Here is a 57,671-nt window from a genome sequence, read left to right as displayed (position 1 = left end):
ACAGAAGGCGAACTGGTTGTTTTCAATACCTTTCCATGGAAAAACAAAAAAGTAATGAAGTGTGAAGTGTCTACTCCTTTTGCGGGTATATCGCTTGAAACGGATGGACGCGCGGTTCCTTTTGAATTAGTGAAGACGAGAAAAGAGTTTTGCGGCTCGATTCGGCGAGAGAAACAGGATGAAGATCCTGCGAGCTTTTATTATGTGCATGAATTGCTGCTGGAAACTGAGATTCCTGCCTTAAGCTTTCGCACTTATCAAGTAGTGGAAGATCTTGCTGGAATGAAAGAAGCCGCACCAAAAGCAGCAATTGATTCAATCGAAAACGACTATTATCGGCTGATTTTTGAGGCGGGCGAATTGTCCTTAGTGGACCGAAAATCCGGAAAAACCTTTAAGAACTTTTTAGCCTTCGAAGATAGCGGCGATGAAGGCGATACCTATGACTATTCGCCTCCTTACGCGGATCAGCTTTATCGTTTGGATTTAAAAGAAGCCAGCTGTGAAGCGAGCCAAAGCCCATTACTGTCGAAATTAACTTTTGTCGGAGAATGGCAGGTCGCTAAAGATTTACAGGAACGGAAAGAACAAAAAAGAACGCAGACAATTCCTTACCAGTTGACGATTGAGTTAATGAAGGATAGCCGACAGCTTCAATGCCATTTGGTACTTGAAAATCAGGCAGACGACCACCGAATGAGAGTGTTGATCAATACGCCGCATACGAATAATTTTTCCTATACTGATACGCCTTTTGGCACGATCAAGCGAGCTGTGGAGGATCGTCATATCAATGACTGGAAAGAATTAGGCTGGCGGGAAGAACCCACAGCGATTTTTCCTATGCTGACATATGTGAATAGTCATGCTGAGAACTCTAGCTGGACTGTTTTCAGTAAAGGTATAAAGGAATATCAGTTTGTCGGAGATAATTTTCAGACGATGGCGTTGACATTGTTCCGTTCCGTTGGCTATCTAGGTCGGCCCGATCTGATTAGACGTCCGGGTGTAGCTTCAGGAAATGAGTTCAAATATATTCCTACACCAGATAGTCAATTGCATACAAAAATGACTTTTAAATTCGCGCTTCAGTTAGACAACGCTTATCAACCAGCACAGCTTGCGAAGGATTACTTGGACTATGCAATCAGCAGTCCGTTTTATCAGATTCAGGAGCTGAATCGTTTTACGACGACGCTTAAATATTTTGTTTCGAATCCGCTGAAAACTAAAGTGACCGCACCAACAGGAATCGAATTTAACAGCAGTACCCTTGTTTTTAGTTCCTTAGTAAAAACGGCGAATGGGCTTGGCTTTGACGTTCGTGTCTACAATCCTGATTTCAGCCGAGAAGTTGAAGGCGGAACACTGCAAGGGTCACACGAAATGAACTATACGTTTGTCGATCTGAAAGGGAACGCTATTTCTTCAATGGAAAAAAATGCTATTATTCCTCTAGGAACCTTTAAACCGGGAGAAATAAAGACGATCCAGATCGTCGATTGAGGAGAAATCATATGCAAGAAGACCTTTTTATTCTAATTGAGTCCTGTCGTTTGAACTTTACATCAGTTGAGCAGGTGATAGCAGATTATCTATTGAGTAAACAAGTACCAATGACGATCGATAAATTATCCGAACATTTAGCTGTTTCGAAATCATCGATTACCAGATTTTGCAAAAAGATCGGGTTGAATAATTACAAGGAACTGATTTTTCTCTATAAGCTTTCTTTAGATAATGAGGAATCAACCTTATCCGTGTCCTCAAAAATAACCGCGGCGTACCATTCGCTGGCTACAAGAAGCGACAGCAACTATTCGCAAGAGGTAGTGGATGCCTTTTGCGAGCTGCTGCACCAGCATAAAATCATTCATTTTTTAGGAAAAGGCTTCAATTCCTATGCCGGCGCGGATTTCCAGTTCAAGTTTTCGCGAGTCGGCAAATATGTTCGCGTGATTACAGATGAAAACTCCATTCTTATGTCGGCCCATTTTGCCAATGAAGACGAGTTGATCGTCATTTCTAGTTTACGCGGAGATGATGAAGAATTGCTGGCGGCGATGAGAACCGCAAAGGAACGAAACGTTTCAGTTTTGTTGATTACGTCGAATCGTTATTCACAGCTGATCCCTCATGCGGATGTGGTCTTGATTGCCGCGAGCTTTACCAGAGAAGAAGCGCTGGGAAATATTTCTCCGCAAATTCCAATCCTGATCCAGTTGGATATGGTGTATGAGCGGTATATTCATCTATATTCGGATGCCTTGTCCCAGTGGTTGGAATCTGAACAAATATTGCACAAATGAAAAGGAGTCACTATGAAGGATTTCCCTAAAAATTTTCTGTGGGGAGCGGCGATGTCTGCACCTCAAACGGAAGGCCAAAGTTTAGCTTTTGGAAAGTCAGCAACAACATGGGATCAGTGGTTCCATGAAGCCCCCGAGAAGTTCAATCAAAACCAAGGACCCGCGATCACGTCTGGCGTGTACGATCACTATTTAGCTGATTGTCAACGGATGAAAGAGATTGGCTTGAATTCACTTAGAACCTCTATTTCTTGGGCGCGCTTGCTGCCGGATGGAAAGACGATCAATCCAGCAGCGGTTGAGTTTTATCGCGATTATTTCTCTGCTATGAGTGGCCATGGAGTGGAGCCGATTATTAATCTCTTTCATTTTGATATGCCCATGTGGCTGATGGATCAGGGTGGCTGGGAAAGCCGATACTCTATCGAAGCATTTGGCTCCTACGCTAAAACGTGCTTTGAATTATTTGGCGATTTAGTCAAAAAATGGACGACCTTCAACGAGCCGATGGTGCATGTCGAATGCGGTTATCTCTATCAGTATCATTATCCTGCGGTCATTGATTTTCAACGCGCGGTTCAGGTGGGTTATCATACCTTGCTTGCTCATAAAGCGGCGGTAAAAGCCTTTAGAGCAGTATCGGAAACAGGAGAAATCGGGATTATTTTAAATATTTCGCCTACGTATCCTAAAAGTGAGGCCAAAGCCGATTTATTGGCGGCGTATCGGTCAGATTTATTGAATACTCGAAGCTTTTTAGACCCTGCGGTTTTAGGTTCGATTCCCGAAGACCTGAAAACACTTTTAGCGGAAAATAATTTGCTGCCAAAAGTAAATGCTGGCGACAAAGAGCTGATCGCCGAAAATTTAGTGGATTTTATTGGACTAAATTACTATCAGCCTAGACGGGTTCAGGCACCGCAAACAGCGCATCGCCCAGCACAAATGCCTGCTGATTTCTATGTGTCCTATGATTGGCCGGATAAGAAAATTAATCCTTACCGTGGATGGGAAATCTTTCCCGAAGCTCTTTATGATGTCGCGCTTATGATGAAGGACGACTATCACAATATTCCTTGGTTTGTGAGTGAAAATGGCATGGGCGTTGCTGATGAAGAACGCTTTATGAATCCTTCAGGAGAAATAGAAGACGATTATCGAATTGATTTTATGAAAGAACATCTAAGCTATTTGCATCAAGGTATTCTTGAAGGAAGCAATTGCTTTGGCTATCATGCCTGGACATTTATCGATTGCTGGTCTTGGCTGAATGGATACCGCAATCGCTATGGCTTCTACAGATTGGACTTGGAAACATTGGGGCGATCAGTGAAAAAGAGCGGCAAATGGTTTAAAACAGTCAGTCAAAATAATGGATTTTAGGTGATGATAGATGAGTTTAGCAGTATTTGATATTGGAGGAACTTCAGTAAAACATGGCATTTGGGAAAAGCAAGCACTGAGTGAGGTTTCCGCTTTCCCAACGCCTGATACATTTGAGAAATTACTCGAAAAGTTTAGGCAGGTGATCGATGCCTACGATCGGTCTATCGAAGGTATCGCAATCAGCTCACCGGGGGCGGTAGACCAAGCTAAAAGACAAATTTTGGGTGTCAGCGCGGTCGAGTACATTCATCAACGCCCGATTTTCGATGAGCTTGAACACTACTTCGGACTGCCAGTAACGATTGAGAATGATGCCAATTGTGCAGGTATCGCAGAAGTAGGGATGGGCGTTGGGAAAGATGCACAAAATATTGCTTTTGTTGTCCTAGGAACAGGGGTAGGCGGAGCCCTCTTCGTTCAGCGAGAATTGTATAGAGGGAGTCATCTTTTTGGTGGTGAAGTTGGTCTGCTGAAGAGTCAGAACACTAAAACCTTTAGCTTGAACGGCACCATAGTCAAAGCCGCAAACTTCTATTCGGAGCAAACCGGAACGCAGGTTGAAGGAAAAGAACTGTTCGCTTTAAAAGAAAATGGTGATCCGATAGCTTCAAAATTGCTGGACGAGATGTATCAAGTCATGGCCAATAATCTCTATAATATCCAAGTGATGTTTGATCCAGATTTAATCGTCTTGGGTGGCGGGATATCTAGGCGACACGATTTGGCTGCGGAGCTTTCTACGCGGCTATTTGATTCCCTTAAAAAGGAAGGCGTAGAAGCGATAATGCCCGCAATCAAATGCTGCAAATTTCAAAACGATGCTAACTTAATCGGCGCAGCAGTACATTTTAAAAAAATAAATATGGTTGATGAATAAATTGAAAGATGTGGTTCCGATAAATAAGCAATATGGTGAGTATAAAAAAGACCGAAGAGATTGTAATCTCTTCGGTCTTTTCGGTGTTAAATAAAAGCTAGATTGTCAAATTAATTGCAACATTTCTTCTTTAAATAATTCCCAACAATTTTTCCAGTTTAGCGTTTTTTTAGGACGCGTATTTATCTTACGTAACGCTTCTTGCTTCTCTTCTTCAGTTACTTTTGAAAAATCAGTTCCCTTAGAACCTATTTATAATCTTGGTGTTAGTATCAAATCTTAGACAGCTTTTCGTAGAGACAAGAATAAATTAAACTTATCTACGAGAGGATGAATTTTTATGACCCGATATGAAGAAAATTTTAAACAAATGATTGTTGAACTGAATCAAACTGGACGTTCTGTTCGAGGGTTAGCGAAAGAATATGGCTTATCTGAAGCAACGATTTACAAATGGAAGAATTTATATTTACCTGATCAGTCCACAGGACTGACTGGAAAAGAAGTAGCTGAACTGAGAAAAGAAAATGCTCGTTTAAATGAGGAACTTGAAATCTTAAAAAAAGCCGCAGCCATATTCTCTCGAAAGACCTAAAGTCACTTGTTCGATTCATTGAAAAATGGTGTAAGGAGTACACTGTTTCTTTGTTGTGTCGGTTATTAGAAATTCCTAGAAGCGTCTACTATTTTTATAAAAATAAATCGTTAACAGCTACAGAAGTCAGAAATAACCAATTGAAAAAGAAGATTTCAACGATCTTTTTTGATCATAAACAGAGATATGGTGCAACAAAAATCCATCAAGTGTTGCTAAAAGAAGGAATTTCAGTATCTCTTAATCATGTACAAAAACTGATGAAACAATTAAATCTAAGGTCAATTGTGGTTAAGAAATACAGACCTCAACGGCCTGTTCAGCCGGTTGTTTTAAAAGAGAACATCTTAAATCAGGACTTTTCTACTAAAACTATCTGTGAAAAATGGGTAGCTGATATCACCTACATTCCAACTAAGAAAAATGGTTGGTGTTACTTATCTTCGATTATGGATTTACACACGAAAAAGATTATTAGCTATACATTTTCTAAACGAATGACTGTCGATTGTGTGTTACAAACATTCAATCAAGCAAAGCAACGGTACTACATTCCAGAAGGAATGATTCTACACACTGATTTAGGTAGTCAATATACCGCAATCGAAGTGGAAAATTGGCTTGAAAACGATAAAATAAGGCATTCCTATAGTCGCAAAGGAACACCATATGATAATGCAGGAATTGAGTCCTTCCATGCATCATTGAAAAAAGAAGAAGTATACACAACGACTTACTCAGACTTTGAAGAAGCGAATCGATCTTTATTTAGCTACATTGAAGGATTTTATAATCGTAATCGAATCCATAGTTCGATTCATTACTTAACTCCACAGGAGTTTGAAGATTTAGAAACAGAGAAAATGTCTTAGCAGTCTCTACTAAAATATGTCCAAGATATTGACTCAAATCCAATGTTCAATTCACTAGTATAATAGGCACGATTTACTATTTAGCTTGGTATATTTTTACAATATATTGTGCTGTTATGAGCTATCGTATATATAAAAAAATGTTGGTAAGGTTTTAGCAGAATTAGAGGTATTGGAGTATATTAAAAAACAACAGTTATCGAAGTGAAGATTATTCCTTAATTAATAGAGAGGAATTTTAATAACTTTAAAAAACGTGTTCATACGAGCATTCTAAGGTCAGGTTCATATAATTAGACGTATCGTTGGTCGAACGAAGCGTCATATCAAATACGAATAGACATATTTTTAGGGAGGAACGAAGTAAATGAAAGAACAACAATTAGGCTATACTTTTTGGGGACGTCCATTATACGGATTAGAACGAAGAACGGCTGTATCGATCGATTGTTCTTGCGGTGAGCTGATTCAGCAAAATATTCAAACGAAACAATATCATTGTAAAAATTGTGGGAATTGTTACCAATTCATTGACCAAGACTTCCAATTGCTAAACGAAAAAAATAAGTAGGTTTATTATAGTCAGACAAATAGTCTGACTTTTTTGCTATTTTAGAATGTTCCCCTTTACAAATACGAACGTATGTTTGTATAATCGAATTGAAATGGGGGAGAAAAACATGCTTGATTACTCAAATGAGCCAGTCAATGATTACTTTTTGATCGATATAAAAAGTTTTTATGGTGCGAAACGTTCTTAACTGAAAAGGTTAGGCACACAAGTTCTTCTTGTGGAGAACTGATGATTTGAGGAGTGAAATGATGGCGTAACGTCCTGAAGCGCTCCCTCTGATACTCCGATTGGCAATTTTCTTGGTTAGAATAAGAATTGTCAAGAGCTCGGTAAAGTCGGCTGAGAGTTACCGCAGTTGCATTGCTGCAATCGAAAGCTGTCCAGCGGTGGATAGTGTAACCTATAGGCCGGGAGTCCAAAAATTACTCATGGTGAGAATGTGCAATTGCACTGACAAACTCGCGAATGTACGAATCTATAGGCTTGGGGTGCAGAAATGTATCTTGCCCGCACAAAATCTATATTGTGACACAGGGTGCGACTTGCGGTTTAGTAAGAATCGTAGATATGAATAACCGTGCAGTGTTATAGGCACTGGAAAGTCGCAGGTTCAGAGTGAGCACCTAAAAGTAAATGTATGGATAAAATCATTGGAACGTTGAAAGCTAGTGACGTGGAGGACTAACCTCCTTTGAAGCGGTTGAGACGAAGAATAATAAGCTCATTCACACTAGTGAGAGTAGTGGCAAAGTACCTATGAAGCAGTGATAACAAGCTGTGGAGGGATAGCCACGAGTCAATTAGTTTTACTAACAGTTATGATGCAATCCATAGAATCGAGTATGACAAAATAAACACCGACATCCGAAGGGAGGCGGTGCTATGGAAAACGTATCAGCATCACATTCAATCCGCCATATGGAATACTATGGCATGATTGACAGCTTTGACAATCTATACAAAGAAAGTAGCGATAATCACGTTTTCAATAACCTTATGGAAATTGTAACTTCATCGAATAATATCTTATTAGCGTATAGAAATGTTAAAGGAAACTTTGGGAGCGTATCTCCAGGCGTTGATAACAAGAATATTGATGATTTAAAAGAAATACCTAATGCAGATTTTATCAAAATCGTGCAAACCAAATTTTCAGAATACAAACCACAACCAGTTAAAAGAGTAGAAATCCCAAAACCAAACGGGAAAACTCGTCCACTTGGTATCCCAACTATCTGGGACAGAATCGTACAACAATGTCTATTACAAGTCTTAGAACCTATTATGGAAGCAAAATTCAATGATAAGAATTATGGTTTCCGACCTAATCGATCGGCGCACCATGCGTTCGCTCAAGCAGTACGATTAGCACAAGTGTCTAAACTTACTTTTGTAGTAGATATAGATATTGAGGGATTCTTTGACAACGTAAACCATTCAAAGCTTATCAAACAGCTCTGGACATTAGGAGTTCAAGATAAGTGGCTTTTAGGTGTTGTTAGGGCAATGCTTAAAGCACCTATCATCCATAAGGATGGCCGAATTGAGCACCCTAAGAAAGGAACTCCGCAGGGCGTAATACTTTCCCCACTCCTCGCAAACGTTGTGCTAAATGAACTAGACTGGTGGATATCATCACAGTGGGAAACCCACCCTACAAGGCATAATTATGATTGGTATCATGCCGAGAAAGGTTACTGGAACAAAGGAAATAAATATCGAGCGTTGCGTGGTTCGAAACTAAAAGAGATATATATCGTAAGATATGCCGACGACTTTAAAATCTTTTGCAGAAAACGTAGCGATGCAGACAATATATTTATAGCCGCCAAATCGTGGCTAAAGGAACGTCTGAAACTCGATATTAGCATAGAAAAATCAAAAGTGGTTAATCTGAAAAAACAGAAATCCGAGTTTCTCGGTTTTACTATGAAATTGGTTCGCAAAAGAAAAATCTTTGTCATAGAAACGCACATGTGCCATAAAGCTATGAAAAAAGTATCTGATAATCTAGCAAAACAAATAAAGGTAATTCAACACACCCCCACCAAAGAAGAGTTACAAAAGCAGCTAGTTAAATACAACTCGATGGTGATAGGGATTCATCAATATTACAAAAAGGCTACCCACGTCAGTGTGGACTGTCCGAAAATTAATCAGCGTATAATGATTATCATTAAAAATCGATTGGACGTTAAGAAAAACTATGCACGTTCAAAGCAGTTAAGATGGATTAATGGCTATCCTATGATTCCTTTAGGATTCGTCAAACACAGCCATACATCATTACCCAAAATGGGAATCTGCAAGTACACGCCCGAAGGACGTGTGCTAATACACAAGTATCTTACCTTTCCAATTGATATTATCAACCAACTTATGAATATGAATAACCCTGACGAAAGTATTGAATTTAGGGATAATCGTGTCTCTAAGTACTCTTCGCAACGAGGCAGATGCCGAGTAACAAAAGAGTTCTTGGAGCTAGCAGATATTTACTGTCACCGTATCATACCTAAAAATCTTGGTGGAAAAGATAACTTCCAAAATTTAGTTATCATTCATCGGAACATTCATCAACTTATTCATGAGAACGATAAAGCGAGAGCCACACTCCTTGTAATGGAAATGAGGATTACAGGCACTCAACTTGAGATAATCAACCAGTTCCGAAAAAAAGCTAAAAATTGTGAATTGTCGCTGAATCTATAACTGTATGATACCTGTTAGTAGGCATTGATGGAACGCCGTATGCGGTGAAAGTCGCACGTACGGTGTGGAGCGGGGGAAAATCTGGAGATTGTATCAAAGGATTACCTATCGCTATCAAGTGTCGAATGTATAGAAAGAAATTTAGATCCATTAACAACAGAACTTGTTGTTATGAGTCGAGCTGATAATACTGGTTCAGGATTGATATTAGCTTCTTCTCCTGAAGCAAAAAAGCGGTATGGTATTACAAATGTGAGTAGACCACGTGACTTACCACAACCATTTCCTAAAACACTACACGTTGTTCCACCACGTATGAACCTATATATCAAGCTAAATATGCAGGTAAATAATATTTTCAGAAGGTATGTAGCAGACGAAGATCTATTGATCTATTCAATCGATGAATCAATCTTAAAAGTGACCAGATCACTGAATCTTTTTACGACCGAAAGAACACGAAGTCAACGGAGAAAAAAACTTGCTCAAATGATCCAGGAGAAGATTAAAGAAGAGCTAGGATTGATTGCCACTGTAGGCGTCGGTGATAATCCCCTTTTGGCTAAACTAGCCTTAGACAATGAAGCAAAGCATAATGAAGGATTTATTGCGGAATGGACGTACGAAAACGTTCCTGAAAAAGTATGGAATATTCCTGAAATGACAGACTTTTGGGGCATTGGCTCGCGAATGAAAAAAAGGCTCAACCAAATGGGGATCATGAGTATTAAAGACTTAGCTAACTGGAATCCATACACTATTAAGAGCCGTTTAGGCGTGATTGGCTTACAGCTATACTTTCATGCAAATGGTATTGATCGAACTGATATAGCAATTCCACCAGAACCAACGAAAGAGAAATCTTATGGCAATTCACAAGTGTTACCACGAGATTATACAAGAAGAAATGAAATCGAGCTGGTGGTAAAAGAAATGGCGGAACAAGTAGCAATACGCATTAGGGAGCGTAATTGCAAAACAGGATGTGTCCATTTAAACATTGGTACGTCGATCTTAGAAACGAGACCAGGATTTTCACACCAGATGAAAATCCCTATCACAGATAATACAAAGGAATTGCAGAATTATTGTCTTTTCTTGTTTGATAAGTATTATGAAGGACAAGAAGTAAGGCACGTTGGAATAACCTATAGCAAGCTAGTTTATACTGATTCGCTTCAGCTGGACTTGTTTAGTGATCCACAAAAACAGATTGATGACGAAAAACTAGACAAAATAATAGATAAAATTAGGCAGAAGTATGGTTTTACGTCAATTGTACATGCTTCTTCGATGTTAGAAGGCGCTCGTAGTATTACTAGAAGCACGTTGGTTGGTGGCCATGCAGGCGGCGCAGGGGGGCTTAAAAATGATTGACTATAACGATCGAGGACGATTGAAATGGGCAGGATTCTATTTATCCGATCACACGGAAGAGATCGATGCGGACAATGAACAGCGAGCCAATCAAAACTTAGCAAAAGAACAAATGACGACTGAAGAGATTTCGGAAGTATTGAACGCTGCAGTCATAAAAAATATATTAGTATGTATTCAAAAAGAAGAACGAAATGCTGAAGGATACTATCCAGACGATATCATTGGCAAAATATTAGGTAGTGATGAGCTGGGGATCTACGTTGGCAAAGACAAAATTCACTACGACGAAATACGTCATATCGAATTTTACCAGGATAATAAATGGAGTCGATTAGAATGAACATTATCCAGCAATATGAGCTAAAGTATATAACCTTTGATCAGCTATCAGAAGAGATTTGGGGTTATGGCCAACGTTTGATAAATGAGGTTGGTGTTGAGCGCTTCTCTTTCTATGTAGAAGCTGCAGCAGGTTATCATAATTTTAGGTTTTATATTTTCCCGTTATTTATATAAGGTATTTTACGGATTCTATAGAGTTATCTCTATGAATCCTTTTTTGTTTTTACAAATAGGAGTAGATACTAGAATAATGCGTGTGTTAAACTATTATTGCAAACGCAATAATAAAAGAAAGTAGGCTTACGCACCATGTCTATCAATACATTTGTTTACTCGCACCCGATCAATGTTTACATTATCAAGAATTTAGGAATCACTGTAGAACAATTTTGTGAGTTATATGCCTACCCACAAGGAACGGTTGCAAGCTGGATTACTCGACAACGTAGAATCAAATCACTACCTGCTTCATTTATATATGATCTGAGTCTTGCTTCTAGTATGAATATGACCGATGTATACGAAAAGTTATTAATACTAGAAAATGAATATGATCAATTCACTTCAAATCAGCAGCGAAAAGTAAAGAAACAGATAGACTAGAATAGCTATTTTCGAAAAGCAACATTTAAGGTATAAGTTATATCTTAAACAATAAAAGTATAAGTTATACCCTAAATATATATGGTATAACTTATACTTTTATTCTTAAAAACCGCTATATCCAAACATTTTTAGATATTATTATTTAAGTTATACTTTTAATGTTGACCATTCCCGATATATAAGTTATACTTTAATTATCAATTAAAGATTGGGAGGATTTACATGGATACTTTTCAAGGGACTACATTTACAGTTGGCAATTTTAAAGGAGGAGTAGGTAAAACTAAGATAGTCAGCATGCTTGCTTATGACAATGCAATGATAAGAAATAGAAAAACGCTTATTATTGATTTAGACCCTCAAGCAAACTTAACACAAGTCATAGCAAGAACTTTCGGTATAACCGATATCAAAACCACTATAACAAATGGTGTCGCAAATGGAGAATTAGCAAGTAGTATTATTAAGGTAAATGAAAATCTTGACCTTCTGGCATGTGACACTAGTTTTCGATCATTCTCCGCTTTTGCTAATAAACATGAAAATGAATTAGACCAAGTTACTGTCTTGAAAAAATTACTTCTTCCAATAAAGAACAATTATCAAGAAATATTTATTGATGTACCACCAACCATTAGCGAATTTTCCGATAATGCTATGGCAGCTTCAGACTATTCGATAATTTCATTTCAAACAGCTGAAGAATCCTTAGAGGGAGTCAACAAATATGTAAATTATCAAAAATTCATGGTCGATAGATACGATCTTGATTTGCAAATTATAGATATTGTACCTTGTATGGTAGAACCAAATGATGATTTTGATGAAGAAATCCTAGAAGAAGCAATTGAAAAATACGGAACCGTGGTATCCAAAAATCTCATTCATTATCAAAAAAGATTGAGAAGGTATTCTAAAATTGGTATACATTTAAGAAAATACAAAAATGGAAATTTTGATCAATGGGATTATAAAGCACACCAAGTATTTATAAATATTTTGGCAGAACTAGATGCTAGACAAGAGTTTTTAAATAAATAATAAGGAGTTGCATAAGTAATGCCTAAAGATTTTGATATTCCTAAAATGATGGAGAATGGCGAATTTGAGCCATTATTACCCAATAACAAACGCCAAGATGTGAAAATAAGCGGTGAATATAACTTTAGCAATAGTGCATTGAGTAACACAAGAAATATTACATTGAAAAAAAGAGGCCGACCAGTTTCAATTCCTGATAAAAGAAACAAGGTATCAGTTCCTAAAAAGATTTCTCCGGCATTAAATAGCAAACTCTCAATTTTACAAGACTATATGACGGAGTTACAAAGTGAAAAAGGGAGAATTTCTTTCGAAAAAATTGTTAATACATTAGCAGACTCATATATCCAGCATAGACTAGGAGTAGCAAAAGAAGAACACATAAGAGAAGAAATACAAGAAGAGTTTGAAAAATTGCCAAAATAATTTTTTTGCATGCGGTATTCAATTAAAGTATAAGTTATACTAGATAAATGAATATTAAAGTATAAGTTATACATTAAATATTTAATGTATAACTTAATAAACAACGTGTAAATTTGCGATTAAATCAACATTATAAAATTATTATTTAAAGTATAAGTTATACATTATTTGCATTTAAAGTATAACTTATACTTATTTTTTTAATATATAACTTATACCTTAAATACTGAAAGTGTTTTATTCACCCTTAATACATGGTATAGTTCACTTGTTGAAAATCGTGAATATATACAAGTTTCTAAGAAGAAGGAGAAATTTAATGTCTACAGAAAATCAATCTCAAAAAATGATTATTAAAAATTGGGGATATAAAGCAACGAATGTTTATATTGAAAAATATTATAAATTTCCTAGTTTTTTAATTCAGAATTCTAAATACTCTAAAATGAAAGACAGCTCAAAAATAGCCTATATGCTTTTTAAAAATGAATTTCGTAGAGCCTTACATGAAAAATGGATCGACGATGATGGTCTATTATATTTGGAATTTACACAAGCAGACCTAATGGACAAATTAAATTGCTACCAAGGCAAAGTAAAAACCATTTTAAACGAGTTAGAAACATATAATTTGATTTCAGTCGTAAAAGGAGAATTTAACCCAAAAACGAAAAAAAATGAAAAAAATAAATACTATTTACTTCAACCTGAAATAAGTGCCGATGATCTTTTTATTCAAAATTCTTTCGATGACGATTTAAGCGAAACTATTGATAAATCAACCTCTTCTCGAAATGCGGAAATCGCACGTCGAGAGGAAACTACTAAAACCTTTGATAATACTGGAAATGCGGAAATCGCACGTCGAGAAAAAACAGCTGAAACCCTTGATAACACTGGAAATGCGGAAATCGCACAAGATTATTATATTAATAAATCTTTAGACACTAAAAGACACTTAAAAGACACTGAAACAGACCAATTACAAAATCAAGTTTTGCTAGATAACTTCGTTGAAATCATGAAAGAAGACAGCATAAACACATTTGTACCAGAAAAGGTATTAAGCTTGATAAAAACATTTTCTAACACTTACGAAGAAGCCCAACAAACCGTCACCACAATACACAACGCAAAACATAAAGCCGAGGAACTTGAGAAGACGGTAGTTGTGTATGAAGAACTTGAGTCTTACGGAATTGATGCGGATAAAGGATTATATATGACGTTGCTGAAAGCTTATCAAAAACAAAAGACTGAGAAAGTAAATAATTTGCAGAATTTGATTTTTGTGTATGTAAAAAACTGGTTTATTGAAAAAGCTATTGCGGCAAAGCTTGCAAACGAACAAAGAGAAACAGTTAACAAATTACCAACAGTTAGTACGGAAAATTGGTTAGAGTAGTTGATAAAAAGCAATTACTATAAAAATGATCAATTTTAAATTAGAACTTTTTTATAATTTTAATTTTATTACAAATGTTACAAATGAATAGTTATTATTCCGAATTTTTTAGATTAAAAGTTTATGGAAACAATCACGATCGTAGGTTTTAAATTCATAATCGTTAGATATTTTAGTTATTTTTCATTCAAAAAAACAGGGAACTAGTGTTTGCATATATGCTTTTTTGAGTTATAATAATTCATGAAGAGAGGTAATTCACTTATTTTCCCAAGCTGAAAAGCCTGATATTACTTCTTTTCAGGCAGTGCTGCTAATATTCAATTACACTTTTTTGTATATTTTTAGTTGTTTTAAATTTAATTGTCTGCTATGCTTGTGATGAATTGATTTTCGTTCTGCACTTTTGGACGATAAATTTGGACAATTGAAAATACAAAAAAAAAGAAAGGCCCTGTGAGACTCGGAAGGCTGGTAACCTTCGTCGACGTCCACAGGTGGCATTAAGTCTATACCCCTTAATGCGTTAACCTTTCAGTGTTACGGTACTACCCGCAACGGACCTAGTATAACAGATATTCAAAAGTGATACCACTTTTTTTGGCTTTATTAAAGTTAAAAATACGTGATATTACGATGAATTATGTCAAGGCATAATGTTATAAAAATGTCCGTGTGGCTCTTTGCCGTATGACGAACGCTGAAATTAGAGGGAACGCATGTTTGGATGCGTTCCCTCTTTTTTGTTTGTCATGAACGAAAATCAATTCTCTATTTTTGAAAAATAACAAGAAAAACTTGGTTAAAAATATTTAAAGAAAGTGGGAGGATTATTTTATGTCATATACAGGAATTTTGAGTCTCGAAGATATTTGTCACTACGGTAAACGGTGTACCGCTACAGAAAAGATCATGAAGAAACTATCAACTGGTCAAAGTAAGACCGTTGTGCAGTGTAAGAAATATATAATCCAGAAAGACAAAGTCTCAGAAGAAATGATTTATTACATTGGGAAACGCAAGCAAATAATTTTAAAAGATCCTATCCCTTTGAAAGAGCTATATCCAACAATCAAACATGTTTATGACCAAAACGGTGTACTGATTGGTCGAAGAAAAAATGGAGTCTTGCGTTGTACCGCAAAAGGGATGGGGCGTTTAATCAGCTGAATTGATCATTCTCATAACTTGTATTTTATCGTTTTTCGCTTGCTTGAAAATATTGTCGAGACTTCTAAAAGAACTTAGAATCACTAGAAAAATAAGGAGTAGACTTGATCTATCAACAATTTCCTTCGGGGAATGACGGGGTAGTTTTTTACGATTGGTAACGTAAAAAATTGGTCAATCGAGTAAATGCCCTTGTTTGGATAGTGGTGAAATGAATTTGTGTAAATAATATGCACAGAGTAAACAAGAGGGAATTTAGAAGTTAGACAAGTTAGAATAGCGCCTAGATTAATCATGAGCAGCTACTAAGGGATCTAGGCTTTGACGCAAACTCATGGAATAAGGAGTAGGTCTTCTCGTAATGGGGAGGACGCACAAGAAATTGTGTCGTGTGCTGCAGTACATGTAGATACTTGCGAGGACGTTGGTCATTGGATCAATCGAGCATTTACCGATTTCTACTAGGGTTTCTCGTTTCGGACGCCATAAACGAGTCGATATTTTTTATGTATTTTTAAGTAAACGAAAAACGATAAAATATGAACGAGTTCTGAATAAAGTAAAAAAATTGATATAAAACATAGAGAAAATGAAATTTACGTAATGGAGGAATGACAAATGAAAAATTATGATCCGAATATACGATGGGGCACACATACTATCAAGGTTTCTTTCCAACGTTGGGATTACAAAGGATTTGTGACGTTTAGAAGAGGCGGAAATTGTAAAGGATTAGATGTTTTAGCATTAGACGAGGATGATTTATACGATCAAAAATTGACTGATAATCCCATTGGATTCGGCTTGCTACCTGAAGATGATGAAGGCAATGAATGGTTTAAAATGACGCTTACGAATGATAATGGAGACGAATTATCTGTTGAAGATACTTGGACATATTTGAGTGATTATATTGTCAGCGTTGAAATCATTGAATTTGTAGCGGATAAAGAAGAATAAAAACTGGAGGAATAAATTATGAAATTTTTCGAAGTAAAATCACCATACTATTATGCGTTAATCGCAGCAAAGAATGAAGAAGAATGTGCAGAATTGTATGAACAAGTAGTAGCAGATATCGAGGATCACGAAGAATTTATTAGATGTTTGCATGAGTTAAATAGAAATGAAGCAATGCAAGAGAATGCGAAAACAATTAGTGAAGAAACGTTACAACCAATCGGTATGGAGGAAGCTACAAAAGACATTTTTACAATTATTGATGAACAAAAATCTTGTGTATTAAGCATTGATTCTACATTGGTTTAATAGATCCAAGATTCGATAATTTTTTTCAAAGTAAAAAGAAATTGGGTAATGATTGTCAGGCCAATTACTTAGGAAAATAACCAATGAACATTTATCTTTTTACAAATTAGATTTTACAGATAAAGGCTTAGAAGGAATCACGACGATTAATAAAAAGGTAGTATTACCTTAGGCATTGAGTAAGGAATTTATTTAGGAGGAAAATTAGATGGCGCGACCAGTTTTAGAGGCGATGGATATGGATACTTTGACAAAAGGAAGGTATGTACAGCTGTTAGCTCGTGGTTATTCACCTAAAGATGTATTCAAATCCCTATCTAAAGGAACAGATATGGAAAAAGAAAGATTACGAAAAGAATTCGATTATTGGAGAACCCATAATGGAATCAAGGATTTGAAACCAGCACGGCCAGTAATTAAACGAAAGAAAAAGATAACCCAAGACTGAAGTGTAGAGCGTATGTGATCATAGGCTTTTTTATTTTTGCAAAAAACAAGGAAGGTAGGAAAACTCATGAATTATGAAGAAATCGAAAACAGAAAAAAAGTGTCGAAAGAAATGGAAGAAAAGTTGCTAAAAACGATGAAACAAAAACACCTTAAAAGATTATCTGTCATGGAATATATCAATGATATGCAGATAACAGGAAAAGAGAAAGCTTGTTTGTTAGGTTCAATGAAAAACTTTGAACAATTGAGACGAACTTATGTGAAAACAAGTTCTAATTGTCAACTATTGTTAGAAGTCTCATGACATTCATTAATAGAATTCATTTTTAAAACTTTTTCTATGGAAATGAGAAAAAGATTTTTTGTTTTGTCTGAAAGGGGGTAGATGGATGAGAAAATGGTTATTTGTTTTTTTAGGAGTTGCTTTAATCGTCTTTTGCAGTGTGTTTGGCTATGTTAGCTACCAAAAACATGAAGGAGAGGTATTTAAGCAAAATATCGAAAAAAAGATGCCCGTAGATCAAATCAATGCACACGCAAAGAGTTATAAGGAGGATGCAACGAACGTCAATAATGATATGTCTTTGGGGCAAATGTTGTCCATACAAAAAGAAGCAATCGAAATGGGCGTCAATAAACAAGTATTTGCACAAATTCAGATTCCTGCACTTGGTTTAGCATTGCCAATTTTTAAAGGGGCAAATCAATACACTTTGAGTCTTGGAGCGGCTACTTATTTTTATGAAGATGCTGAAATGGGCAAAGGAAACTATGTCCTAGCAGGTCATAACATGGAAATGCCAGGTGTTTTATTTTCAGATATTCAAAAGTTGGCATTAGGGAAGGTGATGGACTTAGTTAGTAACGATGGCGTCTATCGTTACAAGGTAACGCGTAAATTTATCGTACCTGAGTACTTTAAATTAATTGATGGCGTTCCTGAAGAGAACTCTTTCTTGTCTTTACCGAAGAAAGGAGAGAAACCCTTATTAACGTTGTTTACTTGTGTTTATACGTCACAAGGAAAAGAAAGATACGTGGTACAGGGAGAGCTACAATAACAAGGTTTTAATCAACGCGAGTCGTTGAAATATGAAATGAGGAGAGTAAAAAATGGCAATAAATCGGTATGTAAAAAAAGCTGGAATGCTTGTTGGAATGTTAGGAATCATTGCAGGCTGCTTTCAGGGATATCGAGCATATGCAGAAGATGTCACGCAAAAAACGCCACCAGAGAAGGTCAATATTACGGTTCATAAATTAATGTACGATCAAGGAACGCAATTGAATGTTGATATTGACGGGATCAAAAACGATGGTTATACGCATGATCAATATCCTACAGGTGTAACGAAATACAACAAGGCAGATTATGGTGATGTTGAGTTTACGTTAGGAAATATTACGGATCAAGTATTACCGAGGGAAGATTCTGATCTAACCAACGCGAAAGTGGACGAAATCGTTAAAGATGTAGAAGACAAGGGATCTAACAGTGAGTACGTTAAGAATGCAACCAACAAAATTACTTCAGCTGTAGATGAAAATGGTGAGATCACTTTTGCGGATCAACCAGCCTATGTCAATTCCAAAGGAAATGTATATGTGGTGTATGAAAGTAAATCCGCTGCAGGATTAGTCACACAAAAAGCAAAACCAATGGTTGTGATTGCGCCAATGATTGATAATACAGGTTCAGGTTTTTTAAAAGACATTCATTTGTATCCAAAGAATATTGTTTCTAAGTTGAGTTTTGAATTAACGAAATTTGGTGACGATGGCACAGCTCAAAGCAAACAAACACCTTTAAAAGGGGCAAAATTTGAGTTATACAAGGGCGAACCTGGAAAAGGAACAAAATTAGGAGATCTTGTATCGGACGATCAAGGAAAGCTGACTGCGACTGATTTGACGTTAGGAAAATACTATTTTGTGGAAGTTCCTTCGGAAGTTGTAGTGGGATCAGATAAAGAACCAACAGCAGATCAATATTTATTAGGTGCAGACGCTCGTAACGATGCGCACAATAAATTAACCTTCGAAATTACAAATGATGGCGTGACAAGTGATTTAAAAGCTTCATACGTAAACTATAAAGCACCAGTGATCGATAAAACAGTAACAAATGGAACAGGACAAGAACATTCTTTCCAAATTGGTGATGCAGTAAATTATCAAGGAACGATTCATATTCCAACAGACATTGCAGGTGGCGCAGACGGTATCACAGTAAACGGTGTGAAAAGCGAAACTTCTCCTTACAGTGTATTTAAATGGGGAGATACAGCAGGTAAAGGACTTTCTTATGTCGCTGCTAAAGCAAATATCAAAGTAACAAATAAAGATGGATCAGTGGTATTAAAAGAAAATACAGATTATAAGATCCAAAATTCAGAAAATGGCTTTGTAATCGATTTTATCGTGAACAATGGCCAAGTAAGTGATATAGTTGCGAATTTACATGGTCAAGATCTTCAAATGACTTATAACATGTTTGTGAATGATAGTGCTGCAATCGCAAATCCATTAACAAATATCGTGGATTTCGTTTATAACAACAATCCATTCAATCAGGAAGAACACCATGAAAAAACAAAAGCCGATGCTGTGACTTATGGCGCAAAATTCTTAAAAGCTGATGGCGGACTATTTGGAACAGGAATCAAAGCAACACCGCTTGAAGGCGCAGAATTTACTGTTAAAAACGCAGAAGGAAAATATTATGGTGGATTAGTTGATACGGATAAAGACGGTGTCAAAGAAGCAGTATGGGTAGACAATGTAGCAAATGCAGCGATCCTAAAATCAGATAAAGAAGGTCACTTTGAAATCACTGGTTTAACTGAAGGTGAATATTCACTGGAAGAAACAAAAGCACCAACTGGCTACCAAAAATTAACAGAAGATATTGCATTTAAAGTAAACAAAAACTCATTTAAAGAGGAAAATCGAATCACTGTTAAAAATAATCAAAAAGCAGCTATTCCATTAACAGGTAGTAATGGTTTCCAAACGTATGTATTGATCTCTTGCTTATTGCTAGGAGCAGGGGCACTTTCTGCAGTTGTTTACTTTAAGAAGAAAGCCTAGAAGGATCAGCTAATGATTATTCGTAAGCCCCCAAAAAGAAGAGTCATGCACAAACTGATGATATTTTTTTGGTTGCTGTCGGCAGTAGCAGTCTATTTAATTCCAGTTGTGGAAACAAATGTAGCTAAATTTCAACAAAAGCAAAGAATTTTAGCCATTGAAAATCTTGAAAAAACAGATTCTTCTTTGGATGTTGCGAAAATAGAGTTAGGCGATCCTGTTGGTGTTCTTACAATTCCAAATATTTCTTTAAAACTACCAATTTATGACGGAACTTCCGACAAAATTTTAGAGGATGGTGTAGGGATTACGGAAGGAACTGGCGATATTACAGGAGGAAACGGTAAAAATCCTTTAATCGCGGGGCACAGTGGACTTTATAAAGATAATCTTTTCGATGATTTGCCTTCAGTAAAAAAAGGGCAAAAATTCTTTATTAAGGTAAATGAAGAACAACATGCCTATCAAATTTATCGAATTGAAGAAGTTAAAGCAGAAGAATTACAAAAAAATTATTTAGATTATCTCATGCCTGAAAAAGACCATGATAGGATCACGTTAATGACATGCACACCAAAAGGTGTCAACTCACACCGCTTTTTAGTGTATGGTGAACGAGTTTCATTCAGTAAAGAAGATTTAAAACTACAGAAAAAAGCAAAAAATAGGAAATCAATTTCATTGGATTGGCGATTAGCATTGCTATTCGCTTTTTTTGCGTTCCTATTATTTTTATTTATAAAAAAAATAAGGAGGAGATCGGAATGAATAAGAGAAAATGGCTGTTTGTTTGTGTAGCAGCTCTCTTTGCAATTGCAGCTTACTCACAGATATCTTTTGCTGATAGCAGTACTACTCCAACTACCAGTCAGACAACAGATAGTTCAACAACTGCAACAAGTGACACGGACAGTTCGAAGAACACTGCAGAAGAAACGGCAGATTCAAGTACGAGTTCTACTGAATCAGCGGAATCAACGTCAGAAAGTTCTTCAGAGACTTCCGAAAAACTGCAAGAAGTAGAAGATACGCAAGTAATCAAGCAAAACATTCATATTCAAAAAATTATTTCTTCGAATCGAATCAACAATCAAGGAAGGCAAGTAACTCAACAAGAAGGTGTCAATGGCGCAAAGTTTATTGTCTACGATATCACGAATATCTTAGAAGAAATGACACAAGATGATAATGAGAAAAATCAATCGGTAGAAATAATTGAGTCAAAATTGAAAGATCGAGCAAAAAAACTTTCATACGACCAGTTGAAAAAAGTAACTGAAGGAGAAACCAAAACAATTGATGATCAGGAAGGCGTGATTGATTTTTCAATTGAAGTACCTGCAAACAAAAAACAAGCATACTATATCGTCAATGAATCAAGCCCTGAAAACATTTCAAATAGAGAAGATATTGTTTTATTGACACCTGTTTCAGATGAAAAGGGTGAATTTTTGACGGATGTTTGGTTATATCCTAAATCAAAGAAATCAGAGCCTAAAGAAGAAATTAAAAAAGTTGTATCAACTGGTGTAAAGAAAAACTTTTTTGATAATTGTTGGGATTTTTTCACTCATTTATTTTTTAACGATTAGGATGAAATGATGAAAATAATAAAAATGTTAGCTTTTAATCTATCTTTTTTAGCCGCAACAATATTGTGTTGCGGTTTAGTTTTTTCTCAATTATCAATTTACCCAAGATATCAACGATTGTTCGTTCATTTTCTAAATATCCAGCATGCTTCCATGCCACTAGAAGTGATTAACAAGCTCTTAATCAATCCAATTTTTATGGCTAGTTTGGTTCTTCTTACAGGATTGGTAACGTGGGTATTAGGAAAAAAAGAATGAAAAGCTTGTTTAATAAAACAATAGATGGAGGGCATTATGGAATTTAAAATTCGTTACACTATGAGAAGAGTAATTACTTTAGTGTTGTTTTTGTTCCTTTTTCTTTTTACAAGAGGAACTGCAGTTCAGGCTTTAGAAAAAGTTGATCCGTATGCAATCAAAGAAAATAATAATTTAGTGTTGTATCATGACAGTGATTCATTAAAAAGTATCACAGTAACAGGAATTAATGGATATAAAATTTGTGACGAATACAAACAAAAGAAAGAGAAGACAGTTTGTTGGTCGAAAGTAAGTGATTTAAAAAGTACGTCAAAGATTGTAGCGCATTATAGAAAGGTAGGTACTTATCTCGGGAAAGAAGTTGATTGTGATGTGACTTTTTCTCAATTTAATGTTCAAGCTGGAATAAATGAACCAGGTTATTTTAAAACTATTAGTGGAACTAAATACTATAATTATTTGCAGATAGATCAGAACATTTATCGTGGTTATTTCATGCAGTCAATCCGAGCCATGAATGTTCAATTTGACTTTAATTATTCAGGAGCAAATACCAAAGTGAACTTTGGTATGCCACAAAATGAAGTAAACTCTATTGTAAAAAATAAGGGAATTAATTTAGCTAATACTTATTTGTCTATGTATAGCTTAAATGGACAATATCAGCAACGAGTTTCCTGGTTTGATGATAATAATCAATCGGTTGGGGAACGCAATATTGATATGCGCGAGTTTGTCGGTTATGAAAAAATGGGGCAATTACTGTATTATGTGACGAATGATACAGCGTGTGGCGAATATAATGCGCCTGTTCAATCAGCGAATAAGTTGTGTTCCAAAGTAATTGGAGGAAGATCTGAAAAAAACTATAGTTCCAATGATCACTTTGCAGATGTAGTTGGTTCAGATACGTATCATCGAAGTGGAGTTTGTTTTTCTATTCAAGGTACGTCTCCTACGTTTATGGTTGGATCAAATGTTAATAGTATGATGTTTAGCTTTGATACTGCATTGCTATGGACACCACAACCATCGAAGCCTACAAAAGAAGTGTTTAACAAAGCTAATACTGAAGAGGCAGCACACAATATTGACAAAAAAGTGATTCCACAAGGATCAGATGTTTACTATCATATTCACCAAAAGTTTGATGCATTAACAGTCAACACAATGAACAAATACAAATCATTTAAAATCACTGATACCTTTGACAGCAAAAATTTTGATATGGTATCGGATGGGAAAAACTATGATGGCGCATTGTGGTATGTTGAAGCGAATGGTACTTGGAAAAAAGCTGATACAGGAGGAAAATTAACTGTATCAGGTAATACAGTCACTTATACTGCTTCTGACAGCTTTTTAGCTAACGCTGCAAATTATGGTAGGGATTATATTTTGCAGCTCCATATGAAAGCAAAAAATGATGCAAAAGGAATTGCACCAAATGTGGCTACTGTAACGTTTAACAATGATCCGAACAAAGGAACACAAAAAACAAATACAGTAGAAAACTATTTCTCTCTTAAACCAAATAAAAAAGTGGAACAAGATGGGAAAGATGTTGATGGTCGAAATGATGGTAAAAAAGGAACGCCTACAGCTCCTTTAAATGCAGGATCTGAAGTACAATATCTAGTCACACAAAAATGGCATACAAAAGGTGTAGACATTGCGTCAGATCATTACAAGCAATTTAGTATTCAAGATCCAGTGGAAGCTCGTTTGACGTATAAAGAAGGTTCTGCGCGAGTGATAGATATGAGTACAGGAAAAGATATTACTTCAGAAGGTACACTAACCTATGATAGCAATTCAAGAACGCTGAAGTGGGAAGCTTCCGCTGATTTCTTAAGTAAAAATCTTTTAGATGGACGAGAAATTCAACTGATATTTACAGCTAAAACTCCTTTGAATGAAGAATTGGATATCGACAACCAAGCAAAAGTTTCAGTAGAAAGTATTGAGAAAGCAACTAATGTAGTAACGATTGGGGTAAAACCTAACTTACCTCAGATCATTGTGCCAAAAACTGGATCGAATCATTTAGTGCTAACTGTTATTGGAAGTATATTATTTCTTACTTTAGCATCATTGGGCTATGTAGTTTTAAAACTCAAATAAATATAAAAACAAGGCTGAGAATCAGCCTTGTTTTCTTTTATTTGAAGATTGGATTCGCACTAATAAATACATTATCTACGCCAATTCTACCAGCAGAGTCAACTACAAAATTATGACCTAATCCGAGAATACTTTGGTTATTATAAAGTAAATTTGCATTATGGGCAGGGCTATTTTTCCATCCTACCATGGCATCGATAGCACCATCGTCTGATAAAAGGTCATCAATATACAGCCCAGTTTGACTTATGTTTTCTCCCTTAGCACCGTAGCAGCCTAAGCTTTCCAATAAATCTTGGAAAGTACCACCACCAGGGCGATAGTGACTGAAGCTGACTTGTAATTCTTTAGCTCGAATATCTGCAGCCTGTTGAACAATATCATTGAATTGCATTGGGGCAACACCATTTTGTTGTCGATAATCATTTAACCAAGCAAGTTCTTTTTGACGCATAAAGTTACGTAATTCGTCTAATGAAATCTTTTTATATTTGAATGTGATTGTTTTATTTTGATCGACGTTATTAATGGATCGTTGGCCGTTTTTATCCACGGTAACGGTAGGATCGTCATTTCTGCACAAGAAATAATTTTGATCAGTCATATTTTTCCAAGGAGTAGAGAAGCTATCCCCTTCGTATACTGTTTTTGATTCACTAGAGAGAACAGCGTTGGTATCAGCATTTACATGATTAACAGTCACATTAAATTTACGAGTGTAGTTGAAAATATAATTTTGACTTTCAGTCACATTGTTTAAGGTTACTGAATTTGTTGGTTCTACCCGATCGTCTAAAACATATCCTTGAATAGAAGGAGCAGTTAAAGTGACACTGTCACCGTGAGTGACATTGACTATCTGTTCTTTCAAAATATTAACTCGTCCTTCATTTTTGTAGTTGTTATTGCACAACAAATTGATTTGATGCACTTGATTATAATTGAATGTGATCGTTGTATTACCTGTGATTGTTTTGCTTTGAGTATCATTACCAATCACTTTGTAGCTAAAATTATCTTTAGCACCTTCGCTATATTTAAATGCTTTTGCCTTAGCAGTGTAAGTAGAACCAGAAGTCACTTTTGCTTGATCTGTAGCAATCACTTGACCTGTTTGATTGTCAATATGGTTAATGGTAACCATATATTCTTTTGGCGTTTCAGGTTTGTGTTGCAACCCTTTAAATGCAGCATCTAGACTATTTTTAGCATTATTTACTTGGGCTTGAGAAGCCTTAGAATCGTCTAGTACTTTTTTAGCATTGGATAAAGCAGTCTGAAAATTATTCCAAGATTCTTCTGTAAAATCTCCTTTAGCAGTTGATTTTACTCGGTTGTATAAAGCTTGTAATTTAGCTTTATTCACAGTAGGTGCTGTTTTTTTCTTTAATCCTTTGTAAGCAGAATCTAATTTATTTTTGGCACTATCCACTTGTTTTTGAGTCGCTTTTGAGTCATTTAACACTTTCTTAGCATTGTTTAAAGCGGTTTGGAATGCGTTCCAGGTATTGTCGGTATAGTCACCTTTTTTCGTTCCCTTAACGCTCGTATAAAGAGCTTCTAGAGCCGATTTATTCACTTTGGGTTTAGAGGTGTCAGCGCCATACCAACCGATACCTTCGTATTTCCAGCCATAGTTTTTGGTTAACCATTGTACTTCTTTCCAACTTGCAGTGTAGTGATGTGAGCCAGATTTTACACCAGGAAGGAAAAGGCGGTAGATCGGTTTATTATTTTTTTCGGCAGAACGCCAGGCAGGCCCTTCATAAGTCCAGCCGTAATTTTTAGTCAACCATTTCACTTCATCCCAACTAGCTGTGTAATGGTGATCACGAAGACCTTTATTGTATAAACGATAGACAAGATGACCACCGCTAGTCGGTGCTTCCCAAGCGGGGCCTTCATAATTCCCCCACTTAATCTTCACTAGGTGATCACGTTCTTTTGTGCTAGAGGTGTAGAAATGTTCATGATTATTTGGATTATAAAGGCGATACATGACGTTCGTTGAAGCAGCGTCAACAGATACAGCGAAACCAAGTGTGGCAGCAAATGTTCCAATAGCTAAAACAGTTTTTGGGTTTAATAATTTCATATTTTCAACTCCTAAAAATTAGTTAAAATCGATTACATGATTATTATATATCGGCAAACCGATATAGTCAATAAAAAATAAGAAAAGCCTGACATAATTTTGGCTTTTCTTATTTTATTTGTTAGTTGAAGTATTAATATCATCGATTTCTTCAGCCAATTTATTTAATTTCATAGCATTTATGAATCTCATGTTGTCTATACTAGAGCGTTTGTTGGCAAGGTCACTGACTGTAGTTAAGGGTACGCCAGATTCTATGGATATAGAACGAACTGATTTACCACTATCAAACAGCAACCATTCGATTTTCTTTTTATCAGCGTACATTGCAATGCTCCCTCTTGATTTTTTCTTTATTATAGCTCTTTTTTGTAATAAATCACAATATCAAGAGAGAAAGTTTTTATAGAAAGGTGGGAAATTATGAGTATCCGTTCCCCGTGTATCAAAATGAGGTTTGTTGCTACTTTCGTTATTTGATATACTAAAATAAAACAACGAAAGAAGGAATAAAATGAAGAAAAAGCAACTATGGTTTGTCTCTATGTTTGCAATATTTTTTATTATTTTAAGTGGATGTTCAAGTAATAAGAAATCGGAAGCTAAAGAAGATAATAGTTTATTGCAACCAGGAACTGTTTGGAAAGAAGAAGTAGGTGGTCTTATTCATAATTTAAAAATTATAGATGATACTACCTGGGAATATTCTGAAAGTGTATGGCATCCAGATCCTGTACAAATAACAGTTAAGAGGCAAAAGGATTATGAAGGTTTAGAAAGATACAAAATAGTAGATTCTGCAGGTATTAGGGAATTTATAAACAAACCTGATTCTTTATTTATTGTTGTTCCCTATGAGAAGGATGGCGTAAAAAAAATAATTTTTCTTGGATCTAGCAAGGATGAGAAGCGAACGAAAGAGAAATTAATTCATGATGGATCAGAGTTAAATAAATACAAATTACAAAAGACTAGCGAGTGATTGCTGGTCTTTTTATTTTTCCTGAAGGAGGAATCACAGTGGCAAAAGCTAAAACGCCATTTGAAAAAGCTGCGTCTAAAATCTTAGAACGTCGTGGTGTTTCTGAAACACAGTGGAAACAAGAAGTCCTTGAAAAAGCACAATTTGACCTATTACGGGGAAAAGATAAGGACTTAGAAGGATATATCTATCAACGCGAACGTGAAAAACTTGTTTTCGATGAAATTATTAAACATTAAAAGGAGCGAACAATCTTATGTTACTGTCAATTACAATGTATTTTTTAACTCAACCGAAAGTAGTAGCTGCGGTTGATATTTTTAGAGCATTACAAACTGCCGCAACTAGTTTGAAAAATAATCTAATGATTTTTGCTGGTGTTGCGGCCGTTGCTTCCATTGTTATTGGGGGGCTTTTCTTCTTATTTGGACGAAGAGGTGCTGAAAACGGGAAGATGCACGTGGGATATGTATTGATGGGGGTAGGAATTATTTTAGCTGCTGCCTCTATTGTGGTTTCGTTATTTGGAATGTTTGGACAAACCCCACAGGGACTATAAAAACAAAATGAAGGAGTAAAAAGTAGCTATGTACTTTTTACTCCTTTTTTTATGAAAGGAGAATACTCATGTACTTTACGATTGCAGGCAATACCAAAACAGATAAAGAGTTAATAAAAAAAGCAACGAAGGAGGTAGGAAAGCGTACTTCTTTTTTACCGAAAACAATTAAATATTCTGTCATTGAAACGGAAGAACAGCTACATGTGTTAGGGAAAGTACTGGAACACGAAAGTCGATCTTCTGTTAAGTTGACTCTCACGTTACATGACACAGAAGGAAAAATAGAGAAAGCTGGTACAGAATACGTTTTTGGCCCACTGGATTATCAAATTTCAGAAGGTTTCTATCCTACCTTGATGGATTTAATCCGCCTTGATGTGTTTAAAGAAACGGATGAAACCATGAGTGTGGAAGAGTCTTATCGAAACGAAAAACTGCTACAAGTTTTAGAAGAAGAGTTAGAGAGCGACCAAAGAAAAGTTAGTCAAGTGAGTGAAGTCGAAGTAAATGATGAAGTACCATGGGAACGACCAATCTTTCCAAAGAAGGAGTCAAAAGAAAAAGAGACAGTCTATGTTGACGAACAAGCTGATATTCCGACTCAGAAATCGATATTTGAGGAAGAGAACGATGTAATGGGTCAATTGGAGGTAGATCCCTTTGAAGAAACAATGGAGGATGAAGAGACGGCCGAAGTAGAAGTTGATCCAGTTGAAGCTAATGAAGAGCCAACATGGACTGAAGGGGATTCTCAGGAATATATTGAACCACTTATCAGTGAAGAAGTAGAGAAAAACGAAACAGAGATACAAAAGGCAACAGTATTTGATTATATTTTGGATCAATATCCGCCAGAGCATGAATGGATGAAAGAAAAAAATAAATTATTTTTAAATGAGCTTTATTCGAAATATCAATTACCCCAAACCTATCAAGCATTTTTAGAGAGTAAAGAAGAATTAATTTCACAGGGTAAAGGCACACTTTTAGAACAGTTAGAGTCTGTTCAATCAACAAATTGGCATGAGCTTGCACAAGAAGATTTATTAGCTACTTTTGAAGAACGCCAACAGGAAACAGATCAAGAAATAAATGAGTATGCGACGGAACAGTCGTCGAATTGGGAGAGAACAAAAGAGGAACTAAATAAAGAAGAACAGCAAGTGATTGAAGAAGAAGTACAAAAAATCAAAGAGCGTTACGAAAAGAAACGCGACAATGCTTATTCCTTGTGTGTAGAAAAGATCAACAATTTTACTAAGACGAATCAAGAAGCGCTATCAAAAGAAAAAGAAAACTTGTTAAAAGAACGTATAAGAGAACGAAAAGAAGAATTTTATCGAGGTTTGCGTACAGATAAGCTAAGGATTAGTAAAGAATTAAATGAGCAACTGAATAAGCTCTATCAAACAACAACTGAAGTTCTTATGGAAAAACATGAGCAGATCCAGCAAGAATTACAAACACAAATTCCAAAATGGAAAAAAGAGTATGAAATTTACCAACAAGAATTGAAAGAACAAGAAGAAAAACAACGGCAAAAAGAAAAAGAGCGTGAACAATTAGAACTAAAAAAACGGGAACAGGATCTTGCGGAACAACAAATGGCGATAGAAAAACAACGGTTAGAGCAAGAAAAGGAAAAAGAAGCAGCTGCTCGTAAGGAACGTCAAGAACAAATGGATACATTGCGACAAGCACAGTTAAATTATCTAGCACAACCTCAACCAGTAGCTCCTGTTCAAACGCCAATGAACAACCAGACAAATCTAACTCCTTCCCCACAGCGTTCCTTTAACGGATGGATGGTGGGATGTATTGCAAGTTTAAGCTTGCTTCTAGGTGGAGGGACAGTATTTGCTTTTAATCATATCAATCAATCTTCACAGGCTGATTCTGTAGCCACAACGGCGTCAATCAAGGAAGAAGCCCAGGAACAAGCAAGAAAAGAGTATGAACAACAATTAGAAGAATTGTTGAATCGTACCAATCAGTCAACAACAGAGTCAAGTATGGAAAACAGTAAAGAGAGTGATTCTAGTAAGACCAAAGAAGGATCAAGCGATTCAACTGTACAATCAAACTCTTCCGAAAGTTCAGAATCAAATGAGGTGAAATAATGCGTGTTAGAGAAACAACGAAACGAAAAGACAAACGATTCAATTTAGAAAAGAATAGGTATCTTTCTCATTTCTATCGCTATACTCCTTCAGGAGAAGAGCTACCAGAAAAACATGACAAACGTATTTCTCAAAAAATTTTTTATAGTGGATTAGCTTATCTTCCTTTAAACTATGTTGTTACAAGAATACCAGAAGCATTTCATCGATTTGAGATTATTCCAGGAAGTTTACAAGGAGTGAATATTTTTCAGTTACAAGAAATGCCGCAGTTATTCCATTTTGATTCAACTGGTTTTTGGAATCCTTTGACCCCAACAACAAGTTTAGGCACACGTTTAGTTGTTTCTACGATTTGTGTTGTTCCAGCTATACTTATGGGATTGAAAATGGACATGTGGTTTCGTCCGCTAGCAGATGGGCAAAAAGGAGATAACCGATTAAAAACGTTAAAGGAAATCCAACAAATTTATCCGCAAATACCAGAATCAAAGGGAGGTTTTCCTGGTTATGGCGGAATACCAATTACTCATTATAAAAAATACTGGTATATTCAGACAGATACAGTAAATACTTGTATTGTTGGTACTTCTCGATCAGGGAAAGGACAGATTGAAGTATTAGCAACCATTGACAATTTGTCGCGTGCAGAAAGACAAAGTTCAATGGTTGTTAACGATCCAAAAACAGAATTATATGTTGCTAGTAAAGATGAACTAGAAGCTAGAGGGTACGATGTGTATGCCTTTAATATCACCGATCCACTGCAATCAATGAGTGATAATCCATTGGCCCTCATCGTGAAATACTGGAAACGAGGAGACATAGATACCGCAACACAGTTAACTAACACTTTCACGAATACGATTTATTATGATGCGAATGCTTCAGATAACAAGTATTTTAACGAAAACGCCCAAAAGGCTGTCAATGCGCTTATTTTTGCGTTGCTGGAACAAGCAGATCAGACAGGAGATTATTCCAAATTAACTCCCAATAATCTCGTTGAGCTTCTTTCTGAGATAGGCGGTTTTAATTATTATCCAGATCCAGACAATGAATTCAAGCAGGTCAATGCCTTAGATGAATTTATGAATCAGTTACCACCTGGAAACATAGCAAAAAAACAATATGGGGCAACGAAAATTGGATCTGATAAAGCGAAGGGAAATATTTTATCAACGGCAATCACGGGATTGAATCCATTTACTCTAACGAAAATTGCAAAGATGACTTCTCAATCAACTATTGATTATAAATCGGTTGGGTTTCCAAAATACTTAGATTTGAAATTACATGAAAGTCTTTTAAATCAACGAGTCGTAGTAGAATTTTATCATAAGGGAAAGAAATTTCATGAAGAACGTGTCAAAGTAGGCTATAAAGGATTTTGTGAAATCAATTTTGATTGTCATTTAGAGCAGGGAGATCATGTTTGCTTAAAATACAATCATCAAGGAAAACAATATGTGGCTTGGTATGAGTTTTCTCAAAAAGTATTGAAAGATGAAGAGGGAAATATCGTTTATCGAAAAAAACGAGGAGAAACTCATTTGCCAGAATGGGAAAAAGAAGCCGTTCTAACATTAGATGAGGATAAAAGTAACTTATTAGTAGAGTCTATTCGGATGCACTATACCGATAAACCAATGGCTATTTTTATGCTCACACCTGATTATGATCCATCGAACCATATCATTGTTAGCATTTTTCTTAGTCAGCTATATAAAGAATTATCTACACAATGTGTTAAGACTAAAGGTGATAAATGCCACCGCAGGATTCACTTTATTTTAGATGAATTTGGGAATATGCCACCAATGGATAATATGGAAGGCATCATGACGGTCACAGCTGGGCGAAACATGTTGTGGGATCTGTTTATTCAATCCATGATGGGACTATTAGAATAGGAGAAACAAACCATCGGTGAGTACAAGATTGCGATATAACGAATACTATAACATGCAAAGTACGTTTGATTGGTTGTATCAAAGAAGTTTAAGCAATGCAATGAAAGGTATTAACTTATACGACATTATTTTGTCGGAAAACAATATCTTACTTGCATATAGGGTAATCAAAACTAATACTGGTTCAAAGACAGCTGGTTGTGACGAACTTACGATTGATAATTACAAATATCAAAATAAAATCCAGTTTATCAATGATATCCGTGAGGATTTACGGAAATACCATCCAGATAAGGTAAAAAGAGTCATGATTCCTAAACCAAATGGAGATAAACGGCCATTAGGAATACCGACTATGCGAGATCGATTAATTCAACAAATGATCCTTCAAGTAATAGAACCTATCTGTGAAGCGAAGTTTTATAAACATTCCTATGGATTTCGTCCAAATCGAGCCACATATCATGCAATAGCTCGTAGTAATTTTCTAATTAACCAAGGTTATCAACACGTCGTAGATATGGATATTAAAGGATTTTTCGATAATGTTAATCATTCAAAGTTGTTGAGTCAGCTATACACCATTGGTGTAATGGATAGAAGAGTTCTTGCTGTAATTAGTAAAATATTAAAATCACCTCTATCAAATGGAACCATTCCTACAAAGGGTACTCCACAAGGAGGGATTTTATCTCCCTTATTGTCTAACGTAGTATTGAATGATTTGGATTGGTGGATAAGTAGCCAATGGGAAGCAATTAAAACACGTAAAAGATTTAGAAATTTACCCTCTAAATTAGGAACTTTACGAACAACGACAAATCTAAAACGTATGTATATAGTCAGATATGCGGACGATTTTAAAATATTTACTCGTGATTTCAAACAAGCTAAAAAAGTATATCATGCAGTAAAAGGATATTTAGAAAATCATTTAAAGCTAAGCATATCACCTGAAAAATCAAAAATTACTAATTTGAGAAAACGAAGTTCGGAATTTCTAGGTTTTGAAATAAAAGCTGTTCCGAAAAGAAATAGATATGTGGCAAATACACATGTATCAAAGAAGAATATAAAGCGAATAAGAAATCAGCTAAAAATCTATATTAAAAAGATTCAATATAATCCAATAAGACGAAGTATTTATGATTACAACACTTACGTGTTGGGCGTTCAGAATTATTATAGATATGCAACACATGTCAATGTTGATTTCTCAAAAGTAGCCTATTCACTCTTATATACGATCAAAAATCGATTAAGTCAGGTAGGTAAATTTGGAGTTCCAAGAGATCCTCCAAAAACTTATCAAAAATTGTATCGTGGAAAATGTAGAACTATAAAAATTGGAAAAGAATATTTATATCCTATAGCAGATATTAAATGGCAGATGGTTTCACAGTTTAATCAAGAAATCTGTAACTATACAGAAAACGGACGGTCAATAACCTTTAACGGACTGAAACAAAAGATTTCTGTAGAATTGAGCAAACTATTAACTATATCTAAGCAAGGTCATAATTTAGAATTTACAGATAATCGTATTTCTAAATATTCTATGCAAAATGGGAAATGTGCGGTTACAGGGGAGTTTTTGAAGGCAGACATGATTCACTGTCACCACATAATTCCAAAATACTTGGGTGGAACGGATGAATTTTCAAATCTAGTAATTATACACCCATGGGTGCATCAATTGATACATTCAAATGATTCAAAGACAATCGATAAGTATTTGTGCTTACTCAAATTAAATAAAAAGCAAATTGAAAAAGTAAACAAATATCGTGAGAAATGTAATTTAACATTCATTTAGTTGGAAATAAAACAAGTTGGAACGCCATATGAGGCGAAAGTCTCACGTACGGTGTGGAGCAGGGGAAAAGTTGGAGAATTCCTGCTGGAATTTCAAAGACTTACCTATTGCTATTGGTAGCCACACAATCAAATTTTAATGCATGTGTAGGAAATAAAAGCCCTGGCGCAAGCTTATTGATCTTAGGACGAGGTGGTTATGCCGCTGCAGGAATTACTGAAGATAGTCCGTATTATACAGGTTGTATGTCAATTATCACTTCTAATAAATTAACCGAATATGATGAATTCGCGATGAAACATTGGGGTGAAGGTGGTAATGATAATGGCACAATTACTGGTGAATGGACGAATCCATTCCCTGGCAGCAGTTTAGATAAAAGTTCCTTCAGCGGTGGTCAATTATTTGGAACAAATCCAGGCGGTGAATTCCGTCCGAATGGCTTCCATGACGGATTAGATTTTGGTTCAGTTGATCATCCAGGAAGTGAAATTCACGCGGTGCATGGAGGAAAAGTCGTGTACGTTGGCAATCCTGGTATTTCAGGTTTAGGTGCATGTGTGATCGTGATTAATTACGACGGTTTGAATATGGTATATCAAGAATTTGCGAATAGTACAGGAAATTCTCGTGTGAAGGTTGGCGATCAAGTGAAAGTTGGTCAAGTAATCGGGATACGAGATACAGCACACTTGCATTTAGGTTTCACTCGAATGGATTGGCGTCAAGCACAAGGACACGCATTCACAGATGATGGTACATGGATCGATCCATTACCATTTTTGAATAGCAGCAAAAAATAGATCAGGAGAAAAAATATGGAAAATAAAACGTTAAAAATCGTCTTAACAGCTGCAATTAGCATTAGTTTAATCGGCAATATCGCGTTGTTTTGGCAGCTGAAAGAGGAACAAGCGACAAATACCTATAAAATTGAAGAAGTGGCTAAAAACGCGTCTGAGAAGCTCAAAAAAAATTCCTCTGAGGCACAGGCGAAGATCGACAAGTTAAATCAAACCATCAATGAGAAAAACCAAGAAATCGATCAGCTGAAGCAACAAGATGGCACAAAAGCAAAAGAGGAAGTAACTGAAGCACAAAGTAAGACGGCAGAAGAGTTTGGTAAATTGGCCATTGATAAATCATTAAGTAGAAATGAATTAACGGAAAAACTAAAAGATGTAGCAACCCAAGAAGTGATCGACAAATTAAGTCCTGCAGACGATGATCACCAACATGATGATTACGGAAGTTACTCCTTTACATTAGGTGACGTGCAAACTTACGCTCAAACAAGCAGTGTAAAAGAGGAACAAAATTTTGTCGTATTTGTTGATTATACAATCGGCAATCCTCAATTCAAAGATGTCAAACCGCAAAAAATAAAAGGTGGATTAACTGTCACTGAAAAACAAGTAGATGGTCAATGGAAAGTCACAGACTTTAGTTATTTCACTCGTTAGGAGGAAGAAAATGAGTAAGAAAAAAGGAGCAAGACAACGTTTTAAAAAACGAAAAAGTTATCTTAGATGGCTGGGAATCTTTATGATTCTCGGCTTTTTGATTCTTGCTAGTCCGATTTACACACATAAAAAGGTAGACATACCAGATGAAGTAAGCACGAACGCATTTTTAAACACGAAAGAACTGACGATGGTTTCAAAAGAAAAAGGAGCGAACCAGCAATTAGTTTTTGAATTTGCGATCGACGATGAAGATCAGAGCTTATTAAAAGAACTAGCTAATCTTAATTATCGTGTAGAAGTAAAGACAGCTAAAGGGGATTATCAAGCAATAAAAGCCAAAGTGATCAAGGTGTTTGATGATTATTTTGTAGTGAAGCTATCACATGTACCAGAAGAATATATCGCCATGCGTTTAACCATTATTCCTGAAAAAATTGATTCAAAGGTGGATATGCAAGAACCGCAAGATCTGATTTTTTATATTCACGAAGATAAGGTCAAAGATCACGTGAAAGACGAAGATTATGAACAACATGCAATCAATTACAAAGTGAAAGGATACAAAAAAGAACAAAAAGCAGCACAAAAACAAATTGAATCCTTCCAAGCAACCATTGATTTGAATGAAGAATTAGTGAAGAAGCTAAAAGATCAGTTGCCTTATCAAGTCGCAGAAGATCAGGAAAATACTGAAAATAAGATTAATAGTTACCAGCAAGAAATTGAAACATCGAAAACGCAAATGAAAGATCAAGAAGAGAGCATCCAAAAACTTCAAGAAAAAATTGATCGTATGACAAAAGAAAATATTTAGAAGAATAGGTGGAGTAAAAGAAATGAAGCGAGCGAACTTGGTCGGCAAAGATACTTTCGCTGAGCAGAAAGTATTGATTAAAGCCTATCTCAAAGTTGTAAAAGCTAAAGAAATATGTCAAGAAGTGAATTTATCTAACACAACAATATCTGAGTTGAAGAATGGTAGAAAGAGTTTAGATACCTTAAAATTCAGATCATTTGAAGCTCTATATATAGCTGCTAAAAAATATTTTACAGCTGATAATAAATAAAAAAATAGGAGGATTTCCATGAATATAAAAGAAACAATTAACTACTTACAAGAATTTGAAGTTAAAATGACTGCACCAGGATTACGAGCTGCCATTAGACGGGGAGAAATCGGAGGAGCATCAAAAAAATCTGAAAAAGGTGAAATAGATATTTCAACTTCAAGCGTACTAGAATATGCATTGAATAAAACACACAATCGATTTGCTATATACAGAGCAGGATACGAAGTAGCAAAAAGGCACTATGAAAATAGCGTCATCCAACATGATTTAAGCAGCAAAAAACTAAACACCTTTTTGTTCGAAGGATCGATTGAAAACCAATATCACTATCTGATAAATAATCCGGTCGAAGGATTTATTCATCTGCTTGTTAAGATCGATTGGGCACATTCTGTTATTCACTTAAAAAATGATTTATCAGAGGGGGGAATGTCCGCAGAATATCGAGTAAACGTATTTATAATTAAAGACATTCTTTCGAAGTTTATGGATAAGTGTTCAAAAGAAGAAATAGAAAATACCAAATTATTTATCTATACAGTTCCTATTAACGAGTATTCAACTAAAAAAGATTTTGTTACTTACAGCTACGATAAAGTAAAAGGTAAGTTCGATTACGGCTTATTAGACGAGAAAGAAATAGTAGAACTTAAAGACGAAACCTTTGCCAATGTAGGAGTAATTTCTAAATAAATATATCTTTTATATCTTTATTAAAAACTAAATTAACTGAAAGGAATATCCTATGAAAAAAGCGTATCAAAGATTTTTATGGATCAGCTATATTGCCCTATTTATCGTTGGGTTTCTCGTCAGTGTGTCCGTGATTGCGGGAACAATTTTCCTTTGGGTTACCACCGAGGATCTGACATCTAAGGGATTTATAAGTCTATTATCGTCATTTAAAGGATTTATGAGTTTATTGTCGTGTGCCATGATTCTTTGTCTATGTATACAGATTTACGAAATCATGCCTTCTCGATGGTCAAAAAAGAAGAAAGAGATCAAGGAAGAAATTGAAATAAAATCGACCGACTGGATCAAACACACTTGGCTTCCTTTGAAAAGAAATAGCAAGCGAAAAGAATTTTGGATTCTACAATTATGGCCATTAGGTAAACTTTGTATCTATTTGGCTCGTCTTATACTTGATTTAATCATTTACTCGATTGGAGTATTTGGAACGGCTTATTACTTATTAAATGATCCTAATAGGATTGCAGCATCAGACATTTTTACAGTGCTAATGACGTTGATTTTTGTCATGCTATTGACTATTTTTACTCAAATAGTCATGCAATTTACCAGGCAAAAACTAACAGCAGGAAAACTTTTCAAAAGTCTATTCGATTTAATTATTGTAAATGCAATTCTAGCAACTTTAATAAAACAACTCGAACAATTTGGAAGAACAACAAAAGGAGTGAAGGAATTTTTAATGACGTTTGTTCACTTTGTAAATGGACACATGTATTTGTTTGAAGTGGGTATTATTCTCTTTTTGGTAGGGTATGTATCCACGAAACTTATTAAACGTTCAATTGAAAAAGAAATTGAGATTGACTTGATTCCGACACTTCTTGGTTATGAGTACTATGTTGATTTTGGAAGATATGACGAATTGATCAATACAGATATTGTTCACACGAGTATCCATGAAGCTACCGTTAAGGGAATCAGAACTACGTTAAAAGATGACCAGGAGACGAAAGCAATCGACCGAAGAAAAGAGGTCTACAATTTTTATGAAGTCGAAGCAAATCTAAGATATGGCATTGGAAAATTGTCGTTAAATGGAAGAAATATTCCACAAAACAAACCATACATTGGCTGGAAAAGTGATGCTTTAGAAGTAACTAAAAAGCTTCCTATGGAAGAAGATGAGATTCAATGAGTCTAGTCAATTTGAATCATTTGTTTGAAGATATCAGTAATCATTTTCAACACTATTCAATTGAAGATAATGATGAATTGATGGGATTATTCCAAATAGAAAGAGAATACGACTATTTGACATTTATTTGTCGTGAAGGAAGAATCATTGATCCCAAAGAATCAAAAATCATTTCCCATTTAAGACGATTCAAAAATTATATTAGTAAAAATAAAGAAACTATTTCAGAAATAAAATTTGATGGAACAACAAACTTAGAATATTTAGTAAGAGTCACCTATCAAAGAAACCGCCGACTGATTGAAGATGATCAGGGAGTTTTAATATGCGCTGGTGAAGAATACGATAGTCTCAAATTTACTCAGTTAAAATTTGAAAGTATTGGTCGTTCTATTTATTTTGAGTCACGACCATTTTATATCCGTTATAATGACTTTCAACATTTGTTTTTACAAGATGAACCAAATGGATTAACCATTCTAGAACGAAGAGGGAAGAAACAAATTACATTATCCTACGAGAGACCCCTCACATTCATGGATGGTTCATGTGAATCTATTTTTCAAAAAATCAATCCGTTTATTAAAGAAATGATGAAAGAAAAAGATTCCTTACCTTTCACTTGGGCCGAGATTATAGAAGCAAAAAATAAATATGAATTATTGTGTAAGAAGTATCCGTCAAAAAAATTTACTAAGAAGGTAAATAAATATCCTCTACGTCATACTTATGCGCTGATTAAGTTAAAACCAAGAGTAACCAGAAAACAGTTTAGAAGAATAGAAGCTGCAATCGAACAGGAAGACATTGATGTTTTTCCTTCAGAAAGATTTGATTTTATAAGGAAGAACAGCCGTGAATTCGTAAAATCTTTATTAATTAGTTATGTTCAAAACTGTATTTTACCAAGTTTTGCAACGATTATTCTATCTGATTTAATGGACATGAGTTTTTATTTAAATCAGAAACTAGAATTTAATTTTAAAACAGAACGAGGATTATTAAGACAGCATAATCAAATTGTTGAAGAATATAATTTGAAACAAGCTAAAAGATTAAAGACATTCAAATTGAAACAACATGGTAAATACAGGTTGCTTGTCAAACATTTACAAAATCATCCTCACTTTACTTTGATTAAAACAAATAAGGAACTCTTTATGGAAGGATCAACTATGCACCATTGTGTATATAGTTACTTAGAAAAAATACAAAGAGGTGGTTCAACTATTTGGAAATATGAACGACAGAAGCATCGTTATACAGTTGAAATAGAGAAAAGAAAGTATGGCAATTATGAAGTGGTACAGTGCTATGGAAAATACGATTCATTGCCAGATAAACAAGAACTTGATGAGATCAAAAAGGTTGTTAGAGCTATTCCGTACAAATGATCTCACCTCAAGTTCTTCTTAATTTTTAAAGAGCATAAGGAAACGTGATATCACTTTCTTACGAAAGGTGCTAGGTAGGCTGTGCCTACCACGTTTCTAAGGAAAAAATCTGATATCAAAAATTGAGTTTCATGGATAGTCTGTGGATAGCAAATACCTATATTATGGATAGCTTGTGGATACTATCCATAGACTATCCATAATGTAAAAAGGAGAATCATATGGATATCATTATCAGAGATATTAATACCAAGTACATTAATGAAATTGATAAACGTTGTGAAGAGTTAAGAAAAAAAACAGACTCAAAATGGAGCAGGAATGACTATTTAAAATTATTGATTGAAAACGACTTTGAACGTCCTTTAATGGACTACAAGAAAGATCAATTTGATCGTTTATTGGAAAAATTTACAGATGTTCAGCTGCATAATACAAAAGTTTTGGAAGCATACACGAACGAGGTCAAGAACTTAATTGAAATATTAATCACACATTAGGAAGGAGATAATGTTCTATGGTTAAAGCGATAGAAAAGCATATTACATTTTATGAAGCGCACGATGAAGTTTTAAAACATATTATGGAAACTCAACCTACGGTAAAAAATTATTCTGAAGCCATTCGATTTTTATGTATGAATTACGATCCAGAAATTGAAAAAAATAATAATATGACGAACGCAAAGTTGAATGCAATGGGAAAGGAAATTTCTATTTTAACCGAAATGGTTTCAGAGTTTGCGGATCTTCATTTGAAAGATACAGGAATACTAATTGGTACAAATTCAACTGTCTATCAAGAAGCAAAAGAGCGTGTGGAAGGGAAAATAAAAGCGAATCAAACGAAAAAGTATTCTCCTAAGATCAAGAAACCAATAAATGAATCTGTTCATGCCAGAGTAGACCCGTTTGATCCAACAAAGTTTTTAAAAAGATAAAAAGTAGAAGGGGAACATGATGAATAAATCGCCTGCAGTCATTCTCACTTGTCAATTTACCTTGCCCAATAAAAAATCTTTTTCAACATACATTGATTATATGACAAGAGAAAAAGCGCTGGAAGAAATGGAACGACGTACGCCTGAAGAAGAACAGGAACTGCAACGAATCAAGAATGCTTTAGAGGATTTTTATATTCCTGAAGGAGAAACTTTTTCGGAGAGTAAGACGGATAAAGAATTCAGTGAAACGGCGAATGAAGCGCAATCGTTGATGGGAAATGGAATCAACTTTGACAAGTTAGAGGAACAAGATTTTACCAAATATCTTTCTTATATGACCCGTCACTATGCGTTAGAACAAAAGAAAGAACTGACGCAAAGTGAACAAAAAGAATACCAACGCTTGAACCAAGCAATAAAAAAATATCAAACAGAGCCACACAAAAAAGCTTCAGGAAACCTTCCTGGAGTTTTTTCTATGGCTTCAGACGAAGTAAAGGGAAGTGATCTGAAGGAGATTAAGCAAATCTTCCAAAGAGGGCAACAAAAAGGCTCAATCATTTATCAAGATGTTGTCTCTCACGACAATTCCTATCTTGAAAAAATAGGCTTGTACGATCCCAAAACAGATACCTTAGATGAAGAAGGGTTGAAAGCAGCAGGAAGAAAAATGATGGAGACATTATTCGAGAAAGAGCAACTGAACGAAACAGGCTACTGGATGGCAACGATTCACCGTAATACCAAACATATCCATATTCATTTTGCAGTTGTTGAAAAAGAAAATACGCGTAAACCTTACACGGAGGTTGAAAATGGTGTGAGTTATGTTGTACCGAAAGGAAAGAGAAGACAAGCAACATTAGACGCAATGAAGACCAATTATGTACATGAGTTAGAACGTTTTTCTTATGAAAAGGATCGAATGATTGGTATGGAGAAACGAAATTTATTGACGCGGAAAAGTGATTTGCGTAACACCTTAACAAAAGTGGTAAAAGAGCCAGCGCGTTACGATCGACACGCAATGAACTTATTAAATGAAGTATATAAAACCCTACCTGACAAACGTTCGGAATGGAATTACGGGGATGAAAAACGAACCAAACTTTCACCATACACAAGAGAGAAACTCGATGAGTTAACCAAATATGTTTTAACAAAAGAACCTGAATATCAAGAATATATACAGATTTCAAAAGCATTGAAAGAAGAAGCAAAAAGTCTTTATGGGGAAAGCAAAAGAGAATCAAAGGATGCAGAAAAAAACGCCCTCTTTGATTTAAAAAAGCGCACAGGAAATGCCATCCTAACAGAACTGAAGAGACAAGATAGTCAAATAAAACCATTAATAGAAGGTGTCGATCAGATGCAATCTATTTACAATGAACGATCCTTTCGAACGCTTAAACAGTTACCAACGAATGAATACAAATATAGTTACGAAGAATTCATGAAGCGCAGGAAACAATTCCAACAAAGAGTTGTCACGCAACGGAGTTTGCGTCAATTAAATCGAACGATTAATGCCCATGAAGAAAAATACCACGCAAGTAAAGCCTACGAAGAGCAACAACGAAGAATCCAAATGGAACAAGAAAGACAGTAAAGACAGTAGGAGGAATAGCAATGAAACAATATTTAGATCAATGGAAAGTTATAGAAGGATCATTAAGAGAAGAACGAATCGAACAACTTCCCGATTGTTTAGAAAAAGAGCATTTGTTTCAGATAAGAGAAATGTTGAGAAACGAACAGTTTGATCCAAATCAATTTTTAGTCGTTGAGTACCCAGCTACTGGTGTGTATTGTTGTAATCATGTGAATGGTGAAAAATATTTTATCATTCAAGAATATGAGGGCAAGTTAGCACCTTATTATACTACTTGGGAAATGAATGAAGAGGGGATCAATAACTTCCCGTGTAAAAGCATTGAAGAGTCCATTTCACTCACAGAATGTTAGTTGTTAAGTGAATAAAAGAAGTAAAAGAGTCCTGAACGTAATTGTCCAGGACTCTTTTTTTCAATGAATTGTTTTCCGCCAATTCAATGAGTGGTGCGATTTGCGACTACATTATATCAAAAGAAAGAGAAGGGAGGAAGAAGAAATGGCTTATTCAACGATTGGAGTTGTTGTTGAAAAAAGCAGAGACAATCTCGTTTTTGTGACAGAAATTCAAACGGGCAGAGCTTTTGTCGTCACAGACAAAGCGGCAAAAGCTTATCAAAGTGGCGATATTTTAACGTTAAATCTGACTACGAAGACGTTCGTCGATGCGGTAGAAGATTATCCATTTGTTTAGGAGGAAAAAACATGGCAGAAGAAAAAGAACCACTAGACAATAGTCGTTTGGGAAAATCCAAAAGAAAATTAGTACGATTGCAAAATGAATTAAATGAACAAATCGAAAAGATGTTTGAACACCAAAAAATGACGAACGGTCAACCAATGAACGACAAGAGAAATGGCCGTTCATGGTTTAACCAGCAAGAACGAATCGAAAATAAAGTCCAAAGTCTGAGAGAAGAGATCAAGCAACAAGAAAAACAGGTAGAAAAACTTGAAAGACAAGAAGAGCTAAAGGAAATGGGTTATAACAAGTACGGCGGACTAGATATGACGATCGAAAATATTCCAAGAATCAGAGAAGAAATCGAACGCTTTGAAAAAGGTGAATCGTCTTTTTCAGCCGCCACGATCCGAAAATATCAACGGAAGTTGGAAACATTAGAACAGCTGAAAGAAAAATCAGAAAAAGGAAAAGAAAATATCCTCCCTGAAGTACAAGCGATCATTGACAGCGGACGAGTAACGCAATGGAAAAAAAATCCGACCATTTATTTTCTGAAAGGCTATCGAAAAGTCGCTTTAGAACTGAATGAAAACGGGGAATTTGAGGAATCTAAAAAATACCAAGCCACGTCGGAAGAGGAAAAAGCAGCTGTTCGTGAATTACTTGAAGAGGCTGCGCCAACTGATTCATTGAAGGAGAAAGAAAACGATCATTTCTATCGAGTAGAATTCAACGAAAATGATCCAGAAAAAGGATTGAAAAGTTATGGTGGGGAGATCGTAACATTAGAATTGATCGATCAACTTAAAGCGTTGGATAACCAGTACGCTGCAGAAGCAGGTTATTATAAATTCTATTTTGAAGAAGTGAAGAACGGAGAAGTAGTCGATCAGATCCGAATGGATCTAGGTGATGGCGTCAACAGTAATCAATCCATCTATTTAGAGTTAGCAAAATTGTGCGAGCAAGTACCTGAGAAGGAACAAAAACAAACGGTCAAAAATGAACCTGTTTCGAAAGAACAAATGCAGTCGAAAGAAACAGAAACAAAACAAAAGGGCTATCAAAAACGAACGGCAGAAGAGATTAAGCAAGAAGTCAAATCCCTTTCGCAACAGGCACTGGACGCGGTGAAAAAGCATACCCATTCTCCTGAAGACGTGAAAGAACTTCTGAACTTTATGTCGCGTTTTCCAGAACGATCCTTTAGAAATCAATTATTGATCGAGGAACAATTTCCAGGCGCAACGGCTTGTTTAGGTCGTGCCGCGTTGAAAAAAGAAGGAATCTATATCAAAAAAGGGGAACAAGGGAACAAGATCTTTGTCAGAAAAACGGTCAAAGGATTTTATGAGAAAGGACGTGGTTTTGTTCGAGAAACAGAAGCTACACCAGAAGATAAAAAACGAATCGAAAGTGGTCAAATCGAAGTGATCAAAAAGCCTTACTACACGATTGAAAAAGTGTTTGATATCACACAAACACAATTGAAGCCTGAAGACTATCCGAAAATCTTCCCGAACCGTGTCTTTGATTTTCAATTGGATGCTAAAGGTCAGTCAGAACTTCAAGCTGGGATTCAAGCGGTAGCCAACAATATTGGAATTCAAATTCGAGATATGACGGAGAGCGAAATCTATCAAAGAGAATTAGGACAAACACGTGGGGCTTATGTCTATGACAAGGTCACTGGTGCAGAAGAAATCGTGATGAATACTCGAAATACTCCTACGCAGCATTTAGCCACAAGTATTCACGAATTAGCCCATGCTAGAATGCACAAATTTTCAGAATTAGATACTGCAACAAAAGAACTACAGGCAGAAATGACCTCCTATATTGTGTGCAAGCATTTTGGGATGGACACCTCGGAGAAAGCTATTCCTTATATTGCGACATGGACGAAGAATGGTCAGACGTTGGATGATAAGGAAGCTGCGGAACGTGGGAAAATCATGAATGATGTCAGCCGTGTCGCAAATGAATTCATTCAAACCATTTCTAATGAAATCAATCAATACAGAGAAAGAGAACCAGAGATCCAACCAGCAGAAGTGAAGCAAGAGCATAAAAATACTGTGGAAACGGCAGAACAAAAGAATATTGTTCCTGTTGGCTCACTTTGGATCGACAAGAAAGACGGGAAAGTAATGGAGGAAGATACGGGTCGAACGTTACATTTGAAGGATGCGGCGTTTATTGAAGATCCGCAGCATAATCAAGTAATTTTAAAAGGAAAAAGTTATGGAAAAGAGATCCAAACGGCGTTACCTTCAGAAGAATTTGCGCTAGGAAATCCATTCCGATTTTCACTTGAGACAGTGTCAGAAGTGGCCAAACGAAAAAATGAAATCTATTATGAACAACAATTGTCACAAAAAGAACGTGTATAAAACAAGTAAAAAAGACTATCTGAAAAACGGATAGTCTTTTTTCTTTTGGGAGGTTTTAAAATGACAGAGAAAAAAATGAGTCTTATTGATCGATGTAAACAGATCGATATAGTGGATTTTGCTCGAAACAATGGAATGGCTGTAGTCAATAAAGGACGAGACTATCGCTTAGAAGACCATGATTCATTTGTTTTTGAACGAAGAAAACAACGTTTTTATTGGAACAGTCAAAATATTAGTGGTGACATTATTGAATTAGCTAAACTTTTTTTCATAGACAAAGAGATCCAAGACCCTAAGCAACAATTTAAAGCAGCCACTGATTTTATTCTAAAGAATGAAGACAAAACAGAACGAGTGGAAAATCTTCATTTTGAGACAGAAAAGTACAAAGATCACCCCGTTGATTATCAACCACTCACAGAAAAAGGAAGGAATTATCTGAAGGAAGAACGAAAACTACCAGAGTGGCTGATTGATTATGCAGAAAAAGAAGGATTGATTGCCGAACTAAAGCCAAAACATGAACGGCAAAATTTCTTAGTTCGAGACGATCGTTTAGATCATACGGTCGCCTTTTTATGGAAAGATCCACAGACAAAAGAGACAGTAGGGGCGAGTTATCAAGGAACGTTCATTGATTATGAACGTTTTGGTGAGAGAGGCACATATAAGCATATAGATAAAAATTCGACAGCGAATCATGGCTTTAACCTAAAGATTGGTGATCCTAAACAGTTAAAATTTTTTGAGAGTAGTATTGATTTACTTAGCTACGCGGCACTGAATCGTGATCAGTTAAACGATATGTGGTTAGTCTCTATGGAAGGGTTAAAACACCATGTGATCAGTCATTATTTTGGTGAGGCAGTATCTGAATTGAGAAAGAAACAAGCCTTTCCTCAATCCATCGAGATTTGTGTGGATAATGACCGTGCAGGACATATTTTCTACGAAAAAGAACAATTAATGGGCGCAGTCGATCCATTTACGAATCAGAAAGTACGTTGTGAACGAGGAATCGCTAATGATTGGCAAGTGCCAAGAGAATACAAAGTCATTTATGAAGAAGTCGCAAAAGAAGAAAAGGTCACACCAGAAGCTATTATGGCCATACACAAGACAGAAAACAATCTGCAATTAACGAACCAACTGGTTTCCGCTCACAAAGTCAATGCGTCTTTTGGTCAGCAACTTTCTGTTAACGATTCAATAGAAGTCATTAGTTTGAAAGATATTTGTAGAGAAGTCGCAAAAGAATTAAAAGATTGTGAACGCTCGAATGGTACGTACGATTTTGATCGTTTTTATCAAGGAAAAGGGGATATTAATTCTCAGATTCTTTTCTCTTATAAAGCAGAACAATACTACAAAGGCTATAAAAATCATGAACATGAATTTGTACCTGAAGTGAAAAAGGATTGGAACGATCAATTGAAGCATGAGATCCAGCAACAAGAAATCAGAAAGCAAAAACGTGCCATGTTGTTTCAACAAGGCAGACAACAAGAAAGGGAGTGAAATCGTCATGATGAAAACCGTTATTTTAGCAGAAAAGCCGTCACAAGCGAAAGCTTATGCCGATAGCTTTTCTAAAGCCACTCGAAAAGATGGGTATTTTGAGATCCAAGATCGATTGTTTACAGGAGAAACTGTGATCACGTATGGTTTTGGTCATTTAGTCGAGTTAGATTCGCCCGATATGTACGATGAAAATTGGAAACAATGGTCATTAGAACATTTGCCTATTTTCCCTACACATTATCACTATCATGTTCCTAAAGATAAGAAAAAGCAATTCAACGTGGTGAAACAGCAACTTCAATCGGCCGACACCATTATTATTGCGACAGATAGCGATCGTGAAGGGGAACTGATCGCTTGGACGATCATTCAACAAGCAGGCGCAGAGCAGGGAAAGACTTTTAAAAGACTTTGGATCAACTCCTTAGAAAAAGAAGCCATTTATCAAGGATTCCAACAGTTACGAGACGCAGAAGAGACCTATCCAAAATTTGAAGAAGCACAAGCACGTCAGATCGCTGATTGGTTAATTGGGATGAACGGTAGCCCACTGTATAGTTTACTCTTGCAGCAAAAAGGCATACCAGGAAGCTTTTCCTTAGGTAGAGTCCAAACTCCAACGCTTTACATGATTTATCAGCTGCAGGAAAAGATTAGAAACTTCCAAAAAGAACCATATTTTGAAGGAAAAGCCCAAGTAACCACTCAAAATGGCACATTTGGTGCGAAGCTTGATCCGAATGAAATACAAGCGACGCAAGAAGCATTTGAAGCCTATTTAAAAGAAAAAGGCGTTCAAGTAGGAAAGCAGCCAGGCACGATTCTTGAAGTCGAAACCGAGAAAAAAAGCGCGGCAAGTCCACGTCTTTTTTCTCTATCTAGCCTTCAGTCTAAAATGAATCAACTCATGAAAGCTAGTGCCAAAGACACTTTGGAAGCCATGCAAGGCTTATATGAAGGGAAATATCTAAGCTATCCGCGAACAGACACCCCTTATATTACGGAAGGGGAGTATGCGTATCTGTTGGATCATTTAGATAAATACAAGCATTTTTTAAAGGCCGAATCAATCCCAACCCCTATTCATACGCCGAATAGTCGGTATGTGAATAACAAGAAAGTCCAGGAACATTACGCGATCATTCCTACAAAAACGGTTATGACAGCAGCGGCTTTTGAACAACTAAGTCCACTGCAGCAGGCCATTTATGAACAAGTGTTAAAAACAACGGTGGCCATGTTTGCGGAAAAATATACCTATGAAGAAACAACGATCTTGACGCAAGTCCAGCAGCTTCAGTTAAAGGCAATCGGAAAAGTACCGATAGATCTAGGTTGGAAGAAGTTATTTGGCAAAGAGAGCGACGGAAAAGAGAAGGAAGAAGAGCCGTTACTTCCTAAAGTGACAAAAGGAGAAACGGTGACGGTAGATCTACAAGTTCTTGAAAAAGAAACCAAGCCCCCACAACCTTACACGGAAGGTACACTGATCACCGCCATGAAGACAGCTGGGAAAACCGTGGATAGTGAAGAAGCGCAATCCATATTGAAAGAAGTGGAAGGAATCGGTACAGAAGCGACACGGGCGAATATTATTGAAACCTTGAAACAAAAGGAATATATCAAGGTAGAGAAAAATAAGCTCGTGGTGACGAATAAAGGGATTTTGCTTTGCCAAGCCGTGGAAAAAGAGCCGCTGCTTACGAGCGCCGAAATGACCGCCAAATGGGAAAATTACCTATTAAAGATTGGTGAGCAAAAAGGGACACAAGGTACTTTTCTAGCTAATATCCAAAAATTTGTCTCTCACTTGTTGGAAGTCGTCCCAGGGCAAATCCAAGCCACTGATTTTGGATCGACGTTACAAGAGGTGAAAGCAGCCAGTGAAAAGCAAGAAGCGGCGCGTCATTTAGGAATTTGTCCAAAATGCCAGGAACAAGAAGTCATACTTTATCAAAAGGTGGCGGCTTGCACGTCTGAAGCCTGTGATTTCAAACTATGGACAACGATTGCCAAAAAGAAACTTACAGCGACACAGCTGAAAGAGATCATTCAAAATGGCCGAACAAGCCAACCTGTGAAAGGGTTAAAAGGTCAGAAGGGTTCGTTTGAAGCAACGATCGTTTTAAAAGAAGATTTCACCACAGGGTTTGAGTTTTCTGAAAAGAAAAAAACGAACTATAAGAAAAGAACACGCCGCACGACAAAATAATGGAGGGTTAATCTTATGCGTAATACCACACATAAACAACAAGAAATCGAAAATCAAAAAGCCAAAATTCGTTCAGAACAGGAAAAAATGCGTGCCAGCAAACGAAGACTGCAGCAATTAAAGAACCAGCAACGGATTCAAAAAGAAATCGAATTAGATCGATAAAATCTTCCTGATTGTTGTATACGTATAAACTTATGTTATACTATATTTATAAGTTTATACGTATACAAAGGAGGGAGAAAATGACAAAAGCAATGGTATATAAGCTACTAGAAGAATTTAATGGAACTTTGGCTTTGAAGGATGCTAAAAAAGCGGGCATTTCTCCTGTTACGATCAAACGTATGGTAGATCGAGGGGAGCTGGATCGAGAGTATCCAGGCTTTTTCACCTTACCTGGTCAATTTCCTGATGAATTGTTTATGGCGCAAAAAAAATATGAACGCGGCATTATTTCGCATATCACCGCGTTGGATTTATATGATTTAACGGATATGATCCCTAGACAGATCGATCTAACCGTACCTTACGGTTATCACGTTTCTGAAAAGGGGTTGAAGGAATTCGCGGTTGAGTTACACTATTCAAAAGCGGAATGGTATGAATTAGGCAAGATCGAAATAAAGAGTCGCTATGGAAATCCTGTTATAGCTTATGATCCAGAAAGAACCTTATGTGACATTTGGAATCCCTGGTATAACGTTGAGGATGAAATCAAAGTAAAAGCAATCAAAAACTACATGGAGTCGGACAGAAAAAATCTTAGAAAATTGAATGAGTATCGACGAATTTTGCCTACAGATAAAACGATGCGCTCTTATATTATGGCTTTAAATTAAAGGAGAATACACATGACACCTACGCAATTAAAAGCAAAAGTGAAGAATATTTCTAGAGAAAAAGAAGTTGATCCGCAGCTTGTTTTAAGACATTTTATGATGGAAAAATTCTTGGAAAAAATCTCAGAGTCTCCTTATCGTGAAAATTTTGTGTTAAAAGGCGGCTTCTTAATTGGCTCAAAGTATGGCATTGAAAATCGTACAACCAAAGATATTGATACGACTTTACGGGAAATGAAAGTAACCAAAGAAACATTAACAACGGTTCTAAACGATATTTTTTTAACGCCGACGAAAGAAGGCATTCAATTTGAGATTCAAGGAATGAAAGAAACGAGAGAAGCCGATTACTATCCAGGATTTAGCTTACGTGTGCTGGCACATTTGGAAAATATGCGGCCAGATTTTAAGGTAGATGTGACGACAGGTGACTCGATCTATCCTGCAACGATCACTCACAGTCATAAATTGATGTTTGAAGATCGAACGATTCCTTTGGAATCTTATCCTACAGAACAAATTATTGCCGAAAAATTAAGTGCAACCTTTGATTTTTTAACAGATAATTCGAGAGGAAAAGATTTTTATGATCTCTATACTATTCCTAAAATGGAAAAGATCGATGAGAAGACCTTGAAAGATAGTGTGAGAAATACATTTACATGTCGAGGAAAAACTGATCCGTTAAAGATTTATTACGAAAAGGATATGGATGTACTGAAAAATAGTCATGAGCTAAAAGATACCTGGAAGAAATATCAAAAAAGCAATCCTTATGCTGCGTCAATCACGTACGATGAGACAATGGATTCGATTAGTAATTTGATGGAAAAAGTGATTCAGGTCGAAGAAAAAGAGCGAAAACTAGCTTATCAAAGACACCAACAGATGAATAAAGAAATGGAGAGATAAAGATGATTAATAATGTGACATTAGTAGGACGCTTAACCAAAGATCCCGATTTACGTTATACCGCAAGTGGTACTGCAGTAGCGACTTTTACCCTAGCTGTCAACCGTAATTTTACGAATCAAAACGGCAATCGAGAAGCTGATTTTATCAACTGCGTGATTTGGCGCAAACCAGCAGAAACAATGGCGACATTAGCTAAAAAAGGTAGCTTGATTGGTGTAGTTGGGCGGATTCAAACGCGGACTTATGACAACCAGCAAGGACAACGTGTGTATGTGACTGAAGTTGTAGCAGATAACTTTCAACTATTAGAAAGTAAAGCAGCGACAGAAAGCCGTATGCACGCTGATCAATCGTCCACCAGTCCAAGCACCGCCACCTTTGAACAACGGGATACAGCGACGCCTAACAACAATGGATTGAACGCTTCACAGAATCCATTTGGTGAACAATCAATCGATATTAGCGATGATGATCTACCGTTTTAGTTTGAGAAAGAAGGAGTAAGCATGGCAAAAAAAATTAGTCTGACGATGGATCTATTGATACCCGTAATTGCATTTATAGACGGGATTTCTTTGGGCGTCACTGAAAATCCTTTGGTAAATAGAATTGCGAAAGGATCACTATTTCTTGTATTCGTGTATCTTGTCTGTTCTTATCTTTTAAAAAGAGCAGGAAAGGATAATTCCTTTTGGCGATTGACTAAAGTCACAGTAGCAGCGACAGCTGTTATACTTACGGCTATTCTACCGCTTTATATGTAGGTTTAACGGGAAATCGTTGAACTTCTTGCGAAATATTGCTATAATGAACATGAAAAAGAGGAGTTGCGCGAACAACCCCTCATTAACAGCACCGTTTAAAGAACGGCGGCTCAGATTAATTATTTATTGAGAAATAACCGATCCTCGCTAAAGTGACGGTTATTTCTTTTTGTCATTTTTAAGCATATTTACAATCAAACTAATCAAAGCAATGGTAAACATACCAAAACCAAGAATGGTTTGAATTGTCTCATATGCGGACAAAAGGCTTACTCCTTTCATAGATTTTAGCACTTACATTCATAAGCACCACCACCTTCCAGAAGTCGCCACCGTCATTAAACTTTACTGTCTTGATAATTATAGCATATCTAAAATCGAATAAAAATTCTCAATTTTAGCTGTTTTTGCTATAATTTTAGCGAGGTGATCGTGATGAACAAATATGTTGGTTTGCTTGATAAAATCCGAGTAATAAAAACACAACCATTATTGGTTCGCTTTACTTTACAAACAATTCATGAATCGATTAATTGTGTAGTTGCAGATATTGAAATTATCGATAAACTGCTAATTATGGATGATGGAAAATACAATATTGCCGTCACAGGTCACTTCAATAAACGAAATCAGCTAGTTATTGCTAGCATGTATGTTAGAAATCCCGATCATTTTACGCGATCGATGGGCATATAAAAAAAGAAGAGTTGCAATCCTAATGTAGGACTGCAGCTCTTTTTGTTTTACATAGAAACAAGAAAAATGAAAAGGCCTTTTTAGGAAGGCGCAAGCGCCTTCTCAATTGAAAAACCTCTCTCTCACTCCAACCGCCACCGCATAAATGGAAAATAACACAATTTACTTTTTTTGAAGATAAACCAATAAATTTAGAAAAAAACCAGAAGATATATGAAATTCTTCATATATCTTCTGGTTAAAAAAGACCAACAGGGTATGCTTTTTTGGCCATTCTGTTTATCTGCTGAAAAACTTAATTTAGAAAAGGACATTGAAGTTGAGCAAGAGAAATAAAAGATAAAGTAAGGCTTCTATTGGTTCAAAAATTCATAGAATGTTAATCTAATTTAACAGGAAAGGATAATTATGTATATACATTCTTTCTTGAATGTGTTATACTATGTATATACAGAAAGAGGTGTCTAATATGGAAATGCTACCTATAAAAAAATGGGGAAATAGTAATGGTCTTAGATTGCCAAAGTATATTATGGAATATCTTGGAATTCATACAGAAGACAAAGTGAAGATAATACAAGAAGAAGTAAACGGTCAAAAGCGCCTAATCATCGAAGCTGCTAATTTAGAAAATGAATTAACAATTGAGCAGTTATTTGAAAATTACACTGACGAAAGAAATCATGTGACGATTCAAAACTTAGGTGAAACAGTAGGTAATGAAAAATGGTGAGAAAGCCTAGACAAGGCGATATTCTATTATTGAATACAGCACCTCGATCTGGACACGAACAAACAGGAAAAAGACCTTATATTGTTTTAAGTCATGATATTATTGCAGATTATAGTAATGTTGTTACAGTTGCTCCTATTTCTAGTACAACTAGAAACTATCCGTTATATGTAAATATTAATTCAAAATATGAAATGAAGACAACAGGAAAAGTATTATTAGATCAATTAACGACAATTGATTATGAAGCCAGAGAGTGTATTTTCTTGGAAAAAGCACATGATAGTTTGGTTGAGGAGTTATTGATGAAAGTTAGAACAGTATTTCAAAAAGTAAGTAAATAAAATAGAAACAACAGCATGACCAACTATCCGACGTTGACCATGCTGTCTTTTTTTATTCTATATACGGTTTGTCTCGTCACATTGTAGTCCTTCGCAATTTTAGCAATCGCAATACCTTTTTTAAAATCTTCAACGATGCTTTTGTACACTAAGCGTTGTTGGGGATCTTTTGCGTTAGCACTGTATAGCTTTGGACGGCCTTTATAGACACTGTTAGCTTTTGCAATTGCTTGGAGTTGTTTTGATTCGGTACATTCTTGATCAGCAATCATGGCTAAAATTTGAATTATTGGATCCTTAATAATTTATCCACAAATGAATTACGCTTCAGTCTGTCGCTATCCATTTAATCAATACTTTTATCAATAATAGAACGTAAAACTTTTTCTCTTAATCCAACCGAATCAATATTATTATTTTGTTCATAGCCCTGTACTAGTAGATCACAAATATAAAGTTGGGAGATTTTTCCAGCTAAAGATCCGCCATTCAAAAATTCCTCAATAGCAGTTTGTAAAACTAAATCAGCAGATTTTCCTATAGGTGAATGAATATAATTAGTGATTGCAATAATTTTTGCGCCATTTTTCTTAGCTATTTTTAGTGAATCATAAGTGTCTTTTGTTTTTCCAGACAAAGAAAAAGCGATCACTAAATCATTAACAGTCAATAAGGAAGCAACTTGAGCTTGAAAATGAGGGTCTAATACAGCTTTTGCTTGAACTCCTACTCGTAGAAACATACTTTCTAAATCAAGGCTCGTATTTCCACTAGACCCAACACCAAATAAATATATATTTTTTGATTGAGTAATCATTTTAACGGCATCATTCAATTTTTCCTCGTCCAATAGTCGAATGGTCGAATGAAGAGCTTCGGTTAAATTATTAGCAATTTCGTCATAGTATTTTTTACTAGTTTGATGTTCTTTTTTTTGGCTAAAGTCTTCCTTCGCAATTTCAATTTTTAAATCAGAAAAACCAGAAAAACCGATTTTTTGACAAAAGCGAATGATAGTTGCATCACCAACTTTTGTATTTTTTTTGATGTCACTCATTGTACTATAAATGATGGTATTCCCAGAATTTAAAATATAATCAGCAACTTTTTTTTCAGACTTCGTTAAAAATGGATAATTTTCTCTAATTAAATAAGTGTACTTCATATAAACCCCTCTACAATTGAAGTTTTCTCCATTATACTCCAATTTGTTAAAAAAAACTCCTAAAAACTCCATTTTTATCTTTACATTTATGAAAGCGGATGCTATATTGTCTTTGGAGTTATTATCCGAAAAAAATAAAAAAATGGAGTGTTTAGGATAATGAATAGAAAAGATTTTTTAGATAGTATTTCAAATGGCTTGATTGTTTCATGTCAGGCATTACCTGGTGAACCATTTTATAAAGAAGAAGGGAGTTTAATGCCTTATTTTGCTTTAGCTGCTCAAAGAGCCGGTGCAGTTGGAATACGTGCAAATTCTGTTCGAGATATTTTAGAAATAAAAAAATGCGTCTCGTTACCAATGATTGGAATTATTAAAAGAGATTACCCACCAGAGTCTCCATTTATTACTCCAACCATGAAGGAAGTAGATGAGTTAGTAGAAACTGGCGTTGAAGTGATTGCTCTTGATTGCACTCTCAGAAATCGTCATGATGGTTTATCTATCAATACTTTTATTACCAAAATAAAAGAAAAATATCCTCATCAATTATTTATGGCAGATATTTCTACTTTTGAAGAAGGAAAAAATGCTTATGCAGCAGGAATTGATTTTATAGGAACGACTTTAAGTGGCTATACTGAAGAAAGTAAGCAACAAGAAGGTCCAGATATAAATTTGATTAAGAAGTTAGTCGAAGATAATATTTGTGTAATTGCCGAGGGGAGAATCCATACTCCAGAACAAGCAAAAGAAATAAAGAAATTAGGAGTTGCAGGCATTGTTGTGGGGGGGGCTATTACTCGTCCGCAAGAAATTGCTTCAAGATTTATTAAAGCACTAAATTAGTTAGGAGGAGAAAAAATGTTTAAGAAGTTTTCACAATTAGGTCGTGCGTTTATGTTGCCAATTGCTATACTGCCCGTGGCTGGTTTGTTATTAGGGCTTGGAGGAGCATTAACAAATGAGAGCGCTATAAATGCTTATCCAATTTTAAATCAAACTTGGTTGCATACGATTTTGAGCATTATGAGTTATGCTGGAAATGCAGTTTTTGCAAATTTGGCACTAATTTTCGCAATTGGGATTGCTGTAGGACTTTCAAATGGAGATAAGGGAACAGCCGGTTTAGCTGGAGGGGTAGCTTATCTAGTATATACTGCAACTATAAGTGGATTTCTGGAGCTTTTTTCAGCAAAAGATGCAACACTTGATACAGGAGTAGTTGGTTCTATTGTTATTGGAGGAACGGTAGCATTTTTACACAATCGATATAGAAAAATAGAGTTGCCACAATTCTTAGGATTTTTCGGAGGGTCAAGATTTATTCCAATCGTATCCAGTTTAGCTGCAATTGTTATTGGTGCTTTCTTTTATTTGATTTGGCCGCCAATTCAAAACGGTTTAGTAGTTGCTGGTGAACAAATTGCGCAAATGGGTAGCTTAGGAACCTTTCTATATGGTTTTTTACTTCGATTAACTGGTGCTGTGGGCTTACATCACACAATCTATCCTTTGTTTTGGTATACATCTTTGGGTGGCACAGAAATGGTGGCTGGCCAAACAATCTCTGGTGCACAAAACATCTTTTTTGCTCAACTAGCTGATTCCAATCATACTGGTTTATTTACTTATGGGACTAGATTTTTTGCAGGAAGATTTGCAACAATGATGTTTGGTTTGCCTGCAGCATGTTATGCAATGTATCGTGCAATTCCTAAGAAAAATCGTAAAAAAAATGGTGGTCTTTATTTTAGCGGAGCCCTTACATCATTTTTAACTGGAATCACTGAACCTGTTGAGTATATGTTTTTATTTGTTGCTCCTTGGTTATATGTAATTCATGCATTTCTAGATGGATTATCTTTTTATTTTGCTGATATATTAAATATTCGTATAGGAAATTCTTTCTCTGGAGGATTAATTGATTTCTTATTATTTGGGGTTCTTCAAGGAAATGATAAAACTAATTGGATGAAATTAATACCTTTTGGTATTGTGTGGGCACTTATATATTTCTTTGTTTTTACATTTTTTATTAAAAAATTTAAGGTAGCTATTCCTGGAATGGTAGAAGATGCAGAGGTTCCTTCTGAAGAAATAAAAAGTAAAAATACATCGCTATACGAAGAAGCTATGATAATTATTGAAGCACTGGGTGGAAAAAATAATATTGTATCTGTTGAAGCTTGTGCAACTCGTTTGCGAGTAGCTGTTTTGGATGGTCAAATTATACAAAAACAAAAAATAAAAAATCTTGGTGCGACAGCTGTTTTTGAGGTTAATGGAGGTATTCAAGCAGTTTTTGGTGGGAAAGCAGATTTATTTAGCCAAGAAATTAATCAAATATTAGAACAAGATAATTAGGAGGCATTCTAGATGTTTCAATTTTTTAAAAAGAAAAAAGAGGTAATTTATGCTCCATGTTCAGGACAAGTTATTCCAATTACAGAAGTAAAAGATCCTGTATTTTCACAAAAGTTATTAGGAGATGGATTTGCTATTATACCTAATAATAAAAAAATTACTGCCCCATTTACTGGACAAGTAGTTTCAATATTTCCAACGAAACATGCAATTAGTTTGAAAACAGAATCGGGTATAAATTATTTAATTCATATTGGAATTGATACAGTTAGGCTAAATGGAGAACCTTTCTCAATTTTTGTTAAAGAGAATGATAAGGTGAAAAATGGAGATTTAATTGCTGAAGTTGATTTTGAGCAAATAGTGAAGGCCAAAAAAGATCCTTCGGTTATTATAGTTTTTACAGAAGAAAATCAAATCAGCAACTTAAATGTAAATAATGAATTGATAGAAAATAATCAGTCTTGTGGGGAAATTTATTCTTAAAATCTATTCGTTTTCTGATGCTAGCTGGTTATCTATGTAAACAAGGTGACTATTAGTTTAAAAATGCATAGTTGGTTATTTCTTATATATAGAAGATATGAGAAAATTTTATTTAAAATAAAACAACAGCTTCTAGTTAACTACTGAGAAGCTGTTGTTTTTGTTTCCTTTATCTTGTCTAGGTATCTATAAATGGTC

General features: G+C 35.7%; 60 protein-coding genes and 3 pseudogenes (1 of these 63 running past the window's edge). 58 read left to right on the top strand and 5 right to left on the bottom strand.

Translation table 11 applies throughout. The features are described 5' to 3' along the window. The 25 genes from AB3I00_RS13460 to AB3I00_RS13340 all read left to right on the top strand — a co-directional run. On the top strand, positions 1–1,506 hold the 3' portion of the coding sequence (locus tag AB3I00_RS13460; RefSeq protein ID WP_010724500.1) for a glycoside hydrolase family 38 C-terminal domain-containing protein. 1,113 nt of this gene lie to the left of the window's left edge; the window shows 1,506 of its 2,619 coding nt (coding positions 1,114–2,619); its start codon lies off the left edge, out of view; it ends in the stop codon at positions 1,504–1,506. 11 nt (positions 1,507–1,517) lie between these two features. Beyond that, positions 1,518–2,309, top strand: coding sequence for a MurR/RpiR family transcriptional regulator (locus AB3I00_RS13455; protein ID WP_002359638.1), 792 nt, complete (start codon positions 1,518–1,520; stop codon positions 2,307–2,309). A gap of 12 nt (positions 2,310–2,321) precedes the next feature. Further along, entirely contained in the window at positions 2,322–3,692 is a 1,371-nt protein-coding gene (locus tag AB3I00_RS13450) for a glycoside hydrolase family 1 protein (RefSeq protein WP_368025462.1), read from the top strand. A 10-nt stretch (positions 3,693–3,702) separates the two neighbouring features. Next, a complete protein-coding gene (locus tag AB3I00_RS13445) occupies positions 3,703–4,572 on the top strand; it encodes an ROK family protein (RefSeq protein ID WP_002359641.1) in 870 nt (289 codons plus the stop codon). 340 nt (positions 4,573–4,912) lie between these two features. Continuing rightward, a protein-coding gene (locus AB3I00_RS13440) for an IS3 family transposase (RefSeq protein WP_368025461.1) occupies positions 4,913–6,039 on the top strand; the annotation gives its coding sequence in 2 pieces (ribosomal slippage) (positions 4,913–5,141 and positions 5,141–6,039; 1,128 coding nt in all). A gap of 367 nt (positions 6,040–6,406) precedes the next feature. Next, complete coding sequence (locus AB3I00_RS13435; protein ID WP_368025460.1) at positions 6,407–6,610, top strand: DNA helicase UvrA; 204 nt, start codon at positions 6,407–6,409, stop codon at positions 6,608–6,610. Positions 6,611–7,495: 885 nt separating this feature from the next. Continuing rightward, the gene (ltrA, locus tag AB3I00_RS13430) at positions 7,496–9,325 is read left to right on the top strand and encodes a group II intron reverse transcriptase/maturase (protein WP_368025459.1); all 1,830 of its coding nucleotides are present in this window, start codon (positions 7,496–7,498) and stop codon (positions 9,323–9,325) included. A gap of 81 nt (positions 9,326–9,406) precedes the next feature. Then, a complete protein-coding gene (locus tag AB3I00_RS13425) occupies positions 9,407–10,702 on the top strand; it encodes a Y-family DNA polymerase (protein WP_368025465.1) in 1,296 nt (431 codons plus the stop codon). Continuing rightward, on the top strand, positions 10,695–11,045 hold the full coding sequence (locus AB3I00_RS13420) for a hypothetical protein (protein WP_368025458.1): 351 nt from the start codon (positions 10,695–10,697) through the stop codon (positions 11,043–11,045). Before AB3I00_RS13425 ends, AB3I00_RS13420 begins: the two co-directional genes overlap by 8 nt. Continuing rightward, positions 11,042–11,221 (top strand): hypothetical protein, encoded by a 180-nt coding sequence (locus AB3I00_RS13415; RefSeq protein WP_002300101.1) that lies wholly within the window; start codon positions 11,042–11,044, stop codon positions 11,219–11,221. The genes AB3I00_RS13420 and AB3I00_RS13415 overlap by 4 nt, the downstream gene beginning before the upstream one ends. 135 nt (positions 11,222–11,356) lie before the next feature. Next, positions 11,357–11,650, top strand: a complete 294-nt coding sequence (locus AB3I00_RS13410) for a type III secretion system protein PrgN (RefSeq protein ID WP_368025457.1) — start codon at positions 11,357–11,359, stop codon at positions 11,648–11,650. Positions 11,651–11,875: 225 nt separating this feature from the next. Next, positions 11,876–12,694 (top strand): ParA family protein, encoded by an 819-nt coding sequence (locus tag AB3I00_RS13405; protein WP_002305212.1) that lies wholly within the window; start codon positions 11,876–11,878, stop codon positions 12,692–12,694. A gap of 18 nt (positions 12,695–12,712) precedes the next feature. Continuing rightward, the gene (locus tag AB3I00_RS13400; RefSeq protein ID WP_002305774.1) at positions 12,713–13,120 is read left to right on the top strand and encodes a hypothetical protein; all 408 of its coding nucleotides are present in this window, start codon (positions 12,713–12,715) and stop codon (positions 13,118–13,120) included. Positions 13,121–13,439: 319 nt separating this feature from the next. Further along, complete coding sequence (locus AB3I00_RS13395) at positions 13,440–14,525, top strand: replication initiator protein A (protein ID WP_368025456.1); 1,086 nt, start codon at positions 13,440–13,442, stop codon at positions 14,523–14,525. Between the two features lie 837 nt (positions 14,526–15,362). Continuing rightward, positions 15,363–15,695 (top strand): type IV conjugative transfer system protein TraE, encoded by a 333-nt coding sequence (gene traE, locus AB3I00_RS13390; RefSeq protein WP_368025455.1) that lies wholly within the window; start codon positions 15,363–15,365, stop codon positions 15,693–15,695. A 618-nt stretch (positions 15,696–16,313) separates the two neighbouring features. Further along, complete coding sequence (locus AB3I00_RS13385) at positions 16,314–16,655, top strand: DUF5406 family protein (protein ID WP_368025454.1); 342 nt, start codon at positions 16,314–16,316, stop codon at positions 16,653–16,655. A gap of 18 nt (positions 16,656–16,673) precedes the next feature. Beyond that, positions 16,674–16,964 carry a hypothetical protein gene (locus AB3I00_RS13380; protein ID WP_368025453.1) on the top strand — a complete coding sequence of 97 codons (291 nt, stop codon included), beginning with the start codon at positions 16,674–16,676 and terminating at the stop codon, positions 16,962–16,964. 208 nt (positions 16,965–17,172) lie between these two features. Then, entirely contained in the window at positions 17,173–17,412 is a 240-nt protein-coding gene (locus AB3I00_RS13375) for a hypothetical protein (protein ID WP_002299885.1), read from the top strand. Between the two features lie 66 nt (positions 17,413–17,478). Beyond that, positions 17,479–17,718 (top strand): hypothetical protein, encoded by a 240-nt coding sequence (locus AB3I00_RS13370; RefSeq protein WP_368025452.1) that lies wholly within the window; start codon positions 17,479–17,481, stop codon positions 17,716–17,718. Between the two features lie 85 nt (positions 17,719–17,803). After that, the gene (locus AB3I00_RS13365) at positions 17,804–18,475 is read left to right on the top strand and encodes a class A sortase (protein WP_368025451.1); all 672 of its coding nucleotides are present in this window, start codon (positions 17,804–17,806) and stop codon (positions 18,473–18,475) included. Between the two features lie 52 nt (positions 18,476–18,527). Then, positions 18,528–20,504: a SpaA isopeptide-forming pilin-related protein gene (locus AB3I00_RS13360; RefSeq protein ID WP_368025450.1), complete on the top strand. Its 1,977-nt coding sequence runs from the start codon at positions 18,528–18,530 to the stop codon at positions 20,502–20,504. Positions 20,505–20,516: 12 nt separating this feature from the next. Continuing rightward, entirely contained in the window at positions 20,517–21,272 is a 756-nt protein-coding gene (locus AB3I00_RS13355) for a class C sortase (RefSeq protein WP_368025449.1), read from the top strand. After that, positions 21,269–22,096 carry a pilin N-terminal domain-containing protein gene (locus tag AB3I00_RS13350; protein WP_368025448.1) on the top strand — a complete coding sequence of 276 codons (828 nt, stop codon included), beginning with the start codon at positions 21,269–21,271 and terminating at the stop codon, positions 22,094–22,096. The genes AB3I00_RS13355 and AB3I00_RS13350 overlap by 4 nt, the downstream gene beginning before the upstream one ends. A 9-nt stretch (positions 22,097–22,105) precedes the next feature. Beyond that, entirely contained in the window at positions 22,106–22,354 is a 249-nt protein-coding gene (locus AB3I00_RS13345; protein WP_368025447.1) for a hypothetical protein, read from the top strand. Between the two features lie 36 nt (positions 22,355–22,390). Beyond that, the gene (locus AB3I00_RS13340) at positions 22,391–24,481 is read left to right on the top strand and encodes an isopeptide-forming domain-containing fimbrial protein (protein ID WP_368025446.1); all 2,091 of its coding nucleotides are present in this window, start codon (positions 22,391–22,393) and stop codon (positions 24,479–24,481) included. A gap of 37 nt (positions 24,482–24,518) precedes the next feature. Here AB3I00_RS13340 and AB3I00_RS13335 read toward each other — a convergent pair whose 3' ends face one another. Beyond that, complete coding sequence (locus AB3I00_RS13335) at positions 24,519–26,576, bottom strand: CAP domain-containing protein (RefSeq protein WP_368025445.1); 2,058 nt, start codon at positions 26,574–26,576, stop codon at positions 24,519–24,521. A 114-nt stretch (positions 26,577–26,690) separates the two neighbouring features. Beyond that, entirely contained in the window at positions 26,691–26,903 is a 213-nt protein-coding gene (locus AB3I00_RS13330; protein ID WP_368025444.1) for a hypothetical protein, read from the bottom strand. A gap of 187 nt (positions 26,904–27,090) precedes the next feature. Here AB3I00_RS13330 and AB3I00_RS13325 point away from each other — a divergent pair, with 187 nt between their 5' ends. From AB3I00_RS13325 to AB3I00_RS13200, 26 genes and pseudogenes are all read left to right on the top strand, one after another. Then, positions 27,091–27,558 carry a hypothetical protein gene (locus AB3I00_RS13325; RefSeq protein ID WP_002296355.1) on the top strand — a complete coding sequence of 156 codons (468 nt, stop codon included), beginning with the start codon at positions 27,091–27,093 and terminating at the stop codon, positions 27,556–27,558. Continuing rightward, positions 27,555–27,797 (top strand): DUF5415 family protein, encoded by a 243-nt coding sequence (locus AB3I00_RS13320; protein ID WP_368025443.1) that lies wholly within the window; start codon positions 27,555–27,557, stop codon positions 27,795–27,797. Before AB3I00_RS13325 ends, AB3I00_RS13320 begins: the two co-directional genes overlap by 4 nt. Positions 27,798–27,814: 17 nt before the next feature. Continuing rightward, on the top strand, positions 27,815–28,117 hold the full coding sequence (locus AB3I00_RS13315; protein WP_070873485.1) for a TrbC/VirB2 family protein: 303 nt from the start codon (positions 27,815–27,817) through the stop codon (positions 28,115–28,117). 68 nt (positions 28,118–28,185) lie between these two features. Continuing rightward, the gene (locus AB3I00_RS13310) at positions 28,186–30,240 is read left to right on the top strand and encodes a hypothetical protein (protein WP_368025442.1); all 2,055 of its coding nucleotides are present in this window, start codon (positions 28,186–28,188) and stop codon (positions 30,238–30,240) included. Next, positions 30,240–32,132, top strand: a pseudogene (locus AB3I00_RS13305) (VirD4-like conjugal transfer protein, CD1115 family); the annotation flags it as partial. The gene AB3I00_RS13310 and the pseudogene AB3I00_RS13305, both read left to right, overlap by 1 nt. Before the next feature lie 37 nt (positions 32,133–32,169). Next, complete coding sequence (gene ltrA / locus AB3I00_RS13300; protein WP_368025441.1) at positions 32,170–33,969, top strand: group II intron reverse transcriptase/maturase; 1,800 nt, start codon at positions 32,170–32,172, stop codon at positions 33,967–33,969. A gap of 113 nt (positions 33,970–34,082) precedes the next feature. Further along, positions 34,083–34,772, top strand: a pseudogene (locus AB3I00_RS13295) (M23 family metallopeptidase); the annotation flags it as partial. 15 nt (positions 34,773–34,787) lie between these two features. Further along, positions 34,788–35,432, top strand: a complete 645-nt coding sequence (locus tag AB3I00_RS13290) for a hypothetical protein (protein WP_368025440.1) — start codon at positions 34,788–34,790, stop codon at positions 35,430–35,432. A 10-nt stretch (positions 35,433–35,442) separates the two neighbouring features. Next, positions 35,443–36,249: a hypothetical protein gene (locus AB3I00_RS13285; protein WP_368025439.1), complete on the top strand. Its 807-nt coding sequence runs from the start codon at positions 35,443–35,445 to the stop codon at positions 36,247–36,249. 22 nt (positions 36,250–36,271) lie between these two features. Next, complete coding sequence (locus AB3I00_RS13280) at positions 36,272–36,502, top strand: hypothetical protein (protein WP_002333394.1); 231 nt, start codon at positions 36,272–36,274, stop codon at positions 36,500–36,502. A gap of 18 nt (positions 36,503–36,520) precedes the next feature. After that, positions 36,521–37,198 carry a hypothetical protein gene (locus tag AB3I00_RS13275; protein WP_002318173.1) on the top strand — a complete coding sequence of 226 codons (678 nt, stop codon included), beginning with the start codon at positions 36,521–36,523 and terminating at the stop codon, positions 37,196–37,198. A gap of 52 nt (positions 37,199–37,250) precedes the next feature. After that, positions 37,251–38,399 (top strand): hypothetical protein, encoded by a 1,149-nt coding sequence (locus AB3I00_RS13270; RefSeq protein ID WP_368025438.1) that lies wholly within the window; start codon positions 37,251–37,253, stop codon positions 38,397–38,399. Beyond that, on the top strand, positions 38,396–39,793 hold the full coding sequence (locus AB3I00_RS13265) for a PcfJ domain-containing protein (protein WP_368025437.1): 1,398 nt from the start codon (positions 38,396–38,398) through the stop codon (positions 39,791–39,793). Before AB3I00_RS13270 ends, AB3I00_RS13265 begins: the two co-directional genes overlap by 4 nt. A 221-nt stretch (positions 39,794–40,014) precedes the next feature. Next, complete coding sequence (locus AB3I00_RS13260; RefSeq protein WP_002390111.1) at positions 40,015–40,293, top strand: hypothetical protein; 279 nt, start codon at positions 40,015–40,017, stop codon at positions 40,291–40,293. A 17-nt stretch (positions 40,294–40,310) separates the two neighbouring features. Further along, positions 40,311–40,733, top strand: coding sequence for a hypothetical protein (locus tag AB3I00_RS13255; protein WP_002332779.1), 423 nt, complete (start codon positions 40,311–40,313; stop codon positions 40,731–40,733). Between the two features lie 19 nt (positions 40,734–40,752). Further along, a complete protein-coding gene (gene mobP2 / locus AB3I00_RS13250; protein WP_368025436.1) occupies positions 40,753–42,345 on the top strand; it encodes a MobP2 family relaxase in 1,593 nt (530 codons plus the stop codon). 20 nt (positions 42,346–42,365) lie between these two features. After that, positions 42,366–42,701, top strand: coding sequence for a hypothetical protein (locus tag AB3I00_RS13245; protein WP_002296380.1), 336 nt, complete (start codon positions 42,366–42,368; stop codon positions 42,699–42,701). 145 nt (positions 42,702–42,846) lie between these two features. Beyond that, positions 42,847–43,041, top strand: a complete 195-nt coding sequence (locus AB3I00_RS13240) for a hypothetical protein (RefSeq protein ID WP_368025435.1) — start codon at positions 42,847–42,849, stop codon at positions 43,039–43,041. An 11-nt stretch (positions 43,042–43,052) separates the two neighbouring features. Then, positions 43,053–45,425: a hypothetical protein gene (locus AB3I00_RS13235; protein ID WP_368025434.1), complete on the top strand. Its 2,373-nt coding sequence runs from the start codon at positions 43,053–43,055 to the stop codon at positions 45,423–45,425. A 60-nt stretch (positions 45,426–45,485) separates the two neighbouring features. After that, a complete protein-coding gene (locus AB3I00_RS13230) occupies positions 45,486–46,946 on the top strand; it encodes a toprim domain-containing protein (RefSeq protein ID WP_368025433.1) in 1,461 nt (486 codons plus the stop codon). A gap of 10 nt (positions 46,947–46,956) precedes the next feature. Further along, positions 46,957–49,161 carry a DNA topoisomerase 3 gene (locus AB3I00_RS13225; RefSeq protein ID WP_368025464.1) on the top strand — a complete coding sequence of 735 codons (2,205 nt, stop codon included), beginning with the start codon at positions 46,957–46,959 and terminating at the stop codon, positions 49,159–49,161. 15 nt (positions 49,162–49,176) lie between these two features. Beyond that, on the top strand, positions 49,177–49,326 hold the full coding sequence (locus AB3I00_RS13220; protein WP_002295632.1) for a hypothetical protein: 150 nt from the start codon (positions 49,177–49,179) through the stop codon (positions 49,324–49,326). Positions 49,327–49,406: 80 nt separating this feature from the next. Continuing rightward, positions 49,407–50,003 (top strand): type IV toxin-antitoxin system AbiEi family antitoxin domain-containing protein, encoded by a 597-nt coding sequence (locus tag AB3I00_RS13215; RefSeq protein ID WP_002293530.1) that lies wholly within the window; start codon positions 49,407–49,409, stop codon positions 50,001–50,003. Positions 50,004–50,015: 12 nt separating this feature from the next. After that, positions 50,016–50,915 (top strand): nucleotidyl transferase AbiEii/AbiGii toxin family protein, encoded by a 900-nt coding sequence (locus AB3I00_RS13210; RefSeq protein WP_368025432.1) that lies wholly within the window; start codon positions 50,016–50,018, stop codon positions 50,913–50,915. 2 nt (positions 50,916–50,917) lie between these two features. Then, complete coding sequence (gene ssb, locus AB3I00_RS13205; RefSeq protein ID WP_368025431.1) at positions 50,918–51,403, top strand: single-stranded DNA-binding protein; 486 nt, start codon at positions 50,918–50,920, stop codon at positions 51,401–51,403. 21 nt (positions 51,404–51,424) lie between these two features. Next, positions 51,425–51,682 carry a hypothetical protein gene (locus AB3I00_RS13200; protein WP_002295625.1) on the top strand — a complete coding sequence of 86 codons (258 nt, stop codon included), beginning with the start codon at positions 51,425–51,427 and terminating at the stop codon, positions 51,680–51,682. Positions 51,683–51,841: 159 nt separating this feature from the next. Here the strand turns inward: AB3I00_RS13200 and AB3I00_RS13195 are convergent, their stop codons facing one another. After that, entirely contained in the window at positions 51,842–51,964 is a 123-nt protein-coding gene (locus AB3I00_RS13195; protein WP_002295624.1) for a putative holin-like toxin, read from the bottom strand. A 153-nt stretch (positions 51,965–52,117) separates the two neighbouring features. Between AB3I00_RS13195 and AB3I00_RS13190 the strand changes: the two genes are divergently transcribed. The 4 genes from AB3I00_RS13190 (at position 52,118) to AB3I00_RS13175 (ending at position 53,455) form a co-directional block, all read left to right on the top strand. Further along, positions 52,118–52,378 (top strand): hypothetical protein, encoded by a 261-nt coding sequence (locus tag AB3I00_RS13190; protein WP_002296240.1) that lies wholly within the window; start codon positions 52,118–52,120, stop codon positions 52,376–52,378. Positions 52,379–52,530: 152 nt separating this feature from the next. Beyond that, positions 52,531–52,620 carry a hypothetical protein gene (locus tag AB3I00_RS13185; protein ID WP_368025463.1) on the top strand — a complete coding sequence of 30 codons (90 nt, stop codon included), beginning with the start codon at positions 52,531–52,533 and terminating at the stop codon, positions 52,618–52,620. 227 nt (positions 52,621–52,847) lie between these two features. Beyond that, positions 52,848–53,111 carry a PbsX family transcriptional regulator gene (locus AB3I00_RS13180; RefSeq protein WP_368025430.1) on the top strand — a complete coding sequence of 88 codons (264 nt, stop codon included), beginning with the start codon at positions 52,848–52,850 and terminating at the stop codon, positions 53,109–53,111. Next, complete coding sequence (locus AB3I00_RS13175) at positions 53,105–53,455, top strand: type II toxin-antitoxin system PemK/MazF family toxin (RefSeq protein WP_086311656.1); 351 nt, start codon at positions 53,105–53,107, stop codon at positions 53,453–53,455. Before AB3I00_RS13180 ends, AB3I00_RS13175 begins: the two co-directional genes overlap by 7 nt. A gap of 23 nt (positions 53,456–53,478) precedes the next feature. Here AB3I00_RS13175 and AB3I00_RS13170 read toward each other — a convergent pair. Together AB3I00_RS13170 and AB3I00_RS13165 are read right to left on the bottom strand one after the other, a co-directional pair. Beyond that, positions 53,479–53,757, bottom strand: a pseudogene (locus AB3I00_RS13170) (helix-turn-helix domain-containing protein); the annotation flags it as partial. A gap of 44 nt (positions 53,758–53,801) precedes the next feature. Further along, the gene (locus AB3I00_RS13165; RefSeq protein ID WP_368025429.1) at positions 53,802–54,620 is read right to left on the bottom strand and encodes a MurR/RpiR family transcriptional regulator; all 819 of its coding nucleotides are present in this window, start codon (positions 54,618–54,620) and stop codon (positions 53,802–53,804) included. Positions 54,621–54,779: 159 nt separating this feature from the next. Between AB3I00_RS13165 and AB3I00_RS13160 the strand changes: the two genes are divergently transcribed. Genes AB3I00_RS13160 through AB3I00_RS13150 form a run of 3 tightly spaced genes read left to right on the top strand, consistent with a single transcriptional unit; the run spans position 54,780 to position 57,473 of the window. Continuing rightward, the gene (locus AB3I00_RS13160) at positions 54,780–55,469 is read left to right on the top strand and encodes an N-acetylmannosamine-6-phosphate 2-epimerase (protein ID WP_368025428.1); all 690 of its coding nucleotides are present in this window, start codon (positions 54,780–54,782) and stop codon (positions 55,467–55,469) included. A 15-nt stretch (positions 55,470–55,484) separates the two neighbouring features. Beyond that, positions 55,485–56,987, top strand: a complete 1,503-nt coding sequence (locus tag AB3I00_RS13155) for a PTS transporter subunit EIIC (protein ID WP_368025427.1) — start codon at positions 55,485–55,487, stop codon at positions 56,985–56,987. Between the two features lie 12 nt (positions 56,988–56,999). Further along, on the top strand, positions 57,000–57,473 hold the full coding sequence (locus AB3I00_RS13150) for a PTS glucose transporter subunit IIA (RefSeq protein WP_368025426.1): 474 nt from the start codon (positions 57,000–57,002) through the stop codon (positions 57,471–57,473). The last annotated feature ends 198 nt before the right edge of the window (positions 57,474–57,671 follow it).

Origin of the sequence: Enterococcus sp. C76 (assembly GCF_040886985.1) — a bacterium.
In the GTDB taxonomy this organism is placed as follows: Bacteria; Bacillota; Bacilli; order Lactobacillales; family Enterococcaceae; genus Enterococcus_B; species Enterococcus_B lactis.
The sequence above is the reverse complement of the archived record's forward strand: the minus strand, read 5'-3'. Positions and strand labels throughout refer to the sequence as shown.

Excerpts from the sequence above, each read along its gene's own strand:
- AB3I00_RS13345 (WP_368025447.1), top strand. The coding sequence starts at position 22,106 with ATGAAAATAATAAAAATGTTAGCTTTTAATCTATCTTTTTTAGCCGCA.
- AB3I00_RS13325 (WP_002296355.1), top strand. The coding sequence starts at position 27,091 with ATGAAGAAAAAGCAACTATGGTTTGTCTCTATGTTTGCAATATTTTTT.
- AB3I00_RS13455 (WP_002359638.1), top strand. The coding sequence starts at position 1,518 with ATGCAAGAAGACCTTTTTATTCTAATTGAGTCCTGTCGTTTGAACTTT.
- AB3I00_RS13200 (WP_002295625.1), top strand. The coding sequence starts at position 51,425 with ATGGCAAAAAAAATTAGTCTGACGATGGATCTATTGATACCCGTAATT.
- AB3I00_RS13210 (WP_368025432.1), top strand. The coding sequence starts at position 50,016 with ATGACACCTACGCAATTAAAAGCAAAAGTGAAGAATATTTCTAGAGAA.
- AB3I00_RS13190 (WP_002296240.1), top strand. The coding sequence starts at position 52,118 with ATGAACAAATATGTTGGTTTGCTTGATAAAATCCGAGTAATAAAAACA.
- AB3I00_RS13235 (WP_368025434.1), top strand. The coding sequence starts at position 43,053 with ATGGCAGAAGAAAAAGAACCACTAGACAATAGTCGTTTGGGAAAATCC.
- AB3I00_RS13255 (WP_002332779.1), top strand. The coding sequence starts at position 40,311 with ATGGTTAAAGCGATAGAAAAGCATATTACATTTTATGAAGCGCACGAT.
- AB3I00_RS13160 (WP_368025428.1), top strand. The coding sequence starts at position 54,780 with ATGAATAGAAAAGATTTTTTAGATAGTATTTCAAATGGCTTGATTGTT.
- AB3I00_RS13315 (WP_070873485.1), top strand. The coding sequence starts at position 27,815 with ATGTTACTGTCAATTACAATGTATTTTTTAACTCAACCGAAAGTAGTA.
- AB3I00_RS13450 (WP_368025462.1), top strand. The coding sequence starts at position 2,322 with ATGAAGGATTTCCCTAAAAATTTTCTGTGGGGAGCGGCGATGTCTGCA.
- AB3I00_RS13215 (WP_002293530.1), top strand. The coding sequence starts at position 49,407 with ATGACAAAAGCAATGGTATATAAGCTACTAGAAGAATTTAATGGAACT.
- AB3I00_RS13155 (WP_368025427.1), top strand. The coding sequence starts at position 55,485 with ATGTTTAAGAAGTTTTCACAATTAGGTCGTGCGTTTATGTTGCCAATT.
- AB3I00_RS13220 (WP_002295632.1), top strand. The coding sequence starts at position 49,177 with ATGCGTAATACCACACATAAACAACAAGAAATCGAAAATCAAAAAGCC.
- AB3I00_RS13240 (WP_368025435.1), top strand. The coding sequence starts at position 42,847 with ATGGCTTATTCAACGATTGGAGTTGTTGTTGAAAAAAGCAGAGACAAT.
- AB3I00_RS13385 (WP_368025454.1), top strand. The coding sequence starts at position 16,314 with ATGAAAAATTATGATCCGAATATACGATGGGGCACACATACTATCAAG.
- AB3I00_RS13280 (WP_002333394.1), top strand. The coding sequence starts at position 36,272 with ATGAAGCGAGCGAACTTGGTCGGCAAAGATACTTTCGCTGAGCAGAAA.
- AB3I00_RS13330 (WP_368025444.1), bottom strand. The coding sequence starts at position 26,903 with ATGTACGCTGATAAAAAGAAAATCGAATGGTTGCTGTTTGATAGTGGT.
- AB3I00_RS13150 (WP_368025426.1), top strand. The coding sequence starts at position 57,000 with ATGTTTCAATTTTTTAAAAAGAAAAAAGAGGTAATTTATGCTCCATGT.
- AB3I00_RS13350 (WP_368025448.1), top strand. The coding sequence starts at position 21,269 with ATGAATAAGAGAAAATGGCTGTTTGTTTGTGTAGCAGCTCTCTTTGCA.
- AB3I00_RS13340 (WP_368025446.1), top strand. The coding sequence starts at position 22,391 with ATGGAATTTAAAATTCGTTACACTATGAGAAGAGTAATTACTTTAGTG.
- traE (WP_368025455.1), top strand. The coding sequence starts at position 15,363 with ATGTCATATACAGGAATTTTGAGTCTCGAAGATATTTGTCACTACGGT.
- AB3I00_RS13265 (WP_368025437.1), top strand. The coding sequence starts at position 38,396 with ATGAGTCTAGTCAATTTGAATCATTTGTTTGAAGATATCAGTAATCAT.
- AB3I00_RS13400 (WP_002305774.1), top strand. The coding sequence starts at position 12,713 with ATGCCTAAAGATTTTGATATTCCTAAAATGATGGAGAATGGCGAATTT.
- AB3I00_RS13195 (WP_002295624.1), bottom strand. The coding sequence starts at position 51,964 with ATGAAAGGAGTAAGCCTTTTGTCCGCATATGAGACAATTCAAACCATT.
- AB3I00_RS13415 (WP_002300101.1), top strand. The coding sequence starts at position 11,042 with ATGAACATTATCCAGCAATATGAGCTAAAGTATATAACCTTTGATCAG.
- ssb (WP_368025431.1), top strand. The coding sequence starts at position 50,918 with ATGATTAATAATGTGACATTAGTAGGACGCTTAACCAAAGATCCCGAT.
- AB3I00_RS13270 (WP_368025438.1), top strand. The coding sequence starts at position 37,251 with ATGAAAAAAGCGTATCAAAGATTTTTATGGATCAGCTATATTGCCCTA.
- AB3I00_RS13245 (WP_002296380.1), top strand. The coding sequence starts at position 42,366 with ATGAAACAATATTTAGATCAATGGAAAGTTATAGAAGGATCATTAAGA.
- AB3I00_RS13285 (WP_368025439.1), top strand. The coding sequence starts at position 35,443 with ATGAGTAAGAAAAAAGGAGCAAGACAACGTTTTAAAAAACGAAAAAGT.
- AB3I00_RS13310 (WP_368025442.1), top strand. The coding sequence starts at position 28,186 with ATGTACTTTACGATTGCAGGCAATACCAAAACAGATAAAGAGTTAATA.
- AB3I00_RS13165 (WP_368025429.1), bottom strand. The coding sequence starts at position 54,620 with ATGAAGTACACTTATTTAATTAGAGAAAATTATCCATTTTTAACGAAG.
- AB3I00_RS13365 (WP_368025451.1), top strand. The coding sequence starts at position 17,804 with ATGAGAAAATGGTTATTTGTTTTTTTAGGAGTTGCTTTAATCGTCTTT.
- AB3I00_RS13335 (WP_368025445.1), bottom strand. The coding sequence starts at position 26,576 with ATGAAATTATTAAACCCAAAAACTGTTTTAGCTATTGGAACATTTGCT.
- AB3I00_RS13360 (WP_368025450.1), top strand. The coding sequence starts at position 18,528 with ATGGCAATAAATCGGTATGTAAAAAAAGCTGGAATGCTTGTTGGAATG.
- AB3I00_RS13420 (WP_368025458.1), top strand. The coding sequence starts at position 10,695 with ATGATTGACTATAACGATCGAGGACGATTGAAATGGGCAGGATTCTAT.
- AB3I00_RS13380 (WP_368025453.1), top strand. The coding sequence starts at position 16,674 with ATGAAATTTTTCGAAGTAAAATCACCATACTATTATGCGTTAATCGCA.
- AB3I00_RS13375 (WP_002299885.1), top strand. The coding sequence starts at position 17,173 with ATGGCGCGACCAGTTTTAGAGGCGATGGATATGGATACTTTGACAAAA.
- AB3I00_RS13225 (WP_368025464.1), top strand. The coding sequence starts at position 46,957 with ATGAAAACCGTTATTTTAGCAGAAAAGCCGTCACAAGCGAAAGCTTAT.
- AB3I00_RS13230 (WP_368025433.1), top strand. The coding sequence starts at position 45,486 with ATGACAGAGAAAAAAATGAGTCTTATTGATCGATGTAAACAGATCGAT.
- AB3I00_RS13355 (WP_368025449.1), top strand. The coding sequence starts at position 20,517 with ATGATTATTCGTAAGCCCCCAAAAAGAAGAGTCATGCACAAACTGATG.
- AB3I00_RS13405 (WP_002305212.1), top strand. The coding sequence starts at position 11,876 with ATGGATACTTTTCAAGGGACTACATTTACAGTTGGCAATTTTAAAGGA.
- AB3I00_RS13445 (WP_002359641.1), top strand. The coding sequence starts at position 3,703 with ATGAGTTTAGCAGTATTTGATATTGGAGGAACTTCAGTAAAACATGGC.
- AB3I00_RS13180 (WP_368025430.1), top strand. The coding sequence starts at position 52,848 with ATGGAAATGCTACCTATAAAAAAATGGGGAAATAGTAATGGTCTTAGA.
- AB3I00_RS13290 (WP_368025440.1), top strand. The coding sequence starts at position 34,788 with ATGGAAAATAAAACGTTAAAAATCGTCTTAACAGCTGCAATTAGCATT.
- AB3I00_RS13275 (WP_002318173.1), top strand. The coding sequence starts at position 36,521 with ATGAATATAAAAGAAACAATTAACTACTTACAAGAATTTGAAGTTAAA.
- AB3I00_RS13410 (WP_368025457.1), top strand. The coding sequence starts at position 11,357 with ATGTCTATCAATACATTTGTTTACTCGCACCCGATCAATGTTTACATT.
- ltrA (WP_368025459.1), top strand. The coding sequence starts at position 7,496 with ATGGAAAACGTATCAGCATCACATTCAATCCGCCATATGGAATACTAT.
- AB3I00_RS13435 (WP_368025460.1), top strand. The coding sequence starts at position 6,407 with ATGAAAGAACAACAATTAGGCTATACTTTTTGGGGACGTCCATTATAC.
- AB3I00_RS13260 (WP_002390111.1), top strand. The coding sequence starts at position 40,015 with ATGGATATCATTATCAGAGATATTAATACCAAGTACATTAATGAAATT.
- AB3I00_RS13370 (WP_368025452.1), top strand. The coding sequence starts at position 17,479 with ATGAATTATGAAGAAATCGAAAACAGAAAAAAAGTGTCGAAAGAAATG.
- AB3I00_RS13395 (WP_368025456.1), top strand. The coding sequence starts at position 13,440 with ATGTCTACAGAAAATCAATCTCAAAAAATGATTATTAAAAATTGGGGA.
- AB3I00_RS13175 (WP_086311656.1), top strand. The coding sequence starts at position 53,105 with ATGGTGAGAAAGCCTAGACAAGGCGATATTCTATTATTGAATACAGCA.
- mobP2 (WP_368025436.1), top strand. The coding sequence starts at position 40,753 with ATGAATAAATCGCCTGCAGTCATTCTCACTTGTCAATTTACCTTGCCC.